63 protein-coding genes and 2 pseudogenes (2 of these 65 running past the window's edge) are annotated in these 54,687 nt (G+C 53.9%); 37 read left to right on the plus strand and 28 right to left on the minus strand.

The window, feature by feature from the left end; all coding sequences use genetic code 11:
* The 3 genes from RHJ31_RS08610 to RHJ31_RS08620 form a co-directional block, all read left to right on the plus strand.
* Window positions 1-1,139: the 3' portion of a bifunctional oligoribonuclease/PAP phosphatase NrnA gene (locus RHJ31_RS08610; protein WP_149820708.1), read on the plus strand. Its footprint begins 121 nt before the window's first position; only the last 1,139 of its 1,260 coding nucleotides appear in the window; the start codon falls outside the window, past its left edge; its stop codon occupies window positions 1,137-1,139.
* Window positions 1,140-1,173: 34 nt separating this feature from the next.
* A complete protein-coding gene (gene sixA, locus RHJ31_RS08615; protein WP_206199596.1) occupies window positions 1,174-1,692 on the plus strand; it encodes a phosphohistidine phosphatase SixA in 519 nt (172 codons plus the stop codon).
* A gap of 91 nt (window positions 1,693-1,783) precedes the next feature.
* Window positions 1,784-2,158 carry a hypothetical protein gene (locus tag RHJ31_RS08620; protein ID WP_206199595.1) on the plus strand — a complete coding sequence of 125 codons (375 nt, stop codon included), beginning with the start codon at window positions 1,784-1,786 and terminating at the stop codon, window positions 2,156-2,158.
* Here RHJ31_RS08620 and RHJ31_RS08625 read toward each other — a convergent pair.
* Both RHJ31_RS08625 and RHJ31_RS08630 read right to left on the minus strand, forming a co-directional pair.
* The gene (locus RHJ31_RS08625) at window positions 2,127-2,543 is read right to left on the minus strand and encodes a nuclear transport factor 2 family protein (protein ID WP_302676317.1); all 417 of its coding nucleotides are present in this window, start codon (window positions 2,541-2,543) and stop codon (window positions 2,127-2,129) included. The genes RHJ31_RS08620 and RHJ31_RS08625 overlap by 32 nt on opposite strands.
* 79 nt (window positions 2,544-2,622) lie before the next feature.
* Window positions 2,623-3,120 (minus strand): orange carotenoid protein N-terminal domain-containing protein, encoded by a 498-nt coding sequence (locus tag RHJ31_RS08630; RefSeq protein ID WP_206199593.1) that lies wholly within the window; start codon window positions 3,118-3,120, stop codon window positions 2,623-2,625.
* A 303-nt stretch (window positions 3,121-3,423) separates the two neighbouring features.
* On the opposite strand from RHJ31_RS08630, the gene RHJ31_RS08635 reads away from it, so the two are divergent.
* The 3 genes from RHJ31_RS08635 to RHJ31_RS08645 are packed head-to-tail and all read left to right on the plus strand — an operon-like array spanning window position 3,424 to window position 7,317.
* Entirely contained in the window at window positions 3,424-4,518 is a 1,095-nt protein-coding gene (locus tag RHJ31_RS08635) for a glycosyl transferase (protein WP_302676318.1), read from the plus strand.
* Window positions 4,519-4,520: 2 nt separating this feature from the next.
* Window positions 4,521-6,395 (plus strand): tetratricopeptide repeat protein, encoded by a 1,875-nt coding sequence (locus RHJ31_RS08640; RefSeq protein ID WP_302676319.1) that lies wholly within the window; start codon window positions 4,521-4,523, stop codon window positions 6,393-6,395.
* The gene (locus tag RHJ31_RS08645) at window positions 6,379-7,317 is read left to right on the plus strand and encodes a 5'-nucleotidase (RefSeq protein ID WP_225901520.1); all 939 of its coding nucleotides are present in this window, start codon (window positions 6,379-6,381) and stop codon (window positions 7,315-7,317) included. The genes RHJ31_RS08640 and RHJ31_RS08645 overlap by 17 nt, the downstream gene beginning before the upstream one ends.
* 100 nt (window positions 7,318-7,417) lie before the next feature.
* Here the strand turns inward: RHJ31_RS08645 and RHJ31_RS08650 are convergent, their stop codons facing one another.
* The 3 genes from RHJ31_RS08650 to rpiA all read right to left on the minus strand — a co-directional run bounded on the left by RHJ31_RS08650 (window position 7,418) and on the right by rpiA (window position 9,391).
* On the minus strand, window positions 7,418-7,693 hold the full coding sequence (locus tag RHJ31_RS08650) for a hypothetical protein (RefSeq protein WP_310828395.1): 276 nt from the start codon (window positions 7,691-7,693) through the stop codon (window positions 7,418-7,420).
* A 420-nt stretch (window positions 7,694-8,113) separates the two neighbouring features.
* The gene (locus tag RHJ31_RS08655; protein WP_302676322.1) at window positions 8,114-8,548 is read right to left on the minus strand and encodes a hypothetical protein; all 435 of its coding nucleotides are present in this window, start codon (window positions 8,546-8,548) and stop codon (window positions 8,114-8,116) included.
* 135 nt (window positions 8,549-8,683) lie between these two features.
* Window positions 8,684-9,391 (minus strand): ribose-5-phosphate isomerase RpiA, encoded by a 708-nt coding sequence (gene rpiA, locus RHJ31_RS08660; protein WP_302676323.1) that lies wholly within the window; start codon window positions 9,389-9,391, stop codon window positions 8,684-8,686.
* Window positions 9,392-9,555: 164 nt separating this feature from the next.
* Here rpiA and RHJ31_RS08665 point away from each other — a divergent pair, with 164 nt between their 5' ends.
* Window positions 9,556-11,214 carry an alpha/beta hydrolase gene (locus tag RHJ31_RS08665; protein WP_302676324.1) on the plus strand — a complete coding sequence of 553 codons (1,659 nt, stop codon included), beginning with the start codon at window positions 9,556-9,558 and terminating at the stop codon, window positions 11,212-11,214.
* On the opposite strand, the gene pgsA is transcribed toward RHJ31_RS08665, so the two are convergent.
* The 3 genes from pgsA to RHJ31_RS08680 form a co-directional block, all read right to left on the minus strand.
* Window positions 11,199-11,705: a CDP-diacylglycerol--glycerol-3-phosphate 3-phosphatidyltransferase gene (gene pgsA / locus RHJ31_RS08670; RefSeq protein ID WP_302676325.1), complete on the minus strand. Its 507-nt coding sequence runs from the start codon at window positions 11,703-11,705 to the stop codon at window positions 11,199-11,201. The genes RHJ31_RS08665 and pgsA overlap by 16 nt on opposite strands.
* A 70-nt stretch (window positions 11,706-11,775) precedes the next feature.
* Window positions 11,776-12,819: a class II fructose-bisphosphatase gene (gene glpX / locus RHJ31_RS08675; protein WP_302676326.1), complete on the minus strand. Its 1,044-nt coding sequence runs from the start codon at window positions 12,817-12,819 to the stop codon at window positions 11,776-11,778.
* 165 nt (window positions 12,820-12,984) lie between these two features.
* Entirely contained in the window at window positions 12,985-15,219 is a 2,235-nt protein-coding gene (locus RHJ31_RS08680) for a glycoside hydrolase (RefSeq protein WP_302676327.1), read from the minus strand.
* Between the two features lie 183 nt (window positions 15,220-15,402).
* Between RHJ31_RS08680 and RHJ31_RS13195 the strand changes: the two genes are divergently transcribed.
* From RHJ31_RS13195 to RHJ31_RS08705, 6 genes and pseudogenes are all read left to right on the plus strand, one after another.
* Window positions 15,403-15,591 carry an Eco47II family restriction endonuclease gene (locus tag RHJ31_RS13195; protein WP_315862948.1) on the plus strand — a complete coding sequence of 63 codons (189 nt, stop codon included), beginning with the start codon at window positions 15,403-15,405 and terminating at the stop codon, window positions 15,589-15,591.
* Window positions 15,554-16,033: pseudogene (locus RHJ31_RS08685) on the plus strand (DNA cytosine methyltransferase); the annotation flags it as partial. The gene RHJ31_RS13195 and the pseudogene RHJ31_RS08685, both read left to right, overlap by 38 nt.
* Before the next feature lie 81 nt (window positions 16,034-16,114).
* Complete coding sequence (locus tag RHJ31_RS08690) at window positions 16,115-17,167, plus strand: zinc-dependent dehydrogenase (protein WP_302676330.1); 1,053 nt, start codon at window positions 16,115-16,117, stop codon at window positions 17,165-17,167.
* Window positions 17,167-17,469, plus strand: a complete 303-nt coding sequence (locus tag RHJ31_RS08695; RefSeq protein ID WP_149820737.1) for a DUF2499 domain-containing protein — start codon at window positions 17,167-17,169, stop codon at window positions 17,467-17,469. Before RHJ31_RS08690 ends, RHJ31_RS08695 begins: the two co-directional genes overlap by 1 nt.
* A gap of 197 nt (window positions 17,470-17,666) precedes the next feature.
* Window positions 17,667-19,544 carry a cation:proton antiporter gene (locus tag RHJ31_RS08700; protein ID WP_310445788.1) on the plus strand — a complete coding sequence of 626 codons (1,878 nt, stop codon included), beginning with the start codon at window positions 17,667-17,669 and terminating at the stop codon, window positions 19,542-19,544.
* A 128-nt stretch (window positions 19,545-19,672) separates the two neighbouring features.
* Window positions 19,673-21,031, plus strand: a complete 1,359-nt coding sequence (locus RHJ31_RS08705; RefSeq protein ID WP_206199579.1) for an S-layer homology domain-containing protein — start codon at window positions 19,673-19,675, stop codon at window positions 21,029-21,031.
* Window positions 21,032-21,034: 3 nt separating this feature from the next.
* On the opposite strand, the gene RHJ31_RS08710 is transcribed toward RHJ31_RS08705, so the two are convergent.
* A complete protein-coding gene (locus tag RHJ31_RS08710) occupies window positions 21,035-22,423 on the minus strand; it encodes an NAD-dependent malic enzyme (protein ID WP_302676332.1) in 1,389 nt (462 codons plus the stop codon).
* A gap of 56 nt (window positions 22,424-22,479) precedes the next feature.
* Window positions 22,480-22,920: a hypothetical protein gene (locus RHJ31_RS08715; protein ID WP_302676334.1), complete on the minus strand. Its 441-nt coding sequence runs from the start codon at window positions 22,918-22,920 to the stop codon at window positions 22,480-22,482.
* A 604-nt stretch (window positions 22,921-23,524) separates the two neighbouring features.
* Between RHJ31_RS08715 and RHJ31_RS13265 the strand changes: the two are divergent.
* Window positions 23,525-23,569: pseudogene (locus RHJ31_RS13265) on the plus strand (hypothetical protein); the annotation flags it as partial.
* 79 nt (window positions 23,570-23,648) lie between these two features.
* Window positions 23,649-23,813, plus strand: a complete 165-nt coding sequence (locus tag RHJ31_RS08720; protein ID WP_310828398.1) for a hypothetical protein — start codon at window positions 23,649-23,651, stop codon at window positions 23,811-23,813.
* On the opposite strand, the gene RHJ31_RS13270 is transcribed toward RHJ31_RS08720, so the two are convergent.
* Complete coding sequence (locus RHJ31_RS13270; RefSeq protein WP_399375703.1) at window positions 23,771-24,253, minus strand: transposase; 483 nt, start codon at window positions 24,251-24,253, stop codon at window positions 23,771-23,773. The two genes, RHJ31_RS08720 and RHJ31_RS13270, sit on opposite strands and share 43 nt — an antisense overlap.
* Before the next feature lie 405 nt (window positions 24,254-24,658).
* On the opposite strand from RHJ31_RS13270, the gene RHJ31_RS08725 reads away from it, so the two are divergent.
* On the plus strand, window positions 24,659-24,973 hold the full coding sequence (locus tag RHJ31_RS08725; protein ID WP_302676337.1) for a hypothetical protein: 315 nt from the start codon (window positions 24,659-24,661) through the stop codon (window positions 24,971-24,973).
* Here RHJ31_RS08725 and lepB read toward each other — a convergent pair.
* Complete coding sequence (gene lepB / locus RHJ31_RS08730; protein ID WP_206199575.1) at window positions 24,970-25,539, minus strand: signal peptidase I; 570 nt, start codon at window positions 25,537-25,539, stop codon at window positions 24,970-24,972. The genes RHJ31_RS08725 and lepB overlap by 4 nt on opposite strands.
* Window positions 25,540-25,614: 75 nt before the next feature.
* Between lepB and RHJ31_RS08735 the strand changes: the two genes are divergently transcribed.
* Window positions 25,615-26,007 (plus strand): DUF1823 family protein, encoded by a 393-nt coding sequence (locus tag RHJ31_RS08735; RefSeq protein WP_206199574.1) that lies wholly within the window; start codon window positions 25,615-25,617, stop codon window positions 26,005-26,007.
* Here the strand turns inward: RHJ31_RS08735 and bioA are convergent.
* The 11 genes from bioA to RHJ31_RS08790 all read right to left on the minus strand — a co-directional run bounded on the left by bioA (window position 25,983) and on the right by RHJ31_RS08790 (window position 35,598).
* Window positions 25,983-27,308 (minus strand): adenosylmethionine--8-amino-7-oxononanoate transaminase, encoded by a 1,326-nt coding sequence (gene bioA, locus RHJ31_RS08740; protein ID WP_310445790.1) that lies wholly within the window; start codon window positions 27,306-27,308, stop codon window positions 25,983-25,985. The two genes, RHJ31_RS08735 and bioA, sit on opposite strands and share 25 nt — an antisense overlap.
* A complete protein-coding gene (locus tag RHJ31_RS08745) occupies window positions 27,286-27,552 on the minus strand; it encodes a YlxR family protein (protein ID WP_149818242.1) in 267 nt (88 codons plus the stop codon). Before RHJ31_RS08745 ends, bioA begins: the two co-directional genes overlap by 23 nt.
* A 2-nt stretch (window positions 27,553-27,554) precedes the next feature.
* Window positions 27,555-28,742, minus strand: coding sequence for a transcription termination factor NusA (gene nusA, locus RHJ31_RS08750; protein WP_149818240.1), 1,188 nt, complete (start codon window positions 28,740-28,742; stop codon window positions 27,555-27,557).
* 40 nt (window positions 28,743-28,782) lie between these two features.
* A complete protein-coding gene (gene rimP / locus RHJ31_RS08755; protein ID WP_190278200.1) occupies window positions 28,783-29,244 on the minus strand; it encodes a ribosome maturation factor RimP in 462 nt (153 codons plus the stop codon).
* Between the two features lie 215 nt (window positions 29,245-29,459).
* Entirely contained in the window at window positions 29,460-29,759 is a 300-nt protein-coding gene (locus RHJ31_RS08760; protein WP_206199571.1) for a hypothetical protein, read from the minus strand.
* Window positions 29,760-29,833: 74 nt separating this feature from the next.
* On the minus strand, window positions 29,834-31,087 hold the full coding sequence (arsJ, locus tag RHJ31_RS08765; protein ID WP_302676342.1) for an organoarsenical effux MFS transporter ArsJ: 1,254 nt from the start codon (window positions 31,085-31,087) through the stop codon (window positions 29,834-29,836).
* A 10-nt stretch (window positions 31,088-31,097) separates the two neighbouring features.
* Entirely contained in the window at window positions 31,098-32,108 is a 1,011-nt protein-coding gene (locus tag RHJ31_RS08770; protein ID WP_302676343.1) for an ArsJ-associated glyceraldehyde-3-phosphate dehydrogenase, read from the minus strand.
* Window positions 32,109-32,195: 87 nt separating this feature from the next.
* Window positions 32,196-32,807, minus strand: a complete 612-nt coding sequence (locus RHJ31_RS08775; RefSeq protein ID WP_302676344.1) for a DUF4033 domain-containing protein — start codon at window positions 32,805-32,807, stop codon at window positions 32,196-32,198.
* A complete protein-coding gene (locus RHJ31_RS08780; protein ID WP_302676345.1) occupies window positions 32,794-33,510 on the minus strand; it encodes a hypothetical protein in 717 nt (238 codons plus the stop codon). Before RHJ31_RS08780 ends, RHJ31_RS08775 begins: the two co-directional genes overlap by 14 nt.
* Window positions 33,511-33,584: 74 nt before the next feature.
* Window positions 33,585-34,901, minus strand: coding sequence for a DNA methyltransferase (locus RHJ31_RS08785; protein ID WP_302676346.1), 1,317 nt, complete (start codon window positions 34,899-34,901; stop codon window positions 33,585-33,587).
* Between the two features lie 139 nt (window positions 34,902-35,040).
* On the minus strand, window positions 35,041-35,598 hold the full coding sequence (locus RHJ31_RS08790) for an SPOR domain-containing protein (RefSeq protein ID WP_302676347.1): 558 nt from the start codon (window positions 35,596-35,598) through the stop codon (window positions 35,041-35,043).
* Between the two features lie 84 nt (window positions 35,599-35,682).
* Here RHJ31_RS08790 and RHJ31_RS08795 point away from each other — a divergent pair, with 84 nt between their 5' ends.
* From RHJ31_RS08795 to RHJ31_RS08835, 9 genes are all read left to right on the plus strand, one after another.
* Entirely contained in the window at window positions 35,683-36,738 is a 1,056-nt protein-coding gene (locus RHJ31_RS08795; protein WP_302676348.1) for a thiamine phosphate synthase, read from the plus strand.
* Window positions 36,735-37,925: a bifunctional 2-polyprenyl-6-hydroxyphenol methylase/3-demethylubiquinol 3-O-methyltransferase UbiG gene (locus RHJ31_RS08800; RefSeq protein ID WP_302676349.1), complete on the plus strand. Its 1,191-nt coding sequence runs from the start codon at window positions 36,735-36,737 to the stop codon at window positions 37,923-37,925. The genes RHJ31_RS08795 and RHJ31_RS08800 overlap by 4 nt, the downstream gene beginning before the upstream one ends.
* Window positions 37,922-38,863, plus strand: a complete 942-nt coding sequence (locus tag RHJ31_RS08805; protein WP_302676350.1) for a folate-binding protein YgfZ — start codon at window positions 37,922-37,924, stop codon at window positions 38,861-38,863. Before RHJ31_RS08800 ends, RHJ31_RS08805 begins: the two co-directional genes overlap by 4 nt.
* Before the next feature lie 74 nt (window positions 38,864-38,937).
* Complete coding sequence (locus RHJ31_RS08810; protein ID WP_206199562.1) at window positions 38,938-39,348, plus strand: hypothetical protein; 411 nt, start codon at window positions 38,938-38,940, stop codon at window positions 39,346-39,348.
* Entirely contained in the window at window positions 39,332-40,681 is a 1,350-nt protein-coding gene (locus RHJ31_RS08815) for a YvcK family protein (protein WP_315862949.1), read from the plus strand. Before RHJ31_RS08810 ends, RHJ31_RS08815 begins: the two co-directional genes overlap by 17 nt.
* Before the next feature lie 63 nt (window positions 40,682-40,744).
* Window positions 40,745-41,335: a DUF3177 family protein gene (locus tag RHJ31_RS08820; RefSeq protein ID WP_206199560.1), complete on the plus strand. Its 591-nt coding sequence runs from the start codon at window positions 40,745-40,747 to the stop codon at window positions 41,333-41,335.
* A gap of 3 nt (window positions 41,336-41,338) precedes the next feature.
* Complete coding sequence (locus RHJ31_RS08825) at window positions 41,339-41,995, plus strand: class I SAM-dependent methyltransferase (protein WP_302676352.1); 657 nt, start codon at window positions 41,339-41,341, stop codon at window positions 41,993-41,995.
* Window positions 41,995-42,555 carry a 2'-5' RNA ligase family protein gene (locus RHJ31_RS08830; protein WP_302676353.1) on the plus strand — a complete coding sequence of 187 codons (561 nt, stop codon included), beginning with the start codon at window positions 41,995-41,997 and terminating at the stop codon, window positions 42,553-42,555. Before RHJ31_RS08825 ends, RHJ31_RS08830 begins: the two co-directional genes overlap by 1 nt.
* 391 nt (window positions 42,556-42,946) lie before the next feature.
* The gene (locus RHJ31_RS08835) at window positions 42,947-43,306 is read left to right on the plus strand and encodes a PadR family transcriptional regulator (RefSeq protein ID WP_149818207.1); all 360 of its coding nucleotides are present in this window, start codon (window positions 42,947-42,949) and stop codon (window positions 43,304-43,306) included.
* 1 nt (window position 43,307) lies between these two features.
* Here RHJ31_RS08835 and RHJ31_RS08840 read toward each other — a convergent pair whose 3' ends face one another.
* Entirely contained in the window at window positions 43,308-44,021 is a 714-nt protein-coding gene (locus tag RHJ31_RS08840; protein WP_302676354.1) for a uracil-DNA glycosylase family protein, read from the minus strand.
* Between the two features lie 433 nt (window positions 44,022-44,454).
* Here RHJ31_RS08840 and RHJ31_RS08845 point away from each other — a divergent pair, with 433 nt between their 5' ends.
* From RHJ31_RS08845 to psbZ, 11 genes are all read left to right on the plus strand, one after another.
* Window positions 44,455-44,973 carry a phycocyanin subunit beta gene (locus RHJ31_RS08845; RefSeq protein WP_011057792.1) on the plus strand — a complete coding sequence of 173 codons (519 nt, stop codon included), beginning with the start codon at window positions 44,455-44,457 and terminating at the stop codon, window positions 44,971-44,973.
* A gap of 68 nt (window positions 44,974-45,041) precedes the next feature.
* The gene (gene cpcA / locus RHJ31_RS08850; RefSeq protein WP_149818203.1) at window positions 45,042-45,530 is read left to right on the plus strand and encodes a phycocyanin subunit alpha; all 489 of its coding nucleotides are present in this window, start codon (window positions 45,042-45,044) and stop codon (window positions 45,528-45,530) included.
* A gap of 113 nt (window positions 45,531-45,643) precedes the next feature.
* Window positions 45,644-46,507 carry a phycobilisome linker polypeptide gene (locus tag RHJ31_RS08855; RefSeq protein ID WP_149818201.1) on the plus strand — a complete coding sequence of 288 codons (864 nt, stop codon included), beginning with the start codon at window positions 45,644-45,646 and terminating at the stop codon, window positions 46,505-46,507.
* 43 nt (window positions 46,508-46,550) lie between these two features.
* Window positions 46,551-46,787: a phycobilisome linker polypeptide gene (locus RHJ31_RS08860; protein WP_149818199.1), complete on the plus strand. Its 237-nt coding sequence runs from the start codon at window positions 46,551-46,553 to the stop codon at window positions 46,785-46,787.
* Window positions 46,788-46,794: 7 nt separating this feature from the next.
* Window positions 46,795-47,625 carry a HEAT repeat domain-containing protein gene (locus RHJ31_RS08865; protein WP_315862881.1) on the plus strand — a complete coding sequence of 277 codons (831 nt, stop codon included), beginning with the start codon at window positions 46,795-46,797 and terminating at the stop codon, window positions 47,623-47,625.
* Complete coding sequence (locus RHJ31_RS08870; RefSeq protein WP_302676356.1) at window positions 47,622-48,263, plus strand: HEAT repeat domain-containing protein; 642 nt, start codon at window positions 47,622-47,624, stop codon at window positions 48,261-48,263. Before RHJ31_RS08865 ends, RHJ31_RS08870 begins: the two co-directional genes overlap by 4 nt.
* Before the next feature lie 15 nt (window positions 48,264-48,278).
* Window positions 48,279-49,112 (plus strand): phycobilisome rod-core linker polypeptide, encoded by an 834-nt coding sequence (locus tag RHJ31_RS08875; protein WP_206199555.1) that lies wholly within the window; start codon window positions 48,279-48,281, stop codon window positions 49,110-49,112.
* A gap of 3 nt (window positions 49,113-49,115) precedes the next feature.
* Window positions 49,116-49,856 carry a phycobilisome rod-core linker polypeptide gene (locus RHJ31_RS08880; protein WP_302676357.1) on the plus strand — a complete coding sequence of 247 codons (741 nt, stop codon included), beginning with the start codon at window positions 49,116-49,118 and terminating at the stop codon, window positions 49,854-49,856.
* A gap of 33 nt (window positions 49,857-49,889) precedes the next feature.
* Window positions 49,890-50,645, plus strand: a complete 756-nt coding sequence (locus tag RHJ31_RS08885; protein WP_206199553.1) for a phycobilisome rod-core linker polypeptide — start codon at window positions 49,890-49,892, stop codon at window positions 50,643-50,645.
* A gap of 131 nt (window positions 50,646-50,776) precedes the next feature.
* Window positions 50,777-51,631: a M23 family metallopeptidase gene (locus RHJ31_RS08890; protein WP_302676358.1), complete on the plus strand. Its 855-nt coding sequence runs from the start codon at window positions 50,777-50,779 to the stop codon at window positions 51,629-51,631.
* A 117-nt stretch (window positions 51,632-51,748) separates the two neighbouring features.
* Entirely contained in the window at window positions 51,749-51,937 is a 189-nt protein-coding gene (gene psbZ, locus RHJ31_RS08895) for a photosystem II reaction center protein PsbZ (protein WP_181496775.1), read from the plus strand.
* Here psbZ and RHJ31_RS08900 read toward each other — a convergent pair.
* From RHJ31_RS08900 to RHJ31_RS08915, 4 genes are all read right to left on the minus strand, one after another.
* The gene (locus tag RHJ31_RS08900; protein WP_315862986.1) at window positions 51,934-52,710 is read right to left on the minus strand and encodes an RNA methyltransferase; all 777 of its coding nucleotides are present in this window, start codon (window positions 52,708-52,710) and stop codon (window positions 51,934-51,936) included. The genes psbZ and RHJ31_RS08900 overlap by 4 nt on opposite strands.
* Window positions 52,710-53,402, minus strand: coding sequence for a type 1 glutamine amidotransferase (locus RHJ31_RS08905; RefSeq protein ID WP_206199551.1), 693 nt, complete (start codon window positions 53,400-53,402; stop codon window positions 52,710-52,712). The genes RHJ31_RS08900 and RHJ31_RS08905 overlap by 1 nt, the downstream gene beginning before the upstream one ends.
* An 8-nt stretch (window positions 53,403-53,410) precedes the next feature.
* A complete protein-coding gene (locus RHJ31_RS08910) occupies window positions 53,411-53,881 on the minus strand; it encodes a CAAD domain-containing protein (RefSeq protein WP_302676360.1) in 471 nt (156 codons plus the stop codon).
* 129 nt (window positions 53,882-54,010) lie between these two features.
* On the minus strand, window positions 54,011-54,687 hold the end of the coding sequence (locus tag RHJ31_RS08915) for a circularly permuted type 2 ATP-grasp protein (RefSeq protein WP_399375628.1). Its footprint extends 760 nt past the window's final position; 677 of the gene's 1,437 nt are visible here — the last part of the coding sequence; its start codon lies off the right edge, out of view — the gene reads right to left on this strand; the stop codon is at window positions 54,011-54,013.

The following is a 54,687-nucleotide window of genomic DNA, read 5'->3' on the forward strand; positions in this document are numbered from 1 at the left end:
AGGCGGAAGTTCGCTTGAGTGACCCCCGTGCCGAAGCGCTGCGGCAAATGTTGGAACGCCATCGCGGTACGCGGCAGTTGATTATTCTCCAAGATTTTCCTGACCCCGATGCCCTCTCTTCGGCATGGACCTATAAACTCATTGCTGAGCAGTTTGAGATTCAGTGCGATATTGCCTACGCCGGTGCCCTGAGCCATCAGGAGAATATCACCCTAGTGCGGCTGACGGGGATGCCCCTTGTGCGCTGGGCGGTGCAAGGTACGAAAAATAAAGATCAGCGGGATTGTACCTGTTACCAAGGCTACGTTCTCATTGACAACCAAGGCACCACCAGTCAATTGCTGCCCATGGTACAGGAGGCAGGCCTGCCCGCGATCGCCATCATTGATCACCACAGTCTCCAAGAAGCCATTCAAGCCGAGTTTACAGACATTCGACCCACGACCCGCGCCACGGCTACCATCTTTACCCAATACCTGCAAGCGGGGCTACTCACCCTCGACAGTAGCAACCCAGTTCACGTGAAATGTGCCACGGCTCTGATGCATGGCCTGCGCTCTGACACCGATTGCCTCAAACAAGCCAAAGAAGAGGACTTTCTCGCAGCCGCCTTCCTGAGTCGTTTTATTGATTATCAACTACTGAACACCATTTTGCAGTCCCACCGCTCGAAGCAGGTGATGGATGTGATCGAGCGATCGCTGAAAAACCGCTCCATTCACAACAATTTCTCAATTTCTGGCGTGGGCTATATCCGCTACGAAGACCGCGATGCCATTCCCCAAGCGGCGGATTTCCTTGTGACTGAAGAGAACGTCCACACTGCCGTTGTCTATGGCCTCGTCCACGACGAAGATGAAGAAGTGGAACTGATTATCGGTTCGCTGCGCACAACAAAAATTACCCTTGACCCCGACGAATTTATCAAAGAGGCCTTTGGTAAGGATCGCCAAGGACGCTTCTTTGGTGGCGGTCGCTCCCAGGCCGGCGGTTTTGAAATTCCCGTGGGCTTCTTGTCGGGTCTCAATGAAAATCCAGAATACGCTAAACTCAAGTGGAGCGTTTACGATACGCAGATTAAGCAGAAGCTCCTCCACCTCGTCAATCCGAAGAACAATGTCCTCCACGGTACGGAGTAAGGCACTGTTTGTAGTAATCAAGTTTTAGGTCTTTATGACGGAGCTAACAGTCTTTTTTTTCCGCCACGGAATCGCGGTCGAACGGGAAGTGTTTGAAGGCAGTGATAGCGATCGCCCCCTGACGGCCAAAGGCGAAAAGAAAACCCAGCAGATTGCGCGGCGGTTATTGGATCTAGGCATTGAAGCAGAACTGATTCTCTCCTCCCCACTAGTGCGGGCACGGCAAACCGCAGAAATTCTCCTTGAAGTGGGGGTTGCCCCCGATCTGATGATTTCTGACCTGTTGGCGCCAAGCGGTCGTTTGCCAGATTGGCTGCAGTGGCTGAACCACTGGCGTCAAGACCATGAGGGAGCCCTGATTGCCGTGGGTCATGAACCCAATCTTAGTCACTGGGCAGAACTGCTCATCTGTGGCAAAGCCTTGGGACACCTCCAGCTCAAGAAAGCCGGCATTATTGGCCTGCAGATTCCAGAAACCGATCCCCTTGGTAATAGTCAACTCTTTTGGCTGACGCCTCCCAAGTTTTTACTCAATGGCAGTGGCCTTGCCTGACTACAGGTGTCCATTCCGATGCTTCGACCCTCTCGCCACTGCTCTCCCTAAAGCGACACAATAGAAGTACAGCCTGCCACAGGATAGAATCGTGAATTCTGAGTCGGAAATTACGGAGCATTTACCGCCCGATGTTCTCAGTTGGCTGTATGCCTATCAGCGGGAGCATCAATTTACTAGCCTTGAAGCGGCAATTGTTGACATTGTCTGCAAGTTTTATATTCAAGCGGAGCATTTGCCTGAACGGCTGGCGGATCTAGAGCGACGGGTGAATGCCCTCAGCCGTGAAGTGATTCATCTGCGTCAACAACTGCCCGAAAACTACGATCGCCTACGGGAACAGTTGGCAGCGGTGCGCCTGAGTCATTCGGGCATTCTCCACAATTTGCGCGATCGCGTGGAGGCCTTAGAGTCCGAGGTGTTTTCCGGTCGCCCTAGCGCTGCTGACGTAGAGGCTGATAGCTGAGGAGTTCCTCCAAGGTTGCCAGCAAATCGACTTTCACAAATGTGATTTGATCCTCAGCATTGAGGCCAAATTGCCAAGCCACATTGACGCTAAAGAGGGGAAGTTTGGCTTTGCCCACTAGACGGTAGCGACGTTCTGTGCCCTCTGTGCTTAGTAGTTCTCCTTTAAGGGGTTCTGCCCGCATACCCACGGCTTCTAAGTGGAGATAGTGGGCGATCGCCCCCCGACCCACCACGGCATCCTCAAAGGGCGGATAGAGAACTCCTTCTTCAGCAAACAGGGCGGCCACATCTTCGTAGCGTTCCTCGTTGAGGGCAGCAAAATAGGCGATCAGCGTCGGTTCATCAATGCCGAGAATAGGACTGCCTTGAACAAGGTGGGTCATGGTTTCAGTTCCTCAGTGGTTTGTATCTGGACAAAAAAAGGGAGCGAGCTGCCCCCTTGCGTAACCCATGGCATCTCAATTAGACGGCAAGTGGATCCACACCCATGGCGACCACTGCATTCCGCAGCACAGTAATCTGTTGACCAAAGTCAAGGGCTTTGATGGCTGCAAACACGCGATCAGCATCGCGGCTGAGGGTATAACCGGGGGGCACAGGTACCACAAACCCCTGTTTCATCAGTTCTGCCAGTTGATACCAGAAGGCGAGCTTGGTGTTGGGGCTAAAGACACCGTAGGCACGGGTGAGAGGGGTGTCCACATTGGCCACCAAGTCGCGCATGAATTGAAGTTGATCATCAAAACTGAGTGCTTTGACCTGATTGAGCAGCCCTTCCGCCAGTTGTAGGCGAGCCGTACCGGGGGCGGCGGCTGTAATCGAACGACCCGTTTCGGTGTAGATGAACCACAGAAGTCCTAGTTTGTCATCCACACTCAGGCAGTTGAAAAGAGTGGTAACCTCTTGAACGGCTGTGGCCAGTGTCGAGGGAGTGAAACGAGTATCGGTGGTATAGGTCATACAGCTTCAGAGATGTTGAACGTCTAGCGTGTTGCTATGCTTATCTCTGCCTCCTAGTCAACAGTATGTTACATATCTTCATAAAAAGCAACACAAGTTTATAAATACCGAAAATAAATCTATCTTATGCTTCATTTGGATAGAATGAAATAAATCTATTGTAGCCACCCAGAGCGAGACGGGTCTGATTTGAGCCATCTGTTCCCCGCCTGTTCCCACTTCTTCAGAAAAAAGCGGTTTGGCACACCAATCGAGAGTTGTTACAAATGTTAAGATTGCATCGGTTTTGGCAAGAACACGCCTGTGGCTCGACCAACCCTCTACGTAGCAATCACCAACCATGGCTTTGGTCATGTGGCGCGGACAACGGCGCTGGTGAATGCCATTCGCCGCCAAGTGCCCGATCTCTTGCCACTGATCGTGACGGCAGCTCCCTATTGGTTGTTGCAGGCGAATCTGGAGGGGGAGTTTATTCATCGTCCCCGTTCCCTTGATCTGGGGGTGGTGCAAGCCGATAGTTTGCAAATGGATTTGCCCGCAACCCGTGCCAAGCTCTTGGAACTTCAGGCGGCAGCCCCTGAGTTGATCCGCGCCGAGGCAGAGTTTATTCAGCAAAATCGGGCACAGTTGGTGCTAGCGGATATTCCCCCTTTGGCGGTGGCGATCGCCCATGCAGCGGGGGTGCCCTGTTGGATGGTTAGTAACTTTGGCTGGGATTTTATCTATCGCTCCTTTGGCGATGACTTTAGCGAGATTGCGGATTGGGTGAGTAATCTTTATAGCGGGTGCGATCGCTTGTTTCAACTGCCCTTTGCGGAACCCCTCAATGCCTTTCCCCACAAGGAATCCGTGGGACTGACGGGAGCCGAACCGCGTTTTGAGCCAGAGGAGTTGCGGCGGCGCCTTGGCCTCACCACTCCCCGCGATCGCACAGTTCTTTTAACCTTTGGCGGCCTGAGCTTGCAAGCGATTCCCTATGAGACCCTCAAGGGGTTTCCGGATTGGCAGTTCCTTACCTTTGATACCAGTGCCCCTGAGGACTTACCGAACCTACGGAAGCTCTGTGGCCGCCAATTGCGCCCGGTGGATGTGATGCCTCTCTGTGGTCGAGTCGTGTCCAAGCCCGGCTATGGCACCTACGCGGAGGCCTGTCGCTTGGGGGTACCGGTGGCAACGATTCGTCGTGATGATTTTGCTGAAGGGCCTGTTTTGGTGGCGGGATTGCAGGCACATCATTTCCATCAAATTCTCACCCATGAAGAATTTTTTGGTGGTCACTGGCACTTTTTGCACGCAGAACCCCAGCCGCCCCAAGACCCCACCCCCTTGGATCTCAATGGCAATTCTATGATCGCCACCGCTGTTGCCTATTATTTGAATAACTGCTCATCACAATAGCCGTGGGTATCTTTAGATGGCGAACCGCCTCGCTGCTAAAAAAGGCTTGGCAACTGTATCAACAACAGCACTGGAGCGGAGCACAACAGTGCGCACGTCAAGTTATTGAAGAGACCCCGCAGCCAGAGGCCTATTACCTATTGGGGTTAATTGCTGAACAACTGGCACAGCCCCTTGAGGCACAGGCAGCCTATGAGCAGGCTATTGCCCTTGAGCCGTGGCATGCCCCTTCCCATTATCGCTTGGCAGTTGTTCTCCATGATTTGCTGCACCAACCGGCGGCTGCGCTACCCCACTACCAACGCGCCCTTGAGGTGAAGCCGGAGTGGGTGGAAGCCCATAGCAACTTAGGAAATGCCTATCTGGACTTGGGGGACACTGAACGGGCGATCGCCTGCTACCAAAAAGCCCTATCCTTGAATCCCGACTTGCCCACAACGCTGTATAACTTAGGCCTCTGCCTACACGCCCAAGGCAAACTCACAGAAGCGAGTGCTTGCTACGAACAGTCACTGTACCTTGAAGCGGGTCAAGCCGATGTCCACAACAATCTGGGCAGTGTCTATCTTGAACTGAAAAATTATGAGGCAGCGATTCGCCAGTTTCAGGCCGCCTTGAGTGCTAATCCAGAACTGTTGGCAGCCCACTACAATCTGGGGTACGCTTTGCATCTACAGGGTAACCTCGCGGCGGCGCGCGATCGCTACCAAGAAGTGCTCCTGCGGGATAACAAGCACCAACAGGCGCTATTGCAACTGGGTCAAATTTGCCTCAGCGAAGCGGATTTTACGGGAGCAATCAGCTACTACCAACGCTGTCTGAGTCTTGACTCCCTCAATGGTGCGGCTCATGCCGGGTTGGCCACAGCGCTCTTGGAAACGGGGGATCCGCAAGCAGCTCTCCATCACTTTCGCCAGGCCGTTGCCTTAGACCCCGATGCAGTGGATGTGCGCCTCAACTTTGCCCTTGTGCTGCTGCTGCTGGGACATTTCCCAGAGGGATGGGAAGAATATGAATGGCGCTGGCAGCAACCCACTGGAGGATTACGCACCTATCCGCAACCCCGTTGGCAAGGTCAATCCCTAGAGGGGAAAACCCTCTTTGTCTATAGTGAGCAGGGGCTAGGGGATTGCATTCAGTTTGTGCGCTTACTGCCCTTGATGGCGCGGCGTGCCCAACGGGTGATTTTTGCTGCTTACCCGCCCTTGGTGCGTCTTTGTCAAACACTGCCGGGGATTGAAGTGATAAGCACCGAGGAGACGCCTCCCCCCTTTGATTACCATACCCCCCTGCTGAGTCTGCCGCGCTACCTAGGTATTGATAAAGACCACTTTCCCAAGTTCAGTCCCTATTTTCACTTACCCACCCCCCTGCCCCGCAGTATTTTTCATGTGTCCAAACCGCGGATTGGTTTGGTCTGGGCTAGCCATAGTCAAACGCGCACCACGGCGCAGCGGTCTTGTCCCCTTGAGTACTTCCTGCCTCTGCTGCGGGAATTTGATGTCCAATGGTATAGCCTGCAAAAGGAGCGATCGCGCCTCGAGGGTGAACAATTGCAGCAGGCGGGAGTGATTGACTGCCAGCCCTACATGGGGGATTTTCTGGATACGGCGCTGTTGATCCAGCAGTTGGATGCTGTGGTAACAATTGATACGGCTGTGGCACACTTGGCGGGTGCCCTAGGGAAGCCCCTGTGGATCCTGTTGCCCTTTGTGGCGGATTGGCGGTGGCTCTGGCAGCGATCGCGATCGCCTTGGTATCCTTCGGCGCAGTTAATTCGCCAGCCGCAGCGGGGAGATTGGCAAGGGGCGATCGCCCAATTGCGGACTGCTCTTGAATCCCACTATCGGATGCTCAGCAATGGGGTATCCAATTGAGAAGAAATTAGTGATTGCGGTGGCCTCCAGTGCCCTCTTTGATTTGGGGGAGGCGGATGATGTCTTTCGCAATGAGGGGACCGAAAAGTACCGCCAATTTCAGCGGGAAAGGAAATACGATGTCTTGCCGAAGGGGGTGGCATTTCCCTTTATTCGCCGCTTCTTGAATCTCAACCGTGCCTATCCCGAACAAGAACCCGTGGAGGTCGTGCTCCTTTCCAGAAACGATCCCGATACTGGTCAGCGGGTCTTCTATTCAATTCAGCACTACGGTCTGAACATTACCCGCGCCGCATTTTTGGGCGGCAAATCCCCCCATCCCTACATTCCTGCCTTTAATGTGTCTCTGTTTCTCTCGGCAAATGCCAAGGACGTGCAGCAGGCGATCGCGGCTGGGTATCCAGCGGGCATGGTGATTCGATCGCCTATTACCGATCACGAAGACGATGCTGAGTTACGGATTGCCTTTGACTTTGATGGTGTGCTAGCGGATGATGAAGCGGAAGCCGTCTTTCGCCAAGGGGATCTCGAGCAATTTCAAGCCCATGAACTGCAAAAGGCCAACATTCCCCATAATCCGGGACCCTTGAGTGATCTTTTTAAGAAACTGGCAGCCTTTCAACAATTGGAAATGGCAAAAGAGCAGCAGGATGCCAGCTATCAGCGGCTGTTACGGATTGCGATTGTGACCGCACGCAATATCCTTGCTAGTGAACGGGTGGTGACCACCCTCAACAGTTGGGGCGTCATGCCGGATGAAACCTTTTTCCTTGGCGGTATGGAGAAAATACGGGTTCTCAAGCAACTCAAACCGCATATCTTCTTTGATGATCAACTGACCCATCTAGAATCAGCAGCGGGTTCGATTCCCTCAGTGCATGTCCCCTTTGGGGTGCGCAATTGTGACATTCTCCCTCCCTAACCCAAGGGTATCGTGAAGGCTTCCAATATCGCTATCGGAACTTGACCGCAATTCCCCGTACCACCAAGCAGTGCTATTGGCAGTACGCTGGCGGCATTTATTATGGGCAGACCCGACGCCCATTCATCTGAACAACGGAAACATCTAGCTCGCGATCATCAAGTTCAAGTTTGCCACTGGCAGTAACAACGCCGCCCACCCTAAGAACGCCATTGCGCAGGGCAGGTTTGCAGGCATCCGGTAGATCGAGCTTGTAGCGTTGGTTATTGGCCTCAAGTAAGACTTCATCATCATCAACAACCGCCGTAATTCGACCCGTAAGCGTGGCGGGCACCTCCTTACCAGCACGGCTGGCGATCGCTCCTGTGCTCAACATTCCTGCCACTCCTAATGCCAATACCAACCAACGCAATCGCATGGCACAAATCCTCAAGTAGAATTTTTCCCAATAACTTGACGAGCGATCGCCCCCAAGAGTTCAATTAAATTTTCTCTGCCGACGGATCTATTCAAATTTCCTAAAGTCTGATTTTGGCGTTGAATCCCTCGGAGTCTCTCTATAGGAGGCTTTGAGTATTTTTAGTAGCTTTGTAGAAAATAATTTGACACCCCTCGCAGGGGATCCCTCGGAACAGGGGGTTGCAATCCGCTCAGGGAGAGGCTATATTAACGCGGAAGTAAAATAAATGAAAATTGGTAAAGTGCGCTAAAAATAAGCACAAAAAAAGGTCAGTGTCGTTGCCACCGACCCTTGAATAGATGAAGATGAGTTAAGTTTCTAGGAGTTTATTCCTCATTAGCGGGGAACAACGGCAGGCTGCACTTGGATGCCCCATGAACTGAGCGTGCCTACATTACAGCCACCTTGCCGTCCAATCGCCCCAATTTGAATCGTGTGATTCCCCCGCTCCCAGTTGCCACCAATGGGCAAAAAGGCTGAACGGTTGGGGCCAAGGAACTCCGTTTCGACCCGCTGTCCCTGACGATTGGTGGTGAAATATTTCACTTCCGAGCAGTGGGTAGCAGGCGCAGTGACTTGGAGGGCATAATCCCAATACGGACTTTCAGAGCGGAAGTTGTAATGCGCCATTTGATCGCAAACTTGGCCACTGCTGTTGCAGTTGACGATAATCGGTGGGTTTGCCTGTGCTGCCGTAGTAGCAACCACAACACCTGAAACCACAATACTGCTTAGGGTGATCAACCGACGGGTGAAGGAGTGGAGAGACATTGGAGGCTCCTATGGAGTGGATACCCCAATTATTGATGGCAATCCTGTCGCCGCCTGAGACCTCAATCACTGATGGGTTGAGAGATTGATCACCGGAAAGTAACTGTTGCTTCCTCGCAGGAAATGGAAAAACTGCTAGGCCATTTCACGCACACGGGGCTGGCCATCCACAATCTCACCAATGAGGATGACATCGGCCACGTTGACAAACAGGCCATTTTCGACAACACCGGGGATGTTGTTCATCGTTTTCTCTAGTTCGGCGGGGTTAGAAATGTCATCAAATTTGACATCAAGGACAAGGTTGCCTTGATCCGTCACCACTGGGCCATCTTTTTTCACCCCCATGCGCAGTTCAGGCTGCCCCCCAAGAGCTTTCAGGGCACGAGTCACCGGAGCCACGGCAAAGGGTAACACTTCCACGGGCACAGGGAAGGTAGAACCCAATTTCTGCACCAGTTTACTGCTGTCCACCACCACCAAGAACTGATCCGCAAGGGAATCAACAATTTTTTCACGGGTGTGAGCCGCCCCACCCCCTTTGATCAAGTTTTTGGCGGGATCCACTTCATCGGCACCGTCAATGGCGATGTCTAATTTCTCCACATCATCAAGGGTGACTAGGGGAATGCCATACTTTTTGGCGAGGACAGAGGCTTGAAACGAGGTGGGCACACCAGCGATGTTGCTCAGTTCCCCATTGCGCAGGCGATCGCCCAAAAATTGGATGACAAAGGCGGTGGTTGACCCAGTGCCCAAGCCAACAATCATTCCAGAGTGCACGCGATCGGCAGCGGCTTTGGCAACGGCCTGCTTCATTTGTTTGACTGCATCCTCACTCATGGGCGAATTCCCTCATTTTTTCCAAAAGCACCATACCACAGCGGCAGCCCTTTACAGCCCTTTTCAGAGAGTCGGAACCTAGCCCTCAGGCTGGCAGTCCTTGAAGTTGCAGGTGACGTTGCAAACAACGATAATGCTAGTGATTAAGTGAGGGTATCTCAGGGATGGCGATCGCGCGCACGCGGAAAAAATGGCAGTGGTTCTCTCTGTTGGGCGCAGCAGCAACCGTTTGGGCACAGGCGGGACTGGCTGCCGAGCAAATTAGCCTTGTTTATCCGCCCTTCGGCACATTCAACATCCAAGTGAGTGACCTTGCCACATTTGCCAAAACGGGGAATGCGAGTTCGGAGCTAAGATTTTTAATTCGGCTACTTCCCAACGCTCAAGAATCCAACTTGCGCGAAGGCTTGACCACACGCATGGACTTAGCACCAACAACCGTTAGCCAGTTTGTCAAAAGTCCCATTGGTCAAAGCTTTTTAGAGCGCATTGGCCAAGTCATTCGGGCAGATAATGATGTCAATGGGGGCCCAGCCCTTGGGGAAGCCCTGAAAACCGCCGCCAGTTCTCCCGCAGGCATTACCCTGCTCTCAGTACTACAGGCCTTTCCCGGCAAGAGTGTTAAAGTCAATGGTGAACTCGGTCTGAAGGCAGTGGGTGCCTTTACCCGTGCAGTGAATCAAGAACAACGGGCGCAAGACTTTATCGAACGCTTGGCGCAACTCCAACCAAGAACGCCGCTGCCCGCCAGTGGCCTTAATCCTGCCCAAAAAGGACCCTTCCAGTGGCAAAAGCAAAAACTTGAATTCACCAATCCCAATCGCACCACAGGCCCCATTCCCGCAGATCTCTATGTCCCCATAGGGATGATCGCACCAGCCCCCCTCATCGTCATTTCCCACGGTTTAGCCTCAGACCGCACGACGTTTGCCTACTTAGCAGAGCACTTGGCCAGTCATGGATTGGCAGTTTTGGCAATCACTCACCCCGGTTCGGATGCCAGCCGAATTAATAGTTTTCTCTCCGGGGCACCCCTCGACTACGAGAACTTGCCAAAGGATTGGGCACAGCGCCCCCTTGACTTGAAATTTGGTGTGGATACTGTCGCGGCGTTAGTTCAGAAAAATCCAGCCCTAAAAATTGACACCAATAATGTGGGGCTATTTGGCCACTCGATGGGGGGCTTTACCGTGTTGGCGGCAGCAGGGGGGACTGTTGACTGGAATGCCGTCAAACAACGCTGTCTAGCAGCCGCTCGTGATCTCTTTATCTTTAATATCTCAGTGCCCCTGCAATGTCGTAGTCTCGGTCTTGCCGCTGTGCCCTCTACACCGGCGGATCCACGGGTCAAGTCTGTGATTGCCGTCAATCCAGTGAGTAGTATCCTCATTGGCGAACGGGGCATGGCCAATATCAAGGTGCCCACGCTCATTGTTTCCAGTAGTCGGGATGTCTTTGCGCCACCCTTAGAGGAGCAGATCTGGCCTTTTACATGGTTACAGGCGCAGCCCAAGTACCTTGCCATGCTCGTGCCCGGTACCCACTTCTCGGCAGTGGGGGTCAGTGAAGCGGGAGTATTACCGGTTCCCAATGATCTCATTGGCCCGAACCCACAGTTGGCACAGCCCTTTTTCAAGGGACTGGCGGGGGCTTTCTTTGGCGTCTTTAATCAAAAAAACGAGTCCTTGCGTCCATTCCTGAGTCAAACCTTTGTCAATCAGGTGACCCAGCCTACTTTTCAAGCCTATTGGGTGGATCGCATCAATCCCCAGCAGTTGCAGGAGGTGCTCGCGGGGCGCATTGGCACTCAACCACGAAGATAAAGTGCCCCAGAAATCAGTGTGAGGGCGATCGCCCCCCCATAAACAATGAGGATTCCCCCCTGCCAACTAGGCGGTAAGGGAGCGAGAAGCAATGCCACGGCCATAATCTGGCTAAGGGTTTTTGCTTTACCCCAGAGATTGGCGCCCTGAATTTGAGATTGCTGAACCCGCCAACTAGCAATGCCTAGTTCCCGAAAGAGGATCAACGCCACAGACCATGCGGGCACCTCTCCCCATTCAATGCACAGCAACAGGGGCACCAAGATTAGCAACTTATCCACGAGCGGATCCAGCACCTTGCCCAAATCCGTCACCTGATTGAGACGGCGAGCAATGTAGCCATCCAGCCAATCCGTGAGGGCTGCCACCAAAAATAAACCCACCCCCCACCAACGGTACACGGCACTGTGATTCAACGAGAGCAGACCCACTATCACGGGCATGATCAACAGGCGCGCAAGGGTAATTGCTGTGGGTAGAGTTAAGGGCATCGCTATTCCCGAAGATAAAAAGAAAACCCCCTCACCGGGAGGGAGCTAATTTTCTTTCACCGAGCAGCGCTTAGTACAACTGCAGCGACTTCAACTGTTTATCGAACATGTGAATGGTATCGACAAAGCGAGCCGTTTTCGACTGCGTGGAAATGACCAAAGATTGGGTACGGGCGCCACCTTTAAAGAAGCGCACCCCTTTCATGAGCATACCGGGCGTAATACCACAGGCCGCAAAGAGAACGGTTTCGCCGGAGGCCAATTCCTCCGCTTCATAGACCTTGTCGGGATCAGTGATGCCGGCTTTTTTGAGTTCTTCGAGGTTGCCTTCGCGGGTGCGATTCGCCCATTCCTTGGTCATGACCACAGCGGGATCATAGACCAGTTGCCCCTGGAAGTGCCCACCCAATGCCCGCATGGCAGCAGCGGAAATCACTCCTTCAGGCGCAGCACCAATACCCATGAGCGCATGAATGTTGGTACCAGAGAAAGCACAGGAGAGAGCAGCGGAGACATCGCCATCGGAGATCAGTTGAACACGGGCACCCGCATCGCGAATTTCTTGAATCAAGTCATTGTGGCGATCGCGCTTCATCACCACCACCACTAACTCATCAATGGCGCGGTCAAGGCATTCCGAGAGAATTTTCAGGTTTTCTGTCGCCGAGTTGCGAATATCCACTTTGCCCTTAGCAGCAGGGGGCGCCGCCAATTTCTTCATATAAAAGTCGGGAGCCGCAAACAACCCCCCTTTTTCAGAAATGGCCAGTACTGCCATTGAGCCGGGTTGGCCGTAGGCGCAGAGGTTTGTCCCTTCACAGGGGTCAACGGCAATGTCAATTTCAATGAGTTCTTCGGGGTTACAGTATTGGGCAGCATCGGGACGGGTACAAATGCCCACTTCTTCGCCAATGTAGAGCATTGGGGCTTCATCCCGTTCCCCTTCGCCAATCACAATACGACCGCGCATATGGATTTGATTCATGCGGTTGCGCATGGCATCCACGGCGACCTGATCCGCCATGTGTTTGTCACCTTTGCCCATCCACCGCGCTGAGGCGATCGCCGCTTGCTCGACAACTTCTATAATCTCTAAGCCGATGACGTTATCCACACAACCCTCCTAACTGCACAAGTTGATCCCGCAGAGGTTTCCTATCTGAGCTTACAGAACTTTGGTACGCAGAAAATAATTTCTCGCTGCAAATTATTTGCCCTCAACCGTAGCTGCATTGCGAAGCCTGAGCGATCGCTTGTTGTTAACGCTTCGCCTCAAGGTCTAAGGTGTGGTCAAAAAGAGCAGTTGCTCTGTGGGCAGATGATCCAAGTAATAGCCATCCTGTGCCAACACAATCAATAAATGCAGGCCACAATCGGGATGCAGGTGCAGATCTGCCCAAGGAATGGCCACTTCTAGGCAGATGCCCAAGGCATAGCGGGCATGGCTGGGTCGCTCTTCCCACTGGTAGTTGGCGATCGCCTCCTTGAAAGCAATCTGTTGCTTTTCAAAGTCAATCACCAATTGATGGTGGTACAGGTAGTTGAGGGGGGCTGCGTCGGGGCAATCTCGCAGATCAGAGAGGGGGCTATTGTACGTCACCATGTTGGGGTAGTACCAGCAAAAGAGCAGGGCGCTGATGTCATTCCCAAAGGGCTGTTTCTGGTTCGGAGTATCAAGACGCAGATAGATATTTAGGTGATCCACCCCATACCAGAGGCGACTGATCAGCGTTTGGCGGTGCATCGTCCCGCGGCTGCCACCGATTTGAATCCGGCCAGCAAAGTTCCAGTCCTGCTCATCACCGCGCCCATCAATCTCAGGGTGAATAAAGCCTTGGGGCGGGTAGGTATCCTTGGCTTCGTGGACTTCTAAGGGATCATTGAGAACCTCAGGAATTGGCTCCCCCAATGCTGTGTAGAGCGCCATCAAATGCTCACGGAAAAGCTGATCAAACATGGCATCGTGGTTCGAGGAGTGGCCTTCACCAAACCACCAAAACCAGTCAGAGCCTTCAGCCGCCAAAAGAGCTTGCCATGCTGCCGGATTCTTCGTTTCAGTGGCTTCGGGGTGGCGTTCAAGGGTTTGGCGGGCAGCCCCTAAATAGTCCCAAGCTTTGTTTTTTACCGGATCGCCAATCCATGTACAGAAATTGCCATCAATCCAAGAGCCGCTGTGAAGAGCAGAACCCGAAATCACCGCACGTGGGGGATATTGTTGCAGATACTCCGCCACAGAAACACAGGCAAAGTGCTCGTTCTCGCTCAGGCCTTGGTAAAGCCTTTCTAAGAAGGGCAGGCCGTCGCGGGGATAGTACTCCCAGCAGTTTTCACCATCGAGGGCAATGGTCACAAGCCATGGTTGCGCCAAACTGGATTGACCAGTCCCTTCATGGGCAATGAGTTGCTGGCGAATGCCCTCCAGCTGCTTGAGCAGATCCGCTGCCGCTGCTTCGGGAGCCATGGCACTGTAGGTAAAACCAATCAGATCCGAGAGGCGATGATCGCGAAAGACAATGTTGAGATCCCCTTTGGCCGTGGTCAGGCGGTAGGGTTGGTAAAGAACATTAGCCTGTTGGACAACCCCTGCTTCGTTGCGGTAAAAATAGGTTCCCGTTGTCCAGCCCAAGATGGCTTCATCGGAGCAAATCCACTCAAAGCCCTGCTCGACAATGGGTTCAAGAATGGCTGGACTCACGGATTGCTCTGACGGCCACAGTCCGCGGGGCGATCGCCCAAAGAATTGTTCATAAAGAACTCGCGCCCGCCGCAAATGCCGAGGAACATCTTCGGGATATTGAAACCGCTGTTGGGGCAGGGCAATGTTGGGAACCGCTACTTTGGCGGCATCGGTATCCACCAAGAGGGGCAAAATCGGGTGGGTATAGGGGGTTGTGGTGACTTCAATTTGACCCGCCTCTTGAAGGGCGCGGTGCTGGGGAATGATTTGGCCAAGAATTTCCCGCTGTTTGGCAATGATCCGCTGGCGATCGCTGAGGCTAAAATCCCGCCCTTGGGATAGCCATTGGGCAATCTCTGGCTCCTCCCAATAGAGAGGATCAATCCACGCTAAATTGTGCCACGCTAACAAATCCCCATAATCTTGCGGCTGCCAATTTTGCCAACACCATGTTTTGCCGTGAGTTTGCCGCTGCTCGTAGAGTTCGCGATAGCGGGGATGGGGGTCAATCATTGTGCGGTGGTGGGCATCAAAGAAATGCTCAATGATAAACCAGCGCTGTTGATCCGTGAGTTGCTCGACCGGCGTCAGTGTGGCTGTGAGGTAGGGATCAAGAGCCGTACCGTTGACATAATCCTGAATTTGCAGCAACAGGGAGGGGACAAGGTTGACGGTTTGCTTGAGGCGGGGATATTTGGCGAGGACTAAGATCAGATCTAAGTAGTCCTTCGTGCCGTGGAGCCGTACCCAAGGGAGCAGGTATTGACCGGTGCGACAACTTTTGTAGAGGGGTTGGTGCTGGTGCCAAATGAAGGCAACGTGCAAGGGATACGCCACAACAAACTTGCCCCCAGTACTCAGAACTCTTCCTCTAGTATTTCAGGGGAGTCTCTTTTACCACCACTTTGTTACGTAAGATGTCAAAAGCAGTACAAATCATAATATACCGCTTTTCTAGCGTATGAGTTATGCTCCTGTCCCACTGCCTGCTGTCAGCTGGGATTTATTAGCGACGAAGATATGCGTGCTCATGTTAAACAAACAATCTTAAAGTATCGCTTGTCAATTGATTTCACAGAATTTAAGAAGCTCAAAATTGATCCAATAAAAGCAACTTTCGATATTGCTGTTTATCATCTCAGTGATGAGGAATTTATTGAAAGAGAAATCAAGCGATGTGCCTCCCTCTGCGGGTCAGCGTTACCCTGAGCAGAAAGCGGCGATTTTGCAACAGGTTCCCGAAGGGGGGTGTTGGCGCGACTTGCCCCCAGACCTGCAGCAGGCCTATCTGATGGGAAGTTTTCGTCTTGATGGTGGTAAAACGGGGATGGCACGGCGCTTGGCATGGGATGAACCTGCGTTGACATTGACTTGCTCCCCTGCCCAAAAGCAAACAGAACGCTGCCACCCCACCGAAACACGACCGTTGACCGTGCGCGAATATGCGCGTATCCAAACGTTCCCCGATGATTGGCAGTTTTGTGGTTCTCTTTCAAGCCAGTATCGGCAGATTGGCAATGCAGTGCCCGTGAATTTGGCGGCAGCGGTGGGGCGATCGCTGGTGAATCTATTGAATGCCCTTGAAATCCAATCACCTCAGCCCACGATTTGCCTGTCAGCAGCAAAACAACTAGAGTTTTCCTTTGCTTGAGTTGCAAAGGGGTATCATCCAGACTTGCTCTCGGTGCAAGGGACAATTATCTTTAGGGGTGATGAGTTTGCAAAGGTCTCAATGAAAGCCCAAGTGTTCCGAGGGGTGAACCAACTCAGCTACGAGGACATTCCCATCCCTGAGATTGCGGCGGATGAAGTCCTTGTGCGCGTCAAGGTCGTTGGCTTGTGCCAATCGGACATCAAAAAAATTCGCTATCCCCTCTATGAGCCGCCTCGTATTTTTGGCCATGAAACGGCGGGTGAAATTGCGGCGGTGGGCGAGGCCGTGACGGGTTGGCAGGTGGGTCAGCGGGTGGTGGTTATGCACCACATCCCCTGTATGCATTGCGCCTACTGCTTGAATGAAAACTATTCAATGTGCCATGTGTATAAAACCGTTACAACCACGGCGGGCTTTATTCCCAGTGGCGGTGGTTTTGCCGAGTATGTGAAAGTACCGGGGCACATTGTGCAGCATGGCGGTCTGATTCCCATTCCCGATCACATTAGTGATGAAGAAGCCAGCTTCGTTGAACCCACCAACTGTTGCCTCAAGGCGGTGAAGAAAGCAGGTGTTGCTCCCGGCCAAACGGTGCTGATCACTGGGGCAGGGCCTATTGGCCTAATGTTTATTATGTTGGTGAATCTCTTTGGGGCACGGGCGATCGCCACCGATTTACTGCCCTCGCGAATTGCCAAAGCCAAAGAAGTGGGCGCTGCTGCCGCCTTTGATGCCCGCGATCCCGATCTCAGTGCCAAGGTGCAAGCCCTGACCCATGGCTTGGGGGTGGATGTCAGTCTCTTGGCGGTTCCCAGTGAGAAGGCCTTTTTCCAAGCCCTAGAGTGTACTCGCAAGGGGGGCAAAATTCTCTTCTTTGCCGAGTTTCCCGATGAGGTGGAGATTCCCCTCAATCCCAACATTCTCTATCGCCGTGAGATTGATCTCATGGGCAGCTACAGTTCCTCCTACCGCTTACAGTCCTTAGCCTGCGACATTATCTTTAACCGCCGCATTGATGTCAAAGCCCTGATCAGCGATCGCTATCCCCTATCAAAGCTGGCTGAAGCGGTGGAGCAAGCAGTACAGCCGACGCCAGAAACCTATAAAATCCTCATTTATCCAGAATCCTAATGCACGCCCTGTCAATTCCCACGTGGATGGTGCATATTTCCAGTGTGCTGGAGTGGATGGCCGCCATTTGGTTTGTGGCACAACTGGATCGCCGCTGTCCGCAGCAGGGATGGCGGTGGTTGGCGTGGGCAATGCTACCAGCGTTGGTGAGTGCCATGTGTGCTTGTACGTGGCATTACTTCGATAATGCAGTGACACTGGCTTGGTTGGTGGATCTGCAAGCGCTGCTCACGTTCATTGGCAACTGTACCCTCTGTGGTGCAGCAGCATGGCTGTGGTGGCGATCGCAAAGCGCACTGTAGCTGCCCTCTTGAAGTAAAGCTTAACAAGATTGATTGAAATTGGCAGTGCTCAAGGACTTCCAGTATCCTGTAATCAGGTTCCCCCCCAATAGGGTGTGACAAATGCAACAGTCCAATACTGAACTTTGACGTAGAACAAGGAGGAACGCTTGCCCGTCAGTCTAGCCCTAAACGCCTAAACCTCTGTGGAGGCTGCGATGGAAAGTAGTGCCGAACTCACCGCCTTGTTCGTCATCACCGTTGTCCTAGGCATTGGTGCCCAAGTGACTGCCCATTGGCTACGGCTGCCGAGTATTGTCCTGTTGTTACTGGCGGGTATTCTTTCAGGGCCGAGCGGCTTGGGGCTAGTCCATCCGGAAGTTTTAGGCGAAGGCCTAGAGGTGTTAGTGCCCCTGTGTGTGGCCTTGATTCTCTTTGAGGGGGGCTTGAGCTTAGACCTGAGCCGCGCTGACCAAGATATTACGGGTAGCCTCTGGAAGTTAGTGACGCTGGGGGGACTGGTGACGTTTGTGGCTGGCGCCATGGCCGCCCATTGGATTGGCGAGTTTCCGTGGCAACTGGCCTTTCTCTATGCGTCTGTGGTGGTGGTGACCGGGCCTACGGTGGTAGGGCCGCTGCTGCGTCAGGTGGGTGTAGAGCACAAATTGGCGGTCATTCTCGAGGGAGAAGGCGTGCTCATTGACCCCATTGGTGCCATTTTGGCGGTGATGGTGCTGAACGTAGTTCTCAATCAAGACCTCGGCATGGGGGCGATCGCCCTCGGGATTATTCAGCGCTTGGCGGTGGGGGCCTTGATTGGTGGTATTGGTGGCTGGTGTCTCAATCGTTTCCTGCACCGCGCTTGGTTTTTGGCGGAAGATTTGCGGAACCTGTTGGTGCTGGCAGTGCTGTGGGGGCTATTTTGGCTCTCGGATCAACTGGTGAGCGAATCCGGCTTGATGATGGCGGTGGTTCTGGGGCTGGTACTGCGTTGGTCGGATGTGCCGGGGGGGCGGCTACTGCGGCGTTTCAAGGGTCAACTGAGTACGCTCTCGATCTCGGTCTTGTTTGTCCTGCTGGCTGCGGATCTCTCGATCGCTGGTCTATTGGAGCTAGGTTGGTCGGGAGTGCTGACGGTGTTGTGCTTAATGTTCCTGATCCGTCCCCTCGGCGTTGTCCTATGTACATGGGGCAGTGATCTCAGTTGGCAACAAAAAGCCTTCCTCAGTTGGATTGCGCCGCGGGGGATTGTTGCGGCTTCAGTGGCTTCGCTATTTTCCATTACCCTCACCAATGCGGGAATTAGTGGGGGGGATGCCATTAAAGGACAAGTGTTCCTGACGATTTTGATGACGGTTTTCGGCCAAGGCCTAACGGCGCGCTGGGTGGCAACCCAACTGAATGTGCGTGCCCAAGGGGCTTCAGGGGTGATGATTGCTGGCTGTACGCCCCTAGGGCGGCTACTGGCGCAGATCTTGCGCGATCGCGGCGAAGAGGTAGTGATGATTGACACCGATCCTGAGGCCGTTGAACAAGCCCGCCGTGAACATCTGCCCGTCTATCTCAGTAGTGCCCTTGACCTGAATATTTTGCAGGAGGCCGGTATTACTCAGTTGGGTACTTATCTGGCTGTCACCAGTAATACGGAAGTAAATGCTGTCTTGGCACAGCGCGTCCTCGAAGAATTTCATCCGCCACGGGTCTTGGCCGCCCTTGAGTTAGAGGATTGTCCCTTGGGGTTGAGTCCAGCCTTTGCCCCACAACTGTCGATCAAAAAATGGAATCAATATATCAATACTGAGGCGGTTCGTCTAGGGGAACTGGTGATTGAGGAGGAGCGATCGCAATTGCAACGCCAGCACCTTGACGCCTTGATCCGCTCTGGGAAAGTGCTTCCCCTGCTTGTGGAACGGCCAGAGGGATTGCGGGTGGTGCGAGCCAATGAAGAGTGGCAAGTGGGCGATCGCCTGATTTACCTGCTCCACAGCCCCAAACCCCACACCCTACCGGCGGCCTTAATTTCGGGCTGGCAAATGAATACCCAAGTGGAATCGGTTCTTGTCCCCAGTGAAGCCCCTACCCCCAAGGGAACCTAATCTCCGGCACTGCGTCCATAGGCATCAGCAGAGTCAACGATTGACGTGTTTTCCCAATCAAAATTGCTGAGGGGAATTCAAAACCCTCTCGGATAACTTGAACACCCTCTTACTTGGAGAGATTTGCTATGCAGAGCCTCGCACAGCGCAGCTTGGCCGTTTTGAGCTGCGGTTTAATGAGTTCTGGTACCCTTGCCCTTCTAGCGGCTGTTCCGGTGCAAGCCCAATCCCGTTTTACCGATACCCAAGGCATTTGGGCACAGGCCTGTATTGACCACTTGGCCAGTCGCAACATTATCAGCGGCTATCCCGATGGCACCTTTCGCCCCTTTGCTCCCGTCACCCGTGCTGAATATGCAGCCATGCTGGGGAAGGCGTTTCCCAATGCGCCTGTGGTGCGTGCCCCCAGTATGTTTAACGATGTCCCCAGCACATTTTGGGCAGCGAGTGCGATTCAAAATGCCACTCGTACTGGCTTCTTGAGTGGCTACCCCGGCAATGTGTTTCAGCCCAATCAAAATATTCCTCGCGTTCAGGCGATCGTGGCTCTAGCCAGTGGCTTGCAATATCCCACACCGCCTTCTGTGGAGGGGGTCTTAGGCCAGTTCAATGATGCGGCAGCAATTCCCGCTTATGGACGTGCGGGTGTGGCCGCTGCCACCGCTAAACAAGTGGTGGTGAACTATCCCAATGTGCAGTTCTTTGCGCCGAATCAACTGGCCACCCGTGCCGATATTGCCGCATTCCTCTGTCAGGCGACCCGTGCCCCCGGTGCCCAAGCCCTTGTCCCGACGCAGTACATTGCGGGTGTGGCTACCACCTCGCCTATTGCGCTCCCAGCCGGTCAGCAAATTCCGGCTCGTTTCCCCGATGCAGAGCGGATTGTCCTTAGCCCCAATGAAAGTGTTGCGATCCGCTTGGTGACGGCTGCCGATGTCCGCGATAGCCAAGGTCGTGTTGTGATTCCCGTGGGTAGTGAAATTTTTGGCCAGATCCAGCCCGCCCAAGGGGGGTCTCAATTTGTGGCCAATACGGTGGTGATCAATAATCGCCAACTCCCGATCGCTGCTAATTCCCAAGTAATTCGTACGATTCGCGATGCCCGTGATCCCAACATTGGCAATGTCTTCCGCAATGCGGCCATTGGTTCGGCGGTGGCTGCGGGGATTTCTGGCTTGGCGGGAGACCGCAGGATTACGCCCCTAAAAGTGCTCACGGGGACAGTGACGGGGGCAGCGATTGAAACCAACCAAGGACGGCCTGCCACCTCCATTATTCGCGATACGCTGATTGGTGCTGCTTTGGCCACGGGTGCTTCTGCAGTGATTGGCGATCGCAAGATTACGCCCGAAAAAGTGATTACCGGTGCAGCCGCCGGTGCCACCATTGGTGGTGCGATTGATCCAGCCGTGCAGCGACTAGTGGTGATTGATGCCAATACGGATTTGGGCTTGACCCTGACTCAACCCTTTACTGTCTCGCAATAGAGACTAGGCACGCGCTAACCCCAGCGATCGCGCGCAGTCCTCGACAGCCTTGGCCACTGCCGGTGCCACCCGTGGATCAAACACTGAGGGGATAATATAGGCTGAGTGCAGTTCCGAGGGACTGACCAAGGCCGCGATCGCTGCTGCTGCTGCGAGGAACATCTCCTCCGTCATGCGGGGTGCCCGACAGGCAAGGGTACCCTTAAACACCCCCGGAAAAGCGAGCACATTGTTGATTTGATTGGGATAGTCACTGCGGCCAGTGGCCACCACCGCCACATGGTCATAAATGAGTTCGGGTTGGATTTCCGGCACGGGATTGGCCATTGCAAAAACAATCGCTTTTGGGGCCATGCGCTGCACCATTTCCAATGTCAGGACGCCGGGGGCACTCAAGCCAATAAAGACATCGGCACCCTCTAGAGCATCAGCCAGCGTTCCTGTTTCAGCGACGGCAAATTCCTGCTGTGCTGGTGTTTGTGCTTTGTCTTTTGAGAGGATGCCTTGGCGGTTGCAGAGGGTTAGATGGTGGGCGCCGGCTTTGCGCAGGAGCTTGGCCACGGCGATGCCGGCTGCCCCCGCCCCGTTAATGACAATGCGCACCGTATCTAAGGATTTAGCCACTAGTTGCAGGGCATTTTTAAGGGCGGCAAGGGTGACAATGGCCGTGCCGTGCTGGTCATCGTGAAACACAGGGATATCCAATTCCGCTTGCAGACGGGCTTCGATTTCAAAGCAGCGGGGGGCGCTAATATCCTCTAGATTGATGCCACCAAAGACGGGGGCGATGCGCTTGACGGTGGCGACGATTTCATCCACCTCCTGTGTGCTCAAGCAGATGGGAAAGGCGTCCAGACCGGCAAATTCCTGAAAGAGCATGGCCTTGCCCTCCATCACCGGTAGAGCAGCCTCTGGGCCGATATTGCCCAATCCCAAGACCGCACTGCCATCACTGACAATGGCCACCGTATGGCTTTTGATCGTCAGTTTGTGCACCAATTGAGGATCGTCAGCGATCGCTTGGGATACCCGACCGACACCCGGCGTATAGGCCATCGCCAGATCGTCGTATTCCTGAAGGGGATGCTTGCTTTTAACAGTAATTTTGCCCCCCTCATGGAGCCGAAAGGTGCGATCGCTCACCTCTAGCACCGTGGCTTGGGTGTCAGATTTCACAGCATTGACAATGGCCGCAGCATGATCGCGGCTGGCAGCCACCACCACCAGTTCCCGTAGGATTTTATTAGCGCTTTTCTCGATCAGGGTGATGGAACCCACTTGCCCCTGTTGCCCACCAATGATCTGGAGAACGGTTCCTAATTCCGTTGGATCTAAGGAAGTCTTCAATCGCAGCGTCAGACTATAGGCAGGCGTCGGGGTCAACTTAACCATTCAGACTTAACCAAAAGTTAACGGCAAAAGGTACCGTCTGATGATAGCACCTCTGCCTAGCTTCCGGTTTGGGTGGCAATGGGCAGCGGCTCGGCTTTGCAGGCGGCCAAAATGGCGCGATCGCTAGCACTAATACGACGCAAACTATAGAAACTGGGTAAATCAATTTCTGCTTGGTAGGGTTCCTCCTCATAGGTGGGTAGAACCGTCACCTGCAACTGGCGATCGCCCACGGTACCCCGAAAACAATCAAAGGAGGAATTGGGCATGTAAAACGCCCCATAGACCTTCTGATCTTTGACTTCAAAGACAATATAGCTATGACCCACCTGTTGGGGTTGGGGCGACTCGCCAAGGAGATACAGGCCATTGACCAATGGAGATTGATTTTGTCGTGCCAAGAGCGGTTGAGCGATCGCCAGCCCATTGGTGAACCCAAGGGTAACAACTCCCAATACAACTGAAAGTGACCAACCCAAACGTGCCAACGAAATCATTCTATTTCCCTACCTGAAACGCGAAGTGGCCTAAACCAGCGTTTTGAAGCGTCAACCGTAGCGAAGGGCGGTGTCGTTACGCTGATACTTCGATCCTGACAGGTGAATAGCCGTTTTTCGTTGGAACTATGCCAGTAGTGGCACAGGCACAAATTGACCCCTAAAGAGGATAGTCCTTGCTAGCGTTCCCATTTAGTCCACTGCCTTGAAGGGAAGGGAGTTTATACCATTATTTGCTGAGCAGTAGAAGATGGCAGATTGTTTGAGTTCGCTGGATGAACAGAGTTCAAGCGGCAAGAAGCGATATCTTATACCAGTTCTTTGTAACATTGAGCTTAATAAATAGGTCTTAAACGAGGGAATTGTCTATCCTAAAACTGAAGTCATCTCAGTAGGAGACCTTCATGGCTCGCCCGCTCGTCCTCACAATTGAGGATTCCAGCAGTTATTGGCAGTCAAGACGCCCCTCGGAGCCGCCCGCATCATCCCCCCAGCAGTGATGGCACAGTTGCAGGAACGCCTACAAGACCCCAGCGGGTTTGACAGTTACAAGGCCATTGTGCAGTGGCTACGACAGGAGCATCAGCTTGAGGTCGCCTACCCGATGGTGCATCGCATTGTGCGCTATGAATTGGGAGCGAAGTTGAAAGGTCCCCGTCCTCGCCATCAGCAGCAGACACCAAGAGCAACCGAAGACTTTAAAAAAACTTCCTCTCCTCCTCCCAATCTTGCAAGCGGTCATCGGTTCCCGCAGGCGGCTACCCTACTTTTGTCAAGACGAGAGTCGCTGGGGACTGCTCACGCTCACCGGACGGCGAGTGACGGTGCCGGGGATTCAGCCTCAAGGCCTCTACCAATTAGGAGAGTATTTCGGTAAAAATAACACCTCGTGACCCGCCGCTTTCACCACTGCCTGAATCGCCCCTTTCGGATGAATCGGTGCATTATCCATCATCAATAACGAAGGTCTCTTTAACGCCGGCAAACAGTACTGACTCAGCCAACTCCCAAACCCTAACGCATTCAAATACCCGCAAAACAGCATTGGGGCGATGAAGTCTTTCTGGTGCCTGTACCGCCCTGCGACTACACTCTCTCTTTTCTTACGCTTCCCCGCTCGCTCTCCATAAATTCGTTGGCCTCGCGCTGACCACCCATACTCACACTCTACTCGAGAGTCAAACCCCGTCTCTAAGGCCGCCCAATCCAGTTTCCAAGGACGACGGGGGACAACTGTGGGGGCTAAGTCCTCTCGCTTCAGCCAGCGATAGATGGTGGCGCGGCTCACCTGAAAGATTTGAGTCGCTTCACTGATTTTGCCACCTTGCTGGATATAGGAGACAACCCGCTCTCGTCAGTCCAAGCTATAGCTCATATTCTTGACTAACATTCATGACGCTTTGAGTATAGCCTATCCCTCTTGAAAATATCTCACTCTCTTTCGAAATAACTATATCTTCAAATTGAATTGGTATAAGACTCAATCATGAACTTTTGTACAGGATCGTAACTAGGTTTGGCTATAAAGACTACAATAGAAGTGTAGGGAAGGCGACTGAGTCCCCTACAACTCTAAACAGCTCCTCACATTTTCTTATTACTTTTTTGCAGTTAATACCTTAGTATTCACCGTTCAAGACTCAAAGCCTCACGTTTCCAAAAGCGGGGGAAGGAATCTAAGGAATTGTTACAAGTGATTTCATCAATGACTTCTCGATAAAGAGAAGGCGGGGGAATTATGTTCAGCATGCAGTTTTGGCGGCAGTCTCTTGTCGCCACGATCGCCTTGAGTGTGTTAGCCGTGTTTTCTTGGACACCTTTGGCTCACAGCCAAACCCATAGCACGCTACAGGTGGGAGCGACGGTCATTAAAACCTGTCAAGTCAGCCGCCCTGCCCAACCGCCAAGCCTGCGCAATGGCAACTACAGTTTGCAGACTGATTGTCTCCAAGCAACGCAAACAACTCCTGTGGGACAAGTGGTACCGTTACCAGTTGAATGGGGACTGGTGGAGGATGCTAACCCCACACTGATGCGGCTAGTCTCCTATTAGGCAGCCGGGGACGAAATTTTACCCGCATGGTTGAGGGGCCAATAGCAGGCGATCGCCCGACCAATGACATTCTCAAGGGGCAAAAATCCCCAGATATGGGAGTCATTGCTGTGGTTGCGGTTATCTCCCATAACAAAGAGCATATTCTCTGGCACTGTCACTGGGGAGAGGGTATAAACGGGTGGCTCAGCAATGTAGGGTTCTGCAAGGGGGCGATCGTTGACCCAAACTTGACCATCATGCACGGCAACCGTATCCCCGGCGGTGGCAATCACTCGTTTAATGAGGGCTTGATCGGCGCGATAACCAAGGGCCTGCAAGAGGGGTGGGGTATAGAAGACAACAATATCCCCCGGTTGAGGCGATCGCTGGCGATAGGTGATCTTTTCCACCACAATGCGATCGCCTGGCCAAAGCGTTGGCTCCATAGACTCTGAGGGAATAAAGCGCGACTCCGCCACAAAAATACGAATCAGTAGCGTGATCAGCACAGCCACCCCAATCAGGAGGGCATTATTGCGTAGCGATCGCCAGCGGGAAGGGGAATTCGTTGCCGAAGCAGACATATAAGGGCAGATTTAGAGAAACCACCCTTTTTATGGTACCGGTTTCAGTAGACCGACTGATTACAAAGAGTGTGAATGGATAGCTCTGATTCGCCACTCCCCCCTCTCACAGAAGCCACGTTGTGGCAAATTCTCAATGATGAATTGGATGATGCTACGGTCAATCAGCTCCTGTGGCACTGCTTGGGCTATCGCTATGACGCCCACAGCCAAACTTGGCAGAGCGATCGCGTGCCTCCAGAATGGCGACAAGACTATCCCCAACCGCCAGACTTCATTGGCAGCCGCCCCGCCATCGTCAAGCTCACCCGCTCTATTCCCCCTGCCCACAAGCAACTTCTCAAGGAACAGTTGGGCTTTGCTGGCTATGAAATCAAGGAACTCAACCCCCGCCGTACGCGCCGTGCCACTGCGGTCAATTGGCTCCTGAGTTATATGGCCACTCAAGCAGAGACTGCGGTGAAATAACCTGCGGCCACCTCGATCGCCACTTGGCGGATGGCGCGATAGACTGCGGCCAGTTCTTCATCACTAATGCAGTAGGGGGGCAGGATATAGAGCGTATTGCCCAAAGGTCGCAGCAGCACACCTAACTCAATAAAGCGGCGGCGCAGTTGGGGCACAAAGTCACTAAAGTAGGAGGCCGCCGTCGCCAATTCCATGGCCGCGATCGTGCCACAGGTGCGAAATTGCTTGAGATTGCTGACATCGGCAAGATACTGCTGGTAACACTGCCAATGGCGCGCCTCTAGACCTTGGTAGGCTTCAGGTTTGGCAAGCAGCAATTGAAATGAAGCCACACTCGCGGCACAGGCCAAGGGATTGCCGGTATAGGAATGGCTGTGGAAAAAGGCGCGCGCCGGATCATCGGCATAAAAGGCTTGGTAAATGTCCTCAGTGGCCAATGTGACGGCAATGGGCAAGCAGCCTCCCGATAACCCCTTAGAGAGACAAAGGAGATCGGGTTGTGTCCCCGCTTTCTCACAGGCAAAGAGGGCACCTGTGCGGCCAAACCCCGTCATCACCTCGTCATAGACGACTAACACCCCATAGGCCTTGGCAATTGCAGAAAGGGCTTGCAAAAACGAGGGACGACACATGCGCATTCCCCCTGCCCCCTGTACGAGTGGCTCAATGAAGAGAGCGGCATAGGCATCGGGGTCTGCCTTCAGGGTATCCTCCAGTTGAGCGATCGCCTGTGCTTCCTTGGTCTCCACCTCTGGATCCCCCGCATAGGTTGCTGGGTAGGGCAGGATTGTTAAGGGGGGGAGCAGCGGTTGAAAGGGTTGCCACCACGGGGAACTTTGGCCGACAGTCATTGCCCCAAGGGTATCGCCATGGTACCCGCCGGCAAAGCCAATGAAGCGCGATCGCTGGGGTTGATCTCGCCGCTGCCAATACTGGTAGGCCATCTTCAGCGCCACTTCCACGGCGGTTGAGCCATTGTCGGAAAAAAAGACCCGTTGTAACCCCGCTGGTGTGTGGGCACACAGCAGTTGGGCAAGCTGCTCCGCTGGCTCATGGGTAAAGCCGGCAAAAATGACGTGCTCAAGGGTTTGTGCCTGCTCATAGAGCGCTTTAGCCAGCACAGGATGGCTATGGCCATGGAGCGTCACCCACCAACTGGAAATGGCATCAATAATCTGACGGCCATCGCTCAGTTCAAGGCGAGCACCTTGGGCACGCACCACCTTCAGGGGCGGAGCCGCCGTTTTCATTTGTGTAAAGGGCTGCCAAATGGGGGAGTCAGTCATAGTTGCGATGGGCATCTAAGCGAGCAGCAAGGGTCGTAAAAATATCCTCGGGAATGGGACAGCGGAGCGATCGCGCCAAGCGTTTTTTTTGTTTGGCCACCTTGAGACACTCGGCAGTGGGACACAGATAGGCCGATCGCCCCATCCCCCGATCCAACTGCACCTTTTGATCGGGCCAGCAGCGCACGATTCGCCAAAACTCCGAGCGATCGGCCAAGCGGCCACAGGACACACAGCGGCGTTGGGGGACAGCCATCATCCCTAACTGGCAACTTGTTCTTCGAGGGCGGCCATGGCCAAGCGATCCTCCTCTTCATAGTTGTATTGGGAGCTATCGCGCACCTCAATTTTCCAGCCCGTTAGGCGAGTTGCCAAGCGCACATTTTGGCCTTCCTTACCAATGGCTTGGGAGACCTTATCCGGTGCCACAAGGACATGGGCAATGCGGGCTTCGGGGTTGATTAGCCGCACATCCTCTACCGGGGCGGGACTGAGGGAATTGGCAATATAGGTGGCTGGATCCGGCGACCAGCGGATCACATCAATTTTTTCCCCCCGCAGTTCATTCACCACTGCTTGAATGCGGGATCCCCGTGCCCCAATACAGGCACCCACCGGATCGACATCCCGCTCTAAGGTATCCACGGCAATTTTGGTGCGGGGGCCGACTTTATGATTCGGGGGATTGGCTTCGCGAGCAATGGCCACAATCCGCACCACTTCATCCTCAATTTCTGGCACCTCATTGGCAAAGAGATAGACCACCAAGCCAGCATCAGCACGGGAAACCTCCAATTGGGGGCCGCGCTGAGGTCCCTCTTTGACGCGCTTGAGATACACCTTGAATGTGGAGTTGGCGCGGTAGTTGTCGTTGGGAAGTTGTTCCCGTTTCGGCAGTTCGGCCTCCACTTCCGGTTGGCTAGCATCGCTGCGCACAGCCATAATCACCGATCGCCGCTCAAACCGCAGGACGCGCCCCATGAGTACGGTGCCCTCGAGGTCTTTGAATTCCTCTTGGACGAGGCGACGCTGTTGATCTCGCAATTTCTGCGCCAGCACTTGCTTGGTTTGCATGGCGGCCATGCGGCCAAATTCCTGATGGTCAGGGGTGACATCCAACAGCACCGTATCGCCGACACGGGCATCCTGCACCACCTCAATCACATCGGCAAGGGCAATTTCGCGATCGGGGTTCGCCACTGTTTCCGTAATCGTTTTGGTGGCCAAAACGCGGAAGCCCTCCTGCTCGGTGTCTAGTTCCACTTCAAAGTTGGCAAAGTGGTCTTCTTCAAAGTGACTATGATCCGGGCGCAGACTGCGGCGATAGCGTTCGTATCCCTTGAGCAGTGCTTCCTTGAGGGCTTGATGTACCGCGTGCTTGGGCAAATTCCGCTCTTGGCTGATTTCATTGATCATGGCCCGTAGGCCGGGTAAGCGATAGATGGTCATCGTCCGTTACAACCTCGTTCATTTAGTAGATCAACTGCTGCTAAGGCTCACTGCTGGGGGTGTACAGTTGGACACTGGCAATCAGTGAGCGGGGAATCGCCAGCGATCGCCCCCGTTGATTGAGATAGACATTCACCGCGTCACGGCGAATCAGGTTGCCCTCCCAAAGGGTTTTGCCCCGATGGGGTGCGGTGGTCGTGACCCGTACAGGAAAGCCACGAAAGGCATCAAAGTCGCGATCGCTACTCAAGTAATCCGACAGGCCCGGACTCGACACCTCGAGAACGTAGGCAAACTCCAACTCTGGCAGCCCATCCAAAGCCATCTCCAGTGCCCGACTCAGCCGTTCGCAATCCTCTAAGCTGGTGTCATTCTCAGGATGGCGCACCTCCACCCGTAAAATCGGGGGCGATTGATGGGTCAGCCACTGCACACTCACCAGATCAAGGTGTTCTTGGTCGGCAACCTGCTGGGCAAGGGTTTGCACCACAGGCAACAGCATCTGTATCTGCATAGGAAATAAAAAAGGCGGGACATTGCCCACCACACCCAAACAATCTCAAAAAGTGACAGCCTCACTTCCCGAGGGGAAGGAGATTTTTGAACCGTTCAGGATAGAACGTTCATGGGTGCTGCCAATACACCACTCTTCTTGGCACTTAGTATAGCAGCTAACAGTGGGCGATCGCCACCCTGACCAACAGACCCGAGACGCTCCTAGCGATCGCTAAAATCACCATTCGTCAGTTCATCACCGTCGTAATCCTCTTCCCCCAGCTCCAAATCCTCCAAGACGGGATTCAAGAGCACTGCCATCTCCGCCTCATGGTGGGTGAGCCACTGGCCTTGGGTGCGGAACCAGCGGGGCGGGTTAATGTAGCGAGCATAGTACCACGGGGGAGCAGTGGGCTGGCTAATTTCCGCCTGTACTCGAATTTTCTCACCCGCATAGTAGGCATCTTCGGGTTCCACTTCCAACCACACTTTTTGGCCGATGATTTCTTGGGGGAGCATCATAAGGGCAATTCCTCGGGGAACCTCACCATATCTCAATTTTATTCAGTTCTAACCCCTAGGGGAAAATGTTGCAGTTATTCACCATCCCCCACAATCAACGAGGGGTAGGGCTGCTGCCGTTTTGGATCTTCTAACTTCAGGGAAATCAAGCCAGCACAGAGAACAAAGACCATCGAAACCCACAGACAGCCGACAATGCCCCAAATTTGATAGATGAGGCCAGAGAGAACCGTTCCCGCTAGTCGCCCGCCGGAATTGGCCATGTAGTAGAAGCCAACATTCAAGGCCACCTTTTCATCATCGGTGTAGGCCAGCACCAAGTAGGAGTGGACTGCCGAATTCATGGCAAAAATCAAGCCAAAAAGGAGCAAGCCGCCAATAATGACGGCATTGGGATTCCAGTGGCTCATCAAGCCCAAGGCAATGACTGCTGGCACAATCGTCAGTGTAAACGTCCAAAACTGAATAGTGGCGGCTTGGGGAGGGCGACCGCGATTGATGTATTTCAACAGTAGGGGTGCCGAGGACTGGACACCTCCATAGCCAATGACCCACAGGGCGAGAAAGCCCCCCACTTCATAAAATGACCAGTTGAGAACACTTTGGAGATAGACGGGCAAACCCACCACAAACCAGACATCCCGCGCCCCAAAGAGGAAAAAGCGAGCAGCAGAAAGAATATTGATCTCCTTGCTCTTGGAAAAGAGTTGGCGAAATTTGATTTTCTTTTTGATCTGCCCCATCCCCCGTGGCAATAACAAACCGCTGAACAGGATCAAGATAAGCGCGATCGCCATGATCCACAGAGACGCTCTATAGCCCGCCAATGTCAGCAACACACTGCCAACAAAGAAACCCACCCCCTTGAGGGCATTTTTAGAACCCGTCAGAATCGCTACCCACTTAAAGAGCTGTGACTCTGCCTCCTGGGGCACCACTAAGCGAATAGCGCTCTTAGAACTCATCTTTGTCAGGTCTTTGGCCACCCCCGACATCGCCTGTGCCGCCATCACATAGGGCACCGCAAACCACAAAGGCCATTCTGGCGTTAGGGGCGTGAGCATGATCAGCGAGATCACCTGTAAACCAATGCCCGCGTAGAGGGTGACATTCAGCCCTAAACGGGAACCAATCCAGCCACCGAGAAAGTTGGTGACAATGCCAAAAATTTCATAGAAGAGAAATAGGAAGGCAATTTGCAGCGGTGTGTAGCCAATCTGGTTAAAGTAGAGCAGCACTAGCATCCGCAGTGCGCCATCGGTAATCGTGAACCCCCAGTAGGCGAGGGTAACAATCATATAGTTGCGGACACTGGTGGACACAGCCATAGCAGACTCCTTAGGGCAACGTAGTGGCGACGTGACGAGCTAATTCGGCCATGCGATTGCTGTAGCCCCATTCGTTGTCGTACCATGCGAGAATTTTCACCTGCGTTTCATCCACAACCATTGTGGAGAGGGCATCGACAATGCTGGAACGGGGGTCGTTGCAATAGTCAATGGAAACAAGAGGGCGCTCCTCATAACCGAGAATTCCGTTGAGTTCCCCGGCGGCGGCAGCTTTAAGAGCTGCATTCACTTCGGCCACACTGGTGGGGCGGCTCACTTCAAAAACACAGTCGGTGAGCGACGCATTCAACAGGGGCACCCGTACCGCCAAGCCATTGAGTTTGCCTTGGAGTTCTGGATAAATCAGCCCAATAGCAGTGGCTGAACCCGTGGTTGTCGGCACAAGAGACATCAGACTAGAGCGGGCACGGCGCAAGTCCTTGTGGGGGGCATCCACCACTGTTTGCGTATTGGTGACATCGTGGATCGTGGTGATCAAGCCGTGGCGAATGCCAAGGGTTTCGTGAATGACCTTAACGACGGGGGCAAGGCAATTTGTCGTACAGGAGGCGGCGGTGAGCAAGTGGTGTTCTTGGGGATTGTAGAGATGGTCATTGACGCCCATGACAATGTTGAGGGCCTGTTCCTTGACGGGGGCAGCAACAATCACTTTTTTCACCCCAACTGCAAAGTAGGCCGCCAGTTGCTCAGCGGTACGGAATTTACCGGAGCATTCCAGAACAATCTCGACTCCTCGTTCTTGCCAAGGTACCTCTGCTGGGGTTTTTGCTTCCGAAAAGCTAATGATCTGATCGTTGATGGCGATCGCCCCCTCTTTGGCCTGAATGGCTTGGGGCCAGCGGCCATGCACCGAATCAAACTCTAGTAAATGGGCGGCAGTGGTTGTGCCTCCTTTAATCTCGTTAATGTGGCGAAACTCCAGTTCAGGCCAACCCCACGCGGCACGCAAAACCAAGCGACCAATGCGGCCAAAGCCATTAATGCCGATGCCAACGCCCATCGTTGCTGCTCCAGCGGGACATCCCTACGTTATTTCAAATAATCTTGAATTGTCAATCGCCAAAAATGATTCGCCAAGAGAATGGTCTTAAATGTGGGGGCAGGGGGTCTGACTCGGATCGTCCCAACAGTGGGGAATGGTTGGCTCAGGAATCGGCTGGGCAGGGGTACCAAAAACCATTTCGCAACTGTAGTCGCTAAAGTTGGGCGTCATCGTCAAGGGAATGCCAAATCGCTGCCGAAAGAATTGCTCCGTGGGCTTTTTGCACAGGTTGATACAGAGTGCCACGCATTGAGATTCAGCAAGATAGCGGCATTTTTGAATGCGCACGCCACTGTGTTGCCATTGGCGGGGTTGATCGGGGGGAATGACCTCGACCCAGTAGCGATCGCTGGCTCCCACTAACCAGCCCGTGAGGCGGGTGGCAAACCACGCATTCCACTCACAAACCCAGCGAGTCGGGCGAAAGAGTGTGCGTACCAAGGTGCTGATGAAGGGGGGAACTAACCGATCAAAGACGGTGGCCACGATAGCCTGCTGCTGCGCGGGCGATCGCCTCTGCTTCACTTGCCGTGTGATTTCAACAAAGCCAACGTAGTCGAATCGCTGTGGCTCAACCCCAATGACACTAGCGATCGCTCGAATCAACCGAGCCAAGCACCATCGCTCCAACCAGTTGAGGGACTCAGGCGGCATCATCAAGATGATCGAGCACCTCAAGGGCAGCACGGCGAACGATTGCATCCGTTTCCTGTCCCAGTAGCAGATATAGGGCTTCCTGCACTTGGCGACGCTCTGCCCCCTTAGAGATGCGAGCTAATTGGCGAATAGCCACTAGCCGATGCAGCGGTTGCGGATGGGTGAGGTCAGCAAACCATTGGGACACCTGTTGGGTCTGATGCTGCTGTTGCAGTTGCCCCATGAGCGTCCCAAGCAGGGCAATGACGGCCACTAAAAGGATGCCGAGGATCACAAGCGCCACCACGAGCCATGGATCTGCGGTGTGTTGACCCAAATGCAGAAGGGTATAGGTACCCAAACAGGCCAGCAAACCCCCGACCACCGTAAAGGCGAAGGGATGGTGTAGCCATTGAGACATCTGTTGGCGCAGGTCTTGCCATAGCGTCAACAGTCGGCGTTGCCAGCGACTGAGGAGAAAAATCGTACCCACGCCACTCAGGGTGGCCACCATCAAAGGGCCATCGGTTTGCCACAGGAGAAGACCTGCCCCCAATCCGCCGATGACCAGCAAAAGACGCTCAGACAGCAGATTAAACACAAAAGATTTCCAGCGCAGTCGTTGCGATCGCGTCGCGTGCCCTTTGGCCAATCGCCTTTGGCGCGGCGGAGTTGAGTACCGTTGAAGTCGCGGCAATGACCATTTCGCCCAAGAGGTAACCATAGGGTGGGTGTACTGCCAGTTGATGCCTTATTTTACAGTAATTCTTAAGGTACAGCCCATCTGGACTGACTCGACTATCCTTTCCAGCGTAGGATCACCACTTCTTCGCGCAGTTGCTCCTTCGTGGCGCTGGCAAACCGTGTTCGGAAGAGATCTGTGCGCACAACCTCATAGCCAAGGGCTTGGGCAATGTCAGCCAATAACTGACCTGTGCGAATCATCACCCGCAAATAGGAGGCTTGATCACCCACGACGTAGGCCAATTGGGCATTGGGACGCAAGCGCGATCGCAGGGCAGCCAAGTGACGTGCCATGCCACCAAAATAGAGCTTTGTTACCCTGCTGTAGCGTCTCTCAAAGCCAGACGTTTTACCCAGCTCAATTCTGCGGCGTTCAATTTCAGCTGCTATCTCCTGAATTGCAGGATGGTTTTGAATCCACTGATCGTCGTCATCGGTTTTGTACACATTGCGCGTGTTGGAACGGATCAGACCCTTCTTGAAAGCTTGTAAATCCGCCTTGGTTTTGATAAAGCCCAAGACCACCGATTCGAGGCGGGTTGTTCTGGTGTAGTCCTTTTCATTGGGATACGGCGGTGAGGTGATCACCGCATCAACGGACTGCGGCGGCAATACTCGGTCAGGACATCTTGCATCCGCCAGATAGACGTGGGCAGGGGCATCATTTTGATTTTTGACCTGCCGCAAATCCTCCACCATTTCATCAATTTTGGCGAGCCAAGCACTAATCACTGGTGTATCAACTTTAGGCTTGCCAACACCCACTTCAGGGCCAAAGCGCAAATTACTCACGGCAAAAACCAGTATGTTGGCGATCGCCAGCAGTTGATGCCGATAGACCTGTTCTATTCTGTATTTCTCTAAGCAGTCAAGGAGTACCAAGACCTTGTGCAAGGGAATCGGGCTGATCGACCCCGTAAGGATGAGTTTATGTTGCTCTGGCGAGAGTTGGCGTAACGGTAGATCCGCAATATTCCCCTCAAAAGGCACCGAGTCCCCTATCCCTTGCTGCCGCAGGATGTCAAGGGCAAATTCTGCGATCTCACAGGAGTGACGGTAGAGTAAATCCGGATCAACATCCCAATCCGTCTTAACACACGTCGCAAAATGGGCAAATGGATTGGCTTCGGTACCCAATGAGGGGATTCCACGCAGCTTCGACTCAACCAGCGTTGTGCCTGTGCCGCAAAAAGGGTCGAGGATGACACTCTCTGCATTCAAGCCAAAGTCTTCTATGTAGTCCCTCACAAGATGGGGCGGATAAGAGAGCACAAACCGATACCAGTCATGAAAGGCGCGGTCTTGCTCATCTATCCTGTTGATATTGCTATTGTCTTTGGGAACGGTTGTATCCTCAGAATGTTTTAGCAACTCAACTCCTGTGGCGATTTGCTCCTAATCCTCTAAGTCTATGAAAAATTGATTGCTTGGGCAGGGGGTTCACTTCACTGCCGAAAAAGCGGGCACTCTTTAGGCCTCTTCGCGTTGTTCCTGAGCCAATTGAGGTTGTTTAGGGCAGACGTTGAATCTCAGCGCGGAAGCCATTGACCTCCATAAAGGCACGCATTTCGGTGGCATTGGCCTCGTTTTGGAAACTGCCCACTTGTAGGGCGCGGCGCTGGCCAAGGGTAATGGGTATCACTTCGGGAACGAGCGATCGCAGGCGTTCTTGATTGGCCAGATCATCCTCCCGCAAATCCAAAACAATGACTCGAAACCGCGTTCTGGGGGCTACGGGAGCGAGTGTTGCCAAGTTTGCATCAGAAATGTCTGGTGGGGGCGGCAATTGATTCATCGCGCGATCGCGACCCACAAATCCCATCGGAATCGGGTCACTAGGCACCGGCAATCGTTCGAGGGAGTTGTCAAGCTGCTGCGGCGGTGGGGTGGGAATTGGCGCCGTACTCACCTCTGGGGCAGGCACAGGAATCGGGATGACGGTATTGACCTCTGGCGGTGGCACGGGGATGGGAATCGGTTCTGCCGCCAATACGGGCGTCCCCCAACCCATTAGGATCAAACATAGGTGACTCAACCACGGCTGGGAGTGAATGCTGAAACGGCTCATCAAAAACTTCATTGCGCTATCAACAATGCCGATGAACGGTGAACAGAACTGTGTTGATTCTTTTCTGTGGGGATCGGACGTGCTATGCAAAATTTAGCTCCCGGATTTGAGGGGCAACGCATCCGGCGGATTCTCGATGCCAACCTTGACCGTGCCCGCGAAGGCCTGCGGGTGATTGAAGAATGGTGCCGCTTTGGCCGCGAAGATGCTGCCCTGAGTGCAGAATGTAAAGATTTGCGCCAAACCCTTGGCCGCTACCATACCCCAGAGTTGCGGGCGGCACGACAAACGGATCAGGATCCGGGGACTGCTTTGCGTCATCCGCAGGAGCGCGATCGCCAGACCCTCAGCGAGGTGCTCAGCGCTAACTTTGCCCGTGTCCAAGAAGCGCTACGAGTGATTGAGGAGTACGCGAAATTAACGGATACTGAGCTGAGTGACACCGCCAAAGCCCTCCGCTATCGCGTTTACATTCTCGAGCAAGCCCTGATCCTCAACCCGCGCCACGCTCGAGCCCAACGCCTGCAAGGGGCAAAGCTCTATCTGGTGACTGCCCCCAGCGATCGCCTGCTGGAAACCGTCGAAGCTGCTTTGAAGGGGGGACTGCCCCTTGTGCAATACCGCGACAAAACCAGTGATGATCACACCCGTCTAACCACGGCTCGCCAGTTACAAGCGCTCTGCCAACGCTACGGCGCCCTGTTTTTGGTCAACGATCGCGTGGATATTGCCGTGGGTGCCAATGCCGATGGTGTCCACCTCGGACAGACGGATATTCCCATGGAACTGGCTCGGCAAATTTTAGGGCGCGATCGCCTCGTGGGACGCTCGACCACCAATCCCCAAGAACTGGAGCGTGCCATTGCTGAAGGTGCCGATTATGTGGGTGTTGGGCCGATTTTTGCGACTCCTACCAAACCGGGTAAAGCGGCTGTGGGCTTTGACTATCTCCAATACGCCCGCAAACACGCCCCGATGCCGCAGTTTGCCATTGGCGGCATTGATCTCAGTAATATTGATGAGGTGGTCAAGGCCGGGGCGACTCAGGTGGCCGTTGTCCGCGCCATTGTGGATGCGGCTGACCCAGAGGCAACCACCCGAGAATTATTACGACGCTTATCTCAAGGGGAACCATCATGACCTCGGCGGCTGAGATTACTGCTGCTGTGCGGCAACTGTACAATACCTATCCTTTTCCGCCGGAACCGCTCCTTGATGAGCCACCACCGGGGTACAACTGGCGCTGGTCTTGGCCGGCGGCCTATAGCTTTTGCACAGGACGCTATCCCTCCCAGTTGGACGTTGCCATTCTCGATGCTGGCTGTGGCACTGGTGTAGGAACGGAATATCTCGCCCATTTGAATCCGCAGGCAAAGATTACTGCGTTGGATCTCAGTGAGGGTGCTTTGGAGATTGCCCGCGAGCGCTGCCGGCGATCGGGCGCCACCAATGTCGAATTTCACCACCTGAGCCTAGAGGATGTGGCACAACTGGGGCAAAGGTTCCAGATGATTAACTGTGTGGGCGTGCTGCACCATCTGCCGGATCCGCAGCGGGGCATTCAAGCTCTCGCCGATGTTCTTGCTCCCGGCGGCATTTTGCACATCTTTGTTTATGGAGCCTACGGTCGCTGGGAAATTAAACTGATGCAGCAGGCCATTGCCTTACTTCAGGGGAGCGATCGCCACAACTATCGCGAGGGGGTGGCCATTGGACGGCAACTCTTTGCCGCATTGCCCCAGAACAATCGCCTGAAAAAGCGTGAGCAGGAGCGCTGGAGCCTCGAAAATCAGCGGGATGAATGCTTTGCTGATATGTATGTGCATCCCCAAGAAATTGACTACACGATCGCCAGCCTCTTTGACCTCATTGCTGCCTCTGGCCTAGAATTCGTTGGCTTTTCTAACCCTCAAGTTTGGCGGTTGGAGCGGCTGTTGGGCAGCCAGCCAGAACTGTTGCACCGCGCACAGCACTTAGATCCGATCCAGCAATATCAACTCATTGAATGCCTTGACCCTGAGGCAATGACCCACTTTGAGTTCTTTTTGGCCAAGCCGCCGCTGCCCCGTCACGATTGGTCTGAGGATGCGGCTTTGCTGGTGGCTATTCCGTGGCGACACCCCTGCTTAGACGGTTGGCCGGGGGTCTGTGTCTTTAACAGTCACTATGATGTGATTCAGCTCAATCAGGCTGAGCAGCAATTCTTGGCGGCTGCGACGGGTCAAAAAAACGTGGCTGAGTTATTAGCTGAGCAACCGGACTTCAATCTTGCAGGGGTGCGATCGCTCCTTGAGCGGGACTTGCTTCTCTTAGGAGTAAAAGAATGACGGATCTACTGGAAATAGTCTCTGCCAGTGGTGCAGTCTATGATTGCAGTCATTGGGGGCGCCTACGCCTCACGGGGGGCGATCGCCTGAAGTTTTTGCACAATCAAAGCTCCAATAACTGTCTTGTCTTGCAACCCGGCCAAGGGGCAGATACGGTTTTTCTGACCTCGACGGCGCGCACCCTTGATCTTGTCACCCTACTTGTTCATATGGAGTGGGTGGATCTACTGGTGTCACCGCAGCGCCGCGAGTTTCTCTTGAAATGGCTCGATAAGTACATCTTCTTTGGCGACGATGTGCAGGTGAGCGATCGCACTTCTGACAGTTACTGCTACCGAGTGTTCGGTGCCGTTTCGGATCAGATCGCTGACCAATTGGGTCTGCAACCGTTTTCCCAGCCCTACGCTCATGTGACTCTCACCTACGAAAACGCTCCCATAACCATTGCTGCCACCAGTGGCTTAGCGATTCCGGGCTTGACCCTTTGGAGCGATCGCCCCCTCACAGATCTCCTCAATGCCCATCTCCAACTGAATGATACCGACTGGGAACACCTACGCATCCGCCAAGGGCGACCCGCTGCCGAGGCTGAACTCACCGAAGACTATAACCCCCTCGAAGCCCGACTGGGGCATACGATTTCTTTCAATAAGGGCTGCTACATTGGCCAAGAGACGATCGCCCGCCTCAACACCTACCAAGGGGTCAAACAACATCTCTGGGGACTGGAATTGAGTGCCGTTGTTCCCGCCCCAACTCCCCTACTTTTGGAAGGGGAAAAAGTGGGTCTGCTCACCAGTTGTACGCCCCTAAATGGGGGTGCCTTTGGTCTAGGCTATGTGCGCACCAAAGTGGGTGGGGCAGGCTTGAGGCTGCAAACGCCCGAGGGCGTCATTGTACAGGTGGTGGAGGTGCCCTTCTTAAGAACTGTTGCCTAAAAATACTCTCAGCAGAGAATGCTATAATCCAATCGGTTCGTGCAGAAAATTTACTGACCGAAGGAAGGAAGCCTATGGCGACGGCACAGGTGTTAGCGTTCATGCAAAAGACCGCTGAAGATGCCCAACTGCGAGATGAACTGGAGAACCTTCTGGGGGTAGGGGATGGCAATATCAGCGGCGCTGCCGAACTAGATGCTGAGGAACTCGCCGCGCTGCGGGGAGAAATGGCACCGAAAGTGGTGGATTTTGCCAGTCAGCATGGTTTTGAATTTTCCACCGATGAACTCATTCAAGTGGTTGATTCCTTTGCTCAGCACCAAGCAGGGGAAATTAGCGATGATGAATTTTCCGGGATTTTAGGTGTTCCCATTAACAGTAATCATGCCGAACACAAAAAACAAGTGGCCAATCCTCTGCAGCGCCTAGCCCGCTATCTGAGCAAAACCTATTTGGGTATTGGTGCGGATGAGGAGAGCGAATAAGGCTCAACCACTCTCAGCGAAGCTACGGCCAGCCCGTCGTAAAATCCGTTTGTGGTCCCAATGGTTGCTGCCGGGGCTATTGGTCAAGCGGTGGCTCCTGATCAGTGCACTGGGCGTTCTGCTCGCCAGCTTGGGCTTTGCCATTAGTATCAATCTCACGCCCATCTTTTACTTTCTGCAATTTCTAGAGCAGTTTCTCCAAGGCATTGCCCGTTTTGTGCCCAGCTACATCAGTGGCCCTTTACTGCTGCTTGGGGGGTTGGCACTGATTGCTTGGGGGTATGCCCGCACCCTTGGCTCGATTACGGAAGTTCTATTGCCAGAAGACGACAAGGCCTTGGTGGAGCGGCTGCTCATCCATCGGCGGCTAGGCAGGGGGCCAAGAATTGTTGCTATTGGGGGGGGAACTGGTCTCTCCACCCTCTTGCGGGGACTCAAGCTCTATAGTTCCAATATCACCGCCATTGTGACGATGGCCGATGATGGCGGCTCATCCGGACGACTGCGGCGGGAAATTGGGGTGCTGCCACCGGGGGATATTCGCAACTGCTTGGCGGCTCTTGCCGATGAGGAGAAAATCGTCACTGAACTCTTTCAGTACCGCTTTGAGGCAGGCGATGGCTTGGCGGGGCACAGTTTTGGCAATTTGTTTCTGACGGCGATGACAAATATCACGGGGGATCTGGAGCGAGCGATCGCCACCAGTTCAGCAGTCTTGGCCATTCGTGGTCAAGTGTTGCCAGCCACCCTAACAGATATGACCCTTTGGGCACGCCTTGCCGATGGTCGCCTCATTCATGGGGAGTCCAACATTACAGCCGCCCGCGGCAAAATTGTCGAAATCGGCTGCTCGCCCCCAGCCCCCAAAGCCCTGCCCCGCGCCATTCAAGCCCTTCATGAGGCCGATTACATTATTCTTGGCCCCGGCAGTCTCTATACGAGTATCATTCCCAATCTTTTGGTGCCTGAGATTGCCCAAGCCTTGGCAGAGCGTCGGTGTCCCTGTGTTTATGTCTGCAATATCATGACGCAGCCGGGGGAAACCGATGGCTATGCTGTGAGTGATCATGTGCGTGCCCTTGATGCGGTCACGGGCGATCGCCTGTTTGATGCGGTGCTGGTGCAAAAATATCCCCCCAGTGCTGCTCACCTTGAACGCTATGGGCAGCAGGGAAGTACCGCTGTGGCTATTGATCGGGAAGCCCTGACCCGCCAAAACTGTCGGCTAATCCTTGCGGATGTGATGGACGAATCCACGCCAACCGTGCGCCATGATTCGCAAAAGTTAGCAGCCATTCTGATGCGTTGGTATGAACGCGTGCGATCGCTCTAGCCTTGTGCCCTGGGAAGGCGATCCCTAATAATAGAACCGTTGCACTTGGGTCTGTGGCTTGCCATGTCCTTGGAACTTCTGCGATCGCTCGTGTGGATGGACTACCGCCTTGCGGTGCTCTTTACTGTAATTATCCCCTTGATCCTGTTGCTGTGGTCAACGGTTAAAAATGTGCCAGCGATTACTCAACTGCTGATTATCTATTGGCGGGTGGCCAGTCTATTGGCAATTACGGTGTACCTGATGATGCCGCAGTGGCCAGTGGCCTACGTCACCGGATTTATGGCCTTGGTGCTGATTCCCATTAGCCTCTGGTTTTGGGTGGATCTTAATGAAGAAATTAGCGATCGCCAAGATTTGATTGGTCAGGTCTTTAGTAGCTGGCGCTGGGCAATCACGCTCTACTGTATCCTTGCCGCCATTGGTCAGGCCTTTTATTTGCCCTGTGCGTTTGTCGCTGGTGCCGTTCAGACCCCCAGTTGCCAAGTCTGGCTCGAGCCACCCCTGATGTTCAAAGATATTTTCCATGCCCAAGCCCGCGCCGGTACCCTTGGCTTCTTTGCCGCCGTTGCCCTTGTCATCTATATGCTCTATCTGAGCTACTTTGTGTTTGTGCGCTTACCCAAGCAGGGGCGATCGGCGACGGGTCTATAGCCTATGCCGCTGCAACGCATTCTTGAACCTGAGGTCATGGAGACGCCAGAAACAGCTGCCGCCTATGACGCCATGGATTTTACTGCTGTTAATGCCGCCTTCTGTGAAGATTTAGCCGCAGTCTTAGCCAGTGTTGAGCAACCTCTAAAAGTTTTAGATGTGGGTACAGGAAATGGGCGGATTCTGCAAATGCTGCATCAACGCTATCCCCATTGGCAACTAACAGGGATTGACCTCAGTCCAGCCATGCTGGCGATCGCCCGCCACCACAGTCCCCAATTAAACTTTATTCAAGGGGATGCCAAAGCCTTGCCCTTTGCCGACGCGAGTTTTGATGTTGTGATCAGTAATAGCTTGATCCATCACCTAGCGGATCCGCGGCCTGCCCTTGGCGAAATACTGCGGGTGCTGCGTCCCCAAGGGACGTTGTTTATCCGTGACCTTTATCGCCCAGAAACATTGGCCGAACTGCAAGCCTTGGTTGAGCAATATGCGGGTCAAGACCCGCCCCAGCAACGGCAACTGTTTGCCGATTCGCTCCATGCGGCACTGACCTTAACGGAAATGGGGGATCTGTTCAAAACCTTGCCGCAGCCGCCGCAGCAGTGGCAAGCCACCCTCACCTCCGATCGCCATTGGACCGTTGTGGCACAGCGCTAATGAACCGGCGGCATTACTTTATTGCTTTGTTGCCCAATGCTGACATTCAGGCGGAAGTCACCCGCCTCAAGCAGTATTGTTGCGATCGCTACCAAAGCCAAGCGGCACTGCGCTCTCCCCCCCACGTTACCCTCTATCCCCCCTTTTGGTGGCCAGATGCAGCGGTCGTAAATCTGGAGCAAGCTCTAGAAACTTTTTCCCAGCAAGCCGCTCCAGTGGAGTTGATCCTCGATGGCTTTGCCGCCTTTCCCCCACGAGTCATTTATATTCACGTGGCACCCACCCCAGCCCTCAAGACACTACAAGCAGATCTCGTCAAAGCGGTAGCGAAGCCCCTGCACCTCCCCCCTACGCAACGCCATGCCTTTACCCCCCACATGACGATCGCCTTTCGTGATTTAACCAAGGACAACTTTCGCCACGCTTGGGCAGACTTTCAAGCACAATCCTTTGCGGCTCGCTGTTGGGTATCCCACCTCACACTGCTGGTGCACAATGGCCGCCGCTGGCAGATTTATCGTGAATTTTTGTTAAGAAACCTTGCCCCTGATGCCCCTTGAAATCAATTTGCGACAAGTCAATGACTTGATTTTTGCCAACTGCGGAATTATGATGCAAGGAACACTTTTCTCTCAGACTTCCTAAAATCAGAAGTATAGCCCTTTTCACAAGGATGGCACACGCTTAAAATCGTGAAAGCCGATAGGGGAGAAGACTGTTTCTCCTATATCTCAGGAAAGGGTTGTAAAACAATATTGTAGTCTTGGTAGTGATAAATACTTAGTGACTTTCATGCGCTATATAAGACTAGAGGCAAGTGCTGATATTAAGGGGGGAGTATTTGTGTTTTCTATCCTTTGGAGCAACAGAGTTGAATTCAGACGCTTCCATGATCTGAGGAATTTTGGGGAGTCAATGGATCAGCAGTAGCCCATTGCTGAGGATAAGGTTATGAAACTGGAAGATATCTACACCTTTTTCCGCCAGCCACCGCCCGTTTACCTGAGCAAGGAAGTTGCGGTGTGCTATGTGCTCTATACCCTTGTGGAAAAGGGGGACTCCTATGGCACGGCGCTGATTCAAGCCATTGAAAACGAATATCCTCTTTACCGCCTTTCCGATACGGTTCTTTACAGCGCCCTCAAATTTCTCGAGGATGAGGGAATTATTGATGGTTATTGGAAGAAGGTGGAAGGTCGCGGTCGGCCGCGGCGAATGTACCACATTGTTGGCGAAAAGGAGCAACAGGCGCGGGAACTCTCGGAACTTTGGCTACGCTATTTGCAGGAACATCCCCACCGTCAGGAATAATTTAGGGATCAAGTTGGCGCAGGCGATCGCGCACAGCTTGCATATCCTGCCACGTTAGCCACTTGGGACTGCCCGGCGCCCGCGAGTTATTGCGCAACAGGTACGCTGGATGAAAAATCGGCATACACCAGCGTCCTTGCCATTCAATCCACTGGCCACGAATTTTAGTAATCCCGCGATTATCTTTCAGCAATCCAGATACAGCCGTTGCCCCCGCCAGTAGAATAATGCGGGGATTGACCAAGCGAATCTGCTCTAACAGATAGGGCAGGCAGGCTGCTGTTTCAGCGGGTTCAGGGACGCGATTGCCGGGAGGGCGGCACTTCACAATGTTGCAGATATAGGCATCCCGCTCACTATCGAGATTGACCGAAGCAAGGATTTTATCGAGGAGCTGCCCTGCCTTGCCAACAAAGGGGCGACCCGTTTCATCCTCCGCTTGACCCGGTCCTTCCCCAATAATCATCAGCTTGGCGGCGGGATTACCACGGCTGACCACCACATGGGTACGGGTGGCCGCTAAGCCACAGCGTTGACACTGCTGACAATGCGCCGCAAGCGCCTCCAAGTCGCGGTAGGTACCAGTGGGAATGGGCACCTCAGCGCGCAGCGGAATTTGATCATAGGTAGCAGCATCGAGAGGCGTCGGTGGCGGGGATTCGGCCTCGGTGGGGGCGAGGGTGTCAAATAAGCTAAATTGCAACGGTTCACTCATGTGGATCGTAACTTCCTGAGAATAATGTTAAAGAAACTTCACGAAACTTAGGAAAAACTTAGGACAAATCGCACCAATTTTATGGCGATCGCGGGAAGCTTAATTTATCTCACAAAAGTATTTTACAAATTAATAACTACGGCGAAACAGGTTTCCCACCGCATTGTATAAGAAATACCTGAAGGGTTTAACAGCACGGTTGTTGACCTCACCTAGGGAAACACAGGCTGTTATTCGACCTTTCCGGCACCCACCACTGTGGTGTTCGTGACCTGACATATCCACACCAAGGATCAGCTTGGTCGCTCTAAGGTTGCTTGACACAGCCTTTATGGGTTGACACAAAAACACCATAAAAATCCTGCAATCCCGCTAGGGGCAGGAATGTCAAGAAGTTCTAACTTCTTTAACAACCTTTAAGGAGAATTGATCCATGCTAGATGCATTTGCCAAAGTTGTCGCTCAGGCCGATGCCCGCGGTGAATTCCTCACCAACGCCCAGTTCGATGCCCTGTCCAACTTGGTGAAAGAAGGCAACAAGCGTCTGGATGCCGTCAACCGCATCACCAGCAATGCCTCCACGATCGTTGCTAACGCTGCTCGTGCCCTCTTTGCAGAGCAACCCCAACTGATCCAACCCGGTGGGAATGCTTACACCAACCGTCGTATGGCTGCTTGCCTGCGCGACATGGAAATCATCTTGCGCTATGTGACCTACGCCATTTTGGCCGGTGACTCCAGCGTGCTCGATGATCGCTGCTTGAACGGTCTGCGGGAAACCTACCAAGCCCTTGGTACCCCCGGCTCCTCCGTGGCTGTGGCTATCCAAAAAATGAAAGATGCCGCGATCGCGATCGCCAATGATCCCAATGGCATCACTCCTGGCGATTGCAGCGCCCTGATGTCTGAGATTGCTGGCTACTTTGATCGTGCCGCTGCCGCTGTTGCCTAAGACACAGCTACCGTCTTGTAACTTTGACCGTTCTGAACACGCACATTTTTTAGGGAGATATTTTATCCATGAAAACGCCGATTACTGAAGCTATTGCCGCCGCTGATACCCAAGGTCGTTTCCTTAGCAACACCGAGCTGCAAGCGGTTGACGGTCGCTTCAAGCGCGCTGTGGCCAGCATGGAAGCTGCTCGCGCCCTGACCAACAATGCTCAGAGCCTGATTGACGGCGCAGCCCAAGCGGTGTACCAAAAATTCCCCTACACCACCACCATGCAAGGCTCTCAATATGCCTCGACCCCCGAAGGCAAAGCCAAGTGCGCCCGTGACATCGGCTACTACCTGCGGATGGTGACCTACTGCCTCGTTGCCGGTGGCACTGGTCCGATGGATGAGTACCTCATCGCTGGCTTGTCTGAAATCAACAGCACGTTTGATCTCTCCCCAAGCTGGTATGTGGAAGCTCTGAAATACATCAAAGCCAATCATGGCTTGACGGGCCAAGCTGCGGTGGAAGCCAACGCCTACATCGACTACGCCATTAACGCCCTCAGCTAATAGGCGTTTCCCTTCGTTGCCCGGTGAGGTAAGCAGATGTTGTCGGCGTTGGGCTGACCCTTTGTTTACAGCACCGGGCTTGTTTGTACCCTCGATATTTAGGAGTTTGTACCGTGGCTATTACTGCTGCTGCTTCGCGCTTGGGTACCTCCGCCTTCAGTGATGCTCCGCGGGTGGAGCTGCGTGCCAACTGGAGCGAGGAAGATCTAGAGACTGTCATCCGTGCCGTTTACCGTCAGGTCTTGGGCAATGACTATGTCATGGCATCGGAGCGTTTGGTGAGTGCGGAGTCACTGTTGCGCAATGGCAAAATTACCGTGCGGGAGTTTGTGCGCGCAGTGGCCAAGTCGGAACTATACAAAGAGAAGTTTCTCTACGGCAATTTTCAAACCCGTGTCATTGAACTGAACTATAAGCATTTGTTGGGGCGGGCACCCTACGACGAGTCGGAAGTAATCTTCCATTTGGATCTCTACGAAAATGAGGGCTTTGATGCCGACATTGACTCCTACATTGATTCCCCCGAATACACCGATAGCTTTGGGGATTGGGTCGTGCCCTATTACCGTGGCTTTAATAGCCAGCCGGGTCAGAAAACAGTGGGCTTTAACCGCATGTTCCGTCTCTATCGTGGCTATGCCAATAGCGATCGCGCCCAAGCAGAAGGCAGCATGTCCCGTTTAGCGCGGGATCTGGCCACCAACAGTCCCAATACGGTGGTGCCGCCTTCGAGTAGCGATACGGCCTTTGCCTACTACACCCCCAGTGCCGATGTTCCCCCACGGGCTTGCTTGGGTGGTTCCTTTGGTGAAAGTGGCCGCGTCTATCGCATTGAAGTGGCGGGCATTCGCCAACCGGGCTATCCGGGGGTGCGCCGCAGCAGTACCGCCTTCTTGGTGCCCTATGAGCAACTGTCGAGCAAAATGCAGCAGCTTCAGCGCACGGGTGCTCGCATTGTCAGTGTCAATCCTGCCTAGGAATGTTTGTTTAGCGTCCTTTTGAGATTGGGAGTCAGGTGTCATGTTTGGTCAAACTGCGTCTGGAAGTGCTGCCCTTAGCCCCTCCGGCGCTCGCGTTTTCCGCTACGAGGTTGTGGGTCTGCGTCAAAACGAAGAAACTGACAAAATGGGGTTTCCGATTCGGCGCAGCGGTAGCACCTTTATTACGGTGCCCTACAACCGCATGAATGAAGAGATGCAGCGCATTACCCGCATGGGGGGCAAAATCGTTTCCATTACCCCCGTGGTCGCCTCCTAATTGGCTGATGTCTGGAGAGGGAATGACGGCGGTCTCTGAACCGGTACAACTGACGGTTCCCCAAATGCTGGCGCAGCTTCAGGGGACGGATACCAGTCTCCGCTACTATGCGGCGTGGTGGCTGGGGAAGTTTGGCCTAGAAACAGCAACGGCAGCGGAGCGGCAGGCGATTGTGGCCGCCTTGATTGCTGCTTTGGCCGATGAGGCCGATCGCACAGAATTGGGGGGTTACCCTCTGCGGCGGAATGCCGCCCGTGCCTTGGGCAAGTTGGGCGATCGCCAAGCCGTACCGGCATTAATTGAGTGCTTGCGCTGCGAGGATTTTTATGTCCGTGAGGCGGCGGCCATTGCTCTTGGTCAGTTGGGAGACCCTCAAGCGATCGCGCCCCTGCAATCGCTCCTAGAAGGGGGTGTGGCAATGGCGCGGCTCGTCCCCGGTCGCCCGCATCTGGTGCAGCCAGTGGAAGCCGTGATTGAAAGCTTGGGTCACCTTGGTGCCACTGAAGCCATTGCCCTGATTGAGCCATTCTTGGCTCATGAAATGCCGCGAGTCCAATTTGCCGCTGCGCGGGCACTTTTTCAGCTCACGGGAGCGGCCGAGTATGGCGATCGCCTGCTAGCGGCTCTCAACAGTGAGGATGTGCAACTGCGACGGACAGCGCTTCTGGATTTGGGAGCGATGGGCTATCTACCCGCAGCAGAGGCTATTTTGCAGGCGGGTGTTGAAGCGAGCTTCAAGCTCATTGCCCTCCACGGCATCCTCAGCCAGCAACTGCGGCAGGCCGCCCCAGCCGAACAGACCCTCTCCCTCTTTCAAGGATTGGATCAACTGCTGTGAGTGATCTCCATACCTATATCCATGCCGTTGAGACCGCCACCTCTGCTCCTGCCCTATGCGAGGCGGTGGTTCAGCTTGCCCAGCAAAAAGACACCGCTGCTATTCCCACGCTGATTGCGGTTTTGGGGTACAACAACCCCGCTGCTGCCCAAGCCGCTGTGGCAGGCCTCATTGCCCTTGGGGATGCGGTTGTGGAGCCGCTGTTGGCACAGTTGGATGGATACAACTATGGTGCCCGTGCCTATGGGGTGCGAGTTTTGGGGAGTATTGGTCATCCTGCCGCCCTACGGGTCTTATTGGCTGCCGCGCAGTCGGATTTTGCCCCCAGTGTTCGCCGCGCCGCCACAAAGGCCTTAGGAACGCTCCGCTGGCAGTTAATCCCTGAAGAGACGGCAAGAGAGGCTCAATTAAGGGAAGCACTCACAGTTCTTCAACGCAACAGTGAAGCAGCAGATTGGGCGGTTCGCTATGCCGTGGGTGTTGCCCTCGATCATCTGCATCAGCAGGCGGCTGCTCGCGCCCTTCGGGAAGCGGTGCGTTTCCTCCTCAATCATTTGAGCGATCGCGACCCCGACATTGTTGTGCGTTCCCGTTGTCAACTTGCCCTCCAGAGGGACTCTCTGTCCATGCACACCTAAAAGGATTGGAAAGTTATGTCGTTACCCTTGCTGGCTGTGAAGCCCAGAACCCTTGACCAGCGGGTGGTCAGTTATGAAGTCCCCGCCGAGGATGATCCCGTCATCTACCGCCTCACCGATGCCACCGATGCCGCAGACGTGGATGCCCTGATTTGGGCAGCCTATCGCCAAATTTTCAGCGAGCACCTGATTTTGGACTCCTACCGTCAGCCCTTCCTAGAATCCCAACTGCGCAATCGTGCCATTTCCGTACAGGATTTTATCCGTGGCTTGGGTAAGTCCGAGGTCTATCGCGAGCAAGTGGCAGCCGTCAATTCCAATTACCGCCTCGTGGATGTCTCCTTCAAGCGATTCCTTGGCCGCCCCACCTATGGCCAGCAGGAGCAGATTGCTTGGTCGATTATTCTAGCCACCCGTGGCCTAGAAGGATTTATTGATGCCTTGGTGGACAGCGATGAGTACCAGCAAAACTTTGGTGCCGATATTGTCCCCTACCAACGGCGGCGGCGCATGGCGCGTCCTTTTAACCTCGTTAATCCCCGCTACAGCGACTACTGGCGCAACAAGGAAATGTCCCTCAGTGGTCGTTCTTACTATCAAGTGCGCTACTACACCGCAGGGCCACTGGACAAGCAAATTATCCGCGGCGCGATTCCAGCCAACTTCCTCTCTATGGCGCGTTCAATTGTGGTGCCTACCCTCGATACTCAACGCCATGTGGCACGGGCCACCTCCAGTTTGGTGACGGTTCCCAACACCGCCCAAGAGCGGGATCTACCGCCGACACCGGTCAAACCTGTGCCCGTTGCGTTGCCCTATCGTTATTTGCCCTCTCAACCAAAGGTGTAAGCCATGACGATTCCCTTGCTGAGCTATGCCCCTAGTTCCCAAAATCAGCGGGTACCGGGCTATGAAGTGCCCAATGAAGACACCCCTTGGCGCTATTCCCTTGAGGATGCAGTGGATCAGTCAGATATTGATGAACTGATTTGGGCGGCCTATCGCCAAGTGTTTAGTGAACACGTTGTCCTCAAGAGTACCCGCCAGCCCCATTTGGAGTCCCAACTAGCCAATCGTGCCATTTCGGTACGGGATTTTATTCGCGGCTTGGCCAAATCGGAGACATTCCGTCGCTTGGTGGTGGAGACGAACTCCAACTATCGCTTGGTGGAAATTGCCCTGAAGCGGCTCCTTGGGCGTGCCCCTTACAACAAAGATGAGGAACTGGCGTGGTCCATTCGCATTGCCACCGACGGTTGGCAGAACTTTGTGGATACCCTTGTGGATAGTGACGAATATACGCAAAACTTTGGCGATAACACCGTGCCCTACCAGCGTCGTCGCTATAAAGATCGCCCCTTTAATCTGGTGACCCCTCGCTATGGTGACTACTGGCGCGATAAGTTAGAGAACAGTCGCTACAAGTGGGGCGACATTCGCAATTTCTTGGAGATGGCACGATCAGTCAAGGTGACACCTGTGCAATTCAAGCCAGTGTCCACGGCCAATGTGCAAATCCCCGATACCACGCGGCGCGATCGCCCGACTGTACCGGCGTCGATCAACCCGACGGCGACCTTTCCGCTGCGCTAGCTATTGTTTCACTCTTTGACTTGGGAGAGATCCATGGACTTACCTCTACTCGCCTACAAGCCGACGACTCAAAACCACCGCGTCGCTACCTTTGGCATTGCCGATCAAAACGAAGATAGCCCCTATATCTATCGTCTTGAGGATGCGGCCTCCTACCCGGAAATCCGCGAGGTGATCTGGGCCTGCTATCGGCAGGTGTTTAGTGAGCATGCCACCTTGGCCTTTAACCGTCAAATCACCTTGGAATCCCAATTAGTGAACCGAGTGATTACGGTGCGGGACTTCATTCGCGGTCTGGCCAAATCAGAGCGCTTCTACAATACGGTGGTGGCTGTGAACGACAACTACCGTTTGGTGGATGTGTGCCTGCGGCGGTTCTTGGGGCGCAGTGCCTACAACGAAGAGGAAAAAATTGCTTGGTCAATTAAAATCGGCACCCTTGGCTTCTATGGCTTTGTCGATGCCCTCCTCGACAGTGAGGAATACACCAATGCCTTTGGTGACTTTACGGTGCCCTACCAGCGCAAGCGGATGGAGGGACGTCCCTTTAACCTCGTGACGCCGCGCTATGGCTTTGAATACCGCGACAAAGTGGGCACCACTACCACCGATTGGCGGTTTACGCTGGAGAAATTCTACGATCGCAAGTTCCAAGAGCGGCGGCTACCGGAGGGCGACCCCCGCAAATACCGCGATTTGGCAGCAGCGATCGCGCCCAAGACTCGCTATGCCCAGCAGTTGCGTGCCGCTGATATTGATTACTTAGCCAAAGTGCCCCGCCGTCGTTAAATTACGCCCAAGGATGCTTTAATCATCCAGCCGTCGGTAAATTTACTGGCGGCTTTTTCTCATTCGTTCCTGCTTGGAACCCCAGTGCATTTTTGCGTGTCCAATCTAGAGGCTCATTGTTTCTTGCCGCTATGCGCGATTGCCTTTTCCCGTGGCTAGTACCTGCCATTATCACTGCCACCATTCTGCCCGCCAGTAGTCAAGTTACGATTCCAATTACGGTCACCGTCAGTCCCGATCGCCCTGTTTTGGGAGATACACTGGCCATTGTGGTCAACGCTTCAGGACAGCCCACGGTCGAAGTGGCGGGCAAAGCGCTGCCGGTCTTTTCCATTGGGCCACAGCAATGGCGTGCCTTTGTGGCCACAACACCACTCCAGACCCCCGGCCGCCGTTCATTGGTGGTTCGCTCAGGAAATGAAACCCGCAATATGCTTCTGTGGGTGGGCGATCGCTCCTTTCCTGTGCAAAGGATTTGGCTCCCACCGGGCAAAGACGCCTCAGGAACGGATTTGGAATTTGATCGCGTGGATGCCTTTAAGGCACTGGTCACCCCCGAAAGACTCTGGCAAGGTGCCTTTCGCCGCCCCAACAGTGGCCCTGTGACCACACCCTACGGCGTACGGCGGTACTACAACGGGGTTTTGGCCAAGGACTACTTCCATCGTGGTTTGGACTATGCAGGCCCCAAGGGATCACCCGTAGTAGCGGCGCAGCGGGGGCGAGTGGCCTTAGTGGGGCGAGAATCCCAAGGATTTCTCATCCATGGCAACACGATCGGTATTGATCATGGGCAAGGGGTGCTGACGATTTACCTGCACCTCGATCAAATTCACGTCCAAGAGGGACAAATGGTTGAGGCAGGGCAAGTCATTGGTACGGTTGGCAATACGGGTGCCTCCACAGGACCCCATTTACATTGGGGACTCTACGTTAATGGCGAGTGCGTCGATCCGCGATCGTGGCTGACCCACGGCTGGCAATAGTTGCCATACGAACTCGCTTTCCTGCCTAGTTTAGGGTCAACAAATGGGGGATAATGCTAGTTCAGAGGTAGCCGCTTCGCTACCATTGCCGCTGATAAGATTTGGGAGTTAGCAACAATGACGATTCTCTTTCAACTGGCTCTTGCTGCCCTTGTCATCCTCTCCTTTGTGATGGTGGTGGGTGTGCCAGTGGCCTACGCCTCTCCCCAAGATTGGGATCGCTCAAAGCAGTTAATTTTCCTTGGCTCTGGGCTATGGATTGCCCTAGTGCTAGTGGTAGGCGTTCTCAACTTTTTTGTGGTTTAGTTCAGCCAGCGTTGGCGATAGACTTCGTACAAGAGTACTGCTGTGGCGATCGCCACATTGAGGGATTCAACATTTGGCTCCTGAGGAATCCGCAGTGCCGTAAACGTGAGATCTTGGTAGGCCGGGGGTAACCCTTGGCCTTCATTTCCCATGACCAGTAAGGTCGGTTGACGAAAATCCGCTTGCCAATAGATCAGTGGCGCGGTTGGTAATGTGACGACTATTTGCCATCCTTGGGCTTGGTAGGCTTTGAGAGTGGCCAAACCATCGCTAACAGTTTGCATCGGTAGGCGAAACCACTGGCCGGCACTGGCACGCAGCACTTTTGGATGGGTCATGTCCACGCAATCGGGGGTCAACAATAGCCCCTCAACACCCACGGCGGCAGCGGTACGAATAATCGTTCCCAAGTTGCCCGGATCCTGAAGCGTGACTAAGCACAGACCTAAACGCTGGAGTGGCAAGGTAGGAAGGGGTGTATAGTTGGCAACAGCAACGACGCCATCGGGAGTGGTTGTCGTACAGAGGGCAGTCAGTACCTCTTCACTGACTTCAACGGCGCGATCGCTCCTATGGACAACCTGCTGCCAAAATGTTGGCGATTGCTTTGCTTGCCAAGCGCTGGTATAGCAAACCACCGATAAGCGATAGCCGGCTGCCAGTGCCTCTTGGAGCAAATGAGTCCCCTCTAAAAGCAAGTGCCCTTGGCGATATTTGCGGTGGTGCAGCCTACGGATTGAGCGCACCAAGGGATTCTGCCGACTGGTAATGATCACGACTGAATCCAGCGCTCAAGTAAACGTTCCAGATAGGGAGTCAAGAGTGCGGTTTGCGCGGCTTGAGCTTGAATCTCTGTGGCGGATTGAATGTAAGGGCCGGGGACTAGCTCATGCTGACAGTGCTGAATCAACTCCCCAAGGCTAGCGGGGGTCACTTCTAAGTGAAACTGAAGACCAACAACGCGATCGCCCCACAAGAATCCTTGTTGCGGACAGGTGGCACTTTTGGCGAGGGGCATTGCATCCGGAGGGAGGCTAAACATCTCCCCATGCCAATGCAGCACCGTCAGTTGGGGTGGCCAATCCTGAAACCAAGGATGCGCTTGGGCGGCTGCTGTCAGTTCAATGGGAAACCAGCCGATTTCCTTCGTGGGTGCTGGGGTGACCTCTGCTCCTAGGACTTGTGCCAAGAGCTGAGCACCAAGACAAATCCCGAAAATGGGTAACCCGTTGGCGATCGCTTGGCGCAAAAAGGCCTTTTCAGACCCTAACCATGGATAAACAGCCTCATCGTGTACCCCCATAGGGCCGCCCATCACAATCAGCGCATCCACCTCCGTCAAGGCGGGTAGCGGCTCGCCTGCATAGAGATGACTGCCTTGCCAATCAAAACCACGGGCGATCGCCCACTGGGCAATGTAGGCAGGGGTCTCAAAGGGCACGTGCTGGAGATAATGCAGGCGCATGAACTCGCTTAAGAAGAACTGCCGCCTTCATTCCCAAGGATACGGGATTTATACTCATTCACCTTTTGGCCAAGTTCACGGCGACCGGACTCAAAGAGGACATAGCGATACAGAAACCAACAAGTGTAGCCAAAGCCTACGAGTTCACAGGTCGGGCCTAGGAGGGGAATGGCATTCACTACTTCCAAAATGGCAACCGCTAGTGCCACAAAAGGAATGGTGGCAAGAATGATGAGGAGGGTGCGCAGGGGCTGCTTGTATTCACCCACAAATGCACTAACCTGATCGGGGAAGACCGTGAGGAGCCAATAGAGTTTTTCACGAGCCTGTTGCCACTGTTCATCCGTGAGACCGCCCACCTTCGGCGGCGCTGGCTGAGACTCTACTTCCGCTAAGGGTGCTGGTGCCGGCGTTGGTTCAAAAATAGGCTTTTCCGTATGGGTAGTTTCTGTGGTTGGGGATGTCTCAAATTCATTCATGTGCTTAAGTTCCTTCAGTACCTCAGCAAGTTTAGGCTAAGTTCACCGATCAGCGCTGGCTAATAGCTAATAATTGTTTAACATAGGTGGTGCCTTACCGCTAGCATCCCCTGTCCCCAAAAGACGGCTCTAATCATTAAGCACCCAAGTATCCTTGCTCCCGCCCCCTTGGGAAGAATTCACCACCAATGAGCCACGCTTCATCGCCACCCGCGTCAGACCACCGGGATGGACATAAATTTCCTTGCCGTACAGGATATAGGGGCGTAAGTCCACATGGCAGCCGACAATTTCATCCCCCAGCAGGGTGGGCACGCGCGACAGCGAAAGGGTGGGCTGGGCAATGTAGTTGCGGGGATTGGCTTTGATGCGCTCTGCAAATTCTGCCCGCTGCTCAGTCGTGGCTTGACAACCAATGAGCATGCCATAGCCGCCGGACTCGTTGGCAGATTTCACCACGAGGGAATCGAGGTTCTTGAGCACATGATCCAACTGTTGTGGCTCCCAACACAGGTAGGTGGGCACATTGGGCAGTAGGGGTTCCTCACCGAGATAATAGCGAATCATTTGCGGCACATAGGCATAAATCACCTTGTCATCGGCCACGCCAGTTCCGAGGGCATTGGCGATCGCCACCCGCCCTTGGCGATAAACCTCCATCAGACCCCTGACCCCCAGCATCGAATCAGGACGAAATACCGCTGGATCAATGAAGTCATCATCAATGCGGCGATAGACCACATCCACGCGCTTCAGACCCTTGGTTGTGCGCATTTGTAGGTAACCATCAGCCACCACCAGATCCC

Source organism: Thermosynechococcus sp. JY1331 (assembly GCF_031583475.1).
In the GTDB taxonomy this organism is placed as follows: Bacteria; Cyanobacteriota; Cyanobacteriia; order Thermosynechococcales; family Thermosynechococcaceae; genus Thermosynechococcus.

What these genes read in the sequence shown, in the direction of transcription:
- arsJ (WP_302676342.1), bottom strand. Translation starts at nt 31,087, where the DNA reads ATGGCTGTGTCCACCAGTGTCCGCAACTATATGATTGTTACCCTCGCC.
- nusA (WP_149818240.1), bottom strand. Translation starts at nt 28,742, where the DNA reads ATGACCATCTATCGCTTACCCGGCCTACGGGCCATGATCAATGAAATC.
- RHJ31_RS08625 (WP_302676317.1), bottom strand. Translation starts at nt 2,543, where the DNA reads ATGACCCACCTTGTTCAAGGCAGTCCTATTCTCGGCATTGATGAACCG.
- RHJ31_RS08665 (WP_302676324.1), top strand. Translation starts at nt 9,556, where the DNA reads ATGGCGATCGCGCGCACGCGGAAAAAATGGCAGTGGTTCTCTCTGTTG.
- bioA (WP_310445790.1), bottom strand. Translation starts at nt 27,308, where the DNA reads ATGCCCATCGCAACTATGACTGACTCCCCCATTTGGCAGCCCTTTACA.
- RHJ31_RS08715 (WP_302676334.1), bottom strand. Translation starts at nt 22,920, where the DNA reads ATGATTTCGTTGGCACGTTTGGGTTGGTCACTTTCAGTTGTATTGGGA.
- RHJ31_RS08910 (WP_302676360.1), bottom strand. Translation starts at nt 53,881, where the DNA reads ATGAATGAATTTGAGACATCCCCAACCACAGAAACTACCCATACGGAA.
- RHJ31_RS08645 (WP_225901520.1), top strand. Translation starts at nt 6,379, where the DNA reads ATGGGGTATCCAATTGAGAAGAAATTAGTGATTGCGGTGGCCTCCAGT.
- RHJ31_RS08885 (WP_206199553.1), top strand. Translation starts at nt 49,890, where the DNA reads ATGGACTTACCTCTACTCGCCTACAAGCCGACGACTCAAAACCACCGC.
- RHJ31_RS08775 (WP_302676344.1), bottom strand. Translation starts at nt 32,807, where the DNA reads ATGATGCCGCCTGAGTCCCTCAACTGGTTGGAGCGATGGTGCTTGGCT.
- RHJ31_RS08695 (WP_149820737.1), top strand. Translation starts at nt 17,167, where the DNA reads ATGCACGCCCTGTCAATTCCCACGTGGATGGTGCATATTTCCAGTGTG.
- cpcA (WP_149818203.1), top strand. Translation starts at nt 45,042, where the DNA reads ATGAAAACGCCGATTACTGAAGCTATTGCCGCCGCTGATACCCAAGGT.
- RHJ31_RS08905 (WP_206199551.1), bottom strand. Translation starts at nt 53,402, where the DNA reads ATGCGCCTGCATTATCTCCAGCACGTGCCCTTTGAGACCCCTGCCTAC.
- RHJ31_RS08780 (WP_302676345.1), bottom strand. Translation starts at nt 33,510, where the DNA reads ATGGTTACCTCTTGGGCGAAATGGTCATTGCCGCGACTTCAACGGTAC.
- RHJ31_RS08795 (WP_302676348.1), top strand. Translation starts at nt 35,683, where the DNA reads ATGCAAAATTTAGCTCCCGGATTTGAGGGGCAACGCATCCGGCGGATT.
- RHJ31_RS13195 (WP_315862948.1), top strand. Translation starts at nt 15,403, where the DNA reads ATGCGTGCTCATGTTAAACAAACAATCTTAAAGTATCGCTTGTCAATT.
- RHJ31_RS08735 (WP_206199574.1), top strand. Translation starts at nt 25,615, where the DNA reads ATGGATAGCTCTGATTCGCCACTCCCCCCTCTCACAGAAGCCACGTTG.
- RHJ31_RS08880 (WP_302676357.1), top strand. Translation starts at nt 49,116, where the DNA reads ATGACGATTCCCTTGCTGAGCTATGCCCCTAGTTCCCAAAATCAGCGG.
- sixA (WP_206199596.1), top strand. Translation starts at nt 1,174, where the DNA reads ATGACGGAGCTAACAGTCTTTTTTTTCCGCCACGGAATCGCGGTCGAA.
- pgsA (WP_302676325.1), bottom strand. Translation starts at nt 11,705, where the DNA reads ATGCCCTTAACTCTACCCACAGCAATTACCCTTGCGCGCCTGTTGATC.
- RHJ31_RS08650 (WP_310828395.1), bottom strand. Translation starts at nt 7,693, where the DNA reads ATGTTGAGCACAGGAGCGATCGCCAGCCGTGCTGGTAAGGAGGTGCCC.
- RHJ31_RS08800 (WP_302676349.1), top strand. Translation starts at nt 36,735, where the DNA reads ATGACCTCGGCGGCTGAGATTACTGCTGCTGTGCGGCAACTGTACAAT.
- RHJ31_RS08840 (WP_302676354.1), bottom strand. Translation starts at nt 44,021, where the DNA reads ATGAGTGAACCGTTGCAATTTAGCTTATTTGACACCCTCGCCCCCACC.
- RHJ31_RS08805 (WP_302676350.1), top strand. Translation starts at nt 37,922, where the DNA reads ATGACGGATCTACTGGAAATAGTCTCTGCCAGTGGTGCAGTCTATGAT.
- RHJ31_RS08890 (WP_302676358.1), top strand. Translation starts at nt 50,777, where the DNA reads ATGCGCGATTGCCTTTTCCCGTGGCTAGTACCTGCCATTATCACTGCC.
- lepB (WP_206199575.1), bottom strand. Translation starts at nt 25,539, where the DNA reads ATGTCTGCTTCGGCAACGAATTCCCCTTCCCGCTGGCGATCGCTACGC.
- RHJ31_RS08845 (WP_011057792.1), top strand. Translation starts at nt 44,455, where the DNA reads ATGCTAGATGCATTTGCCAAAGTTGTCGCTCAGGCCGATGCCCGCGGT.
- RHJ31_RS08875 (WP_206199555.1), top strand. Translation starts at nt 48,279, where the DNA reads ATGTCGTTACCCTTGCTGGCTGTGAAGCCCAGAACCCTTGACCAGCGG.
- RHJ31_RS08825 (WP_302676352.1), top strand. Translation starts at nt 41,339, where the DNA reads ATGCCGCTGCAACGCATTCTTGAACCTGAGGTCATGGAGACGCCAGAA.
- RHJ31_RS08725 (WP_302676337.1), top strand. Translation starts at nt 24,659, where the DNA reads ATGTTCAGCATGCAGTTTTGGCGGCAGTCTCTTGTCGCCACGATCGCC.
- RHJ31_RS08865 (WP_315862881.1), top strand. Translation starts at nt 46,795, where the DNA reads ATGTCTGGAGAGGGAATGACGGCGGTCTCTGAACCGGTACAACTGACG.
- RHJ31_RS08745 (WP_149818242.1), bottom strand. Translation starts at nt 27,552, where the DNA reads ATGATGGCTGTCCCCCAACGCCGCTGTGTGTCCTGTGGCCGCTTGGCC.
- RHJ31_RS08690 (WP_302676330.1), top strand. Translation starts at nt 16,115, where the DNA reads ATGAAAGCCCAAGTGTTCCGAGGGGTGAACCAACTCAGCTACGAGGAC.
- RHJ31_RS08630 (WP_206199593.1), bottom strand. Translation starts at nt 3,120, where the DNA reads ATGACCTATACCACCGATACTCGTTTCACTCCCTCGACACTGGCCACA.
- RHJ31_RS08830 (WP_302676353.1), top strand. Translation starts at nt 41,995, where the DNA reads ATGAACCGGCGGCATTACTTTATTGCTTTGTTGCCCAATGCTGACATT.
- RHJ31_RS08810 (WP_206199562.1), top strand. Translation starts at nt 38,938, where the DNA reads ATGGCGACGGCACAGGTGTTAGCGTTCATGCAAAAGACCGCTGAAGAT.
- RHJ31_RS08655 (WP_302676322.1), bottom strand. Translation starts at nt 8,548, where the DNA reads ATGTCTCTCCACTCCTTCACCCGTCGGTTGATCACCCTAAGCAGTATT.
- RHJ31_RS08770 (WP_302676343.1), bottom strand. Translation starts at nt 32,108, where the DNA reads ATGGGCGTTGGCATCGGCATTAATGGCTTTGGCCGCATTGGTCGCTTG.
- RHJ31_RS08790 (WP_302676347.1), bottom strand. Translation starts at nt 35,598, where the DNA reads ATGAGCCGTTTCAGCATTCACTCCCAGCCGTGGTTGAGTCACCTATGT.
- RHJ31_RS08820 (WP_206199560.1), top strand. Translation starts at nt 40,745, where the DNA reads ATGTCCTTGGAACTTCTGCGATCGCTCGTGTGGATGGACTACCGCCTT.
- RHJ31_RS08700 (WP_310445788.1), top strand. Translation starts at nt 17,667, where the DNA reads ATGGAAAGTAGTGCCGAACTCACCGCCTTGTTCGTCATCACCGTTGTC.
- rpiA (WP_302676323.1), bottom strand. Translation starts at nt 9,391, where the DNA reads ATGAGTGAGGATGCAGTCAAACAAATGAAGCAGGCCGTTGCCAAAGCC.
- RHJ31_RS08815 (WP_315862949.1), top strand. Translation starts at nt 39,332, where the DNA reads ATGAGGAGAGCGAATAAGGCTCAACCACTCTCAGCGAAGCTACGGCCA.
- RHJ31_RS08860 (WP_149818199.1), top strand. Translation starts at nt 46,551, where the DNA reads ATGTTTGGTCAAACTGCGTCTGGAAGTGCTGCCCTTAGCCCCTCCGGC.
- RHJ31_RS08710 (WP_302676332.1), bottom strand. Translation starts at nt 22,423, where the DNA reads ATGGTTAAGTTGACCCCGACGCCTGCCTATAGTCTGACGCTGCGATTG.
- RHJ31_RS08835 (WP_149818207.1), top strand. Translation starts at nt 42,947, where the DNA reads ATGAAACTGGAAGATATCTACACCTTTTTCCGCCAGCCACCGCCCGTT.
- psbZ (WP_181496775.1), top strand. Translation starts at nt 51,749, where the DNA reads ATGACGATTCTCTTTCAACTGGCTCTTGCTGCCCTTGTCATCCTCTCC.
- RHJ31_RS08705 (WP_206199579.1), top strand. Translation starts at nt 19,673, where the DNA reads ATGCAGAGCCTCGCACAGCGCAGCTTGGCCGTTTTGAGCTGCGGTTTA.
- rimP (WP_190278200.1), bottom strand. Translation starts at nt 29,244, where the DNA reads ATGCTGTTGCCTGTGGTGCAAACCCTTGCCCAGCAGGTTGCCGACCAA.
- RHJ31_RS08760 (WP_206199571.1), bottom strand. Translation starts at nt 29,759, where the DNA reads ATGATGCTCCCCCAAGAAATCATCGGCCAAAAAGTGTGGTTGGAAGTG.